The organism is Paenibacillus sp. FSL F4-0243, assembly GCF_037963295.1.
Classification (GTDB): Bacteria; Bacillota; Bacilli; order Paenibacillales; family Paenibacillaceae; genus Paenibacillus_AQ.
This window is the reverse complement of sequence record NZ_CP150151.1, coordinates 3,110,529-3,168,199: the sequence shown is the minus strand read 5'-3', so window position 1 is coordinate 3,168,199 and position 57,671 is coordinate 3,110,529. Positions and strand designations below refer to the sequence as shown.

Here is a 57,671-nt window from a genome sequence, read left to right as displayed (position 1 = left end):
ATAGGTCTGAACATCAATTACATCCTTCTCTCGTAGAAAAGCCTTGAAGTTCGCAAAGATGATATAGTATTCGTTATTCTCCAACAGTTCTTTCAGGACTAAACAAAAAACCTATGAATGAAATCCATAGGCTTTCTTGAAGAAAATCTCTGTCAATTATCATACTTTCGAGCGATTGATCATTACTTAACTATGCACTCGCTCTTTTCCACCTAGACCCAATGTAGTTGCCGTTAATGTGTGCACTTCTTGCAAAAGCTCTGGATTTTCCAGTAGTGATAAGCCATAAGAAGGAATCATTTCTTTAATTTTCGGTTCCCACTCTTTTATATGCTGAGGGAAACATTTATTAAGTACTTCAAGCATCACATGAACAGCCGTAGAAGCACCTGGGGAAGCCCCAAGCAATGCTGCAATCGAACCATCTGCGGCGCTAATTACCTCTGTACCGAATTGAAGGATACCTTTGCCATCCTCTGTATCTTTGATTACCTGTACGCGTTGGCCTGCTACAACTAGATCCCAATCCTCTATTTTGGCATTCGGGATAAACTCTCGTAATTCCTCCATGCGTTTTTCTTTCGATAACAACACTTGCTCGATCAGGTATTTGGTCAAAGACATGTTCTTTGCACCTGCAGATAACATCGTTAGGAGATTATCCGGTTTTACGGAAGTGATCAAATCAAACATTGAACCGGTTTTTAAAAATTTTGGTGAGAAGCCAGCAAACGGTCCAAATAACAACGATTTTTTGTTGTCAATAAATCTAGTATCCAGATGCGGAACAGACATTGGAGGCGCTCCAACCTTAGCTTTACCGTATACTTTTGCATGATGCTGGGCTATAACTTCTGGTTTATTACACACCATAAATATTCCACTTACCGGGAATCCGCCAATATGTTTCCCTTCAGGAATACCGGATTTTTGCAGGATATGCAAGCTTCCTCCCCCGCCACCAACAAAGACAAATTTTGCAGTGTGGTGTTCAATAGTACCGCTGTCGTTCTTCACTCTCAAGTCCCACGACCCATCGCTAGTACGTTTGATTCCATCCACACTATGTTTATAATGGAGATCTACATTCTTACTCTTTAAGTGATCAAATAACATACGCGTTAAAGCACCAAAGTTAACATCTGTGCCTGAGCCGATTTTTGTTGCTGCTATAGGTTCATTCGATGGACGATTTTGTATAATAAGCGGTATCCATTCCATTAATTTGCTAGAGTCATCGGAAAATTCCATTCCTTGGAACAAAGGATTTTTTGATAGCGCTTCAAATCTTCTCTTCAAAAAAGCTACATTCTTCTCCCCTAGTACCAAACTCATATGGGGCAAGGGCATGATAAAGTCCTGAGGATTATGTATCAACCTACGATTTACCAAATAAGACCAAAATTGCATTGAAAGTTGAAACTGTTCATTAATTTGGATGGCTTTACTTATATCTACAGTTCCGTCGGATTTTTCGACAGTGTAGTTAAGCTCGCAGAGCGCCGCATGTCCAGTTCCTGCATTATTCCATTCATTAGAGCTTTCCTCACCTGCATTTTCGAGCTTTTCAAACACTTTAATCTTCCAATCCGGCACTAATTCTTTTAAAAGTGTTCCTAAAGTCGCACTCATGATTCCAGCACCAATTAAAATGACGTCTGTTTCAGTTGCACTTTTGCCCATTATTACCATCCTTATCCCCTGAATTTTGCAGAAAGGATGTGGGCGCTCCTTCTTAGGCGTCACACCTTTTCTGTCTCAATTATACCCTTATCCGAGTGTATTACAATTATTTATAAATTTAATATCTACTATTATATGAAAAAAATAAATTATTTAAAAGCTTGCAAAAAAGAGAGAAATAAGTCCTCCAGGTTAAGGAACTTATGCTACAGCCATAAACCCGCTTCTTGCAAGGATTAATAACAGTTAAGCATTATAAATAAAATAAATGAACATACCGCCCGCAGCAGCAAGATCAACAATTGCCCATAAGAAGCTTTTTCGAATTAGCATGAGTAAAGCAGCAATTACACTAACAAAACAAGCAATGAGCATAATAAAAAAGGTGGTGAATAATCCACCAGAAAGAAACATCAGTACGTATAATATGACAAAGATAAAAACAATGGTCTGCACAATGGAAATTAGCTTGGTGTTCGTTCTAATGTTCAGTAGTATTTTCTCCATATTGTATGCACCCTCCAGATATCTTGCTGTTAATAACCTATACTTACTTTAGATTATTCCACTAAGGAGAATTAATCAAATCCATCTTCCTCTGCAAGTCGTAGTCTTCTTAGTGTTTAACCAAATGCGGGAAGTCCCTAAACACGAAAAAGCTGCCTCATTCGTAGATAAATCTACATATGGAACAGCCTTAGCTATATTTATGACTTATTTGTTCCTCTGCGATGAGCTATAAATACGCTTCACCAGTTCCAGCGCCTTTATCCCCTCAGGACCATCCAGCCAAAACTTTGATCCACTGAAAATATGGTCATAGAAGTCCTCAATTAGTCTCTTATGCCCAGTCCCCCAATACGATTTGCCTTCCGCAGGACTGAAAATAGGCTCACAAACCAAGGTTTCCTTCCCATCTTTCCAAAGATATAAGTGCTCTCGACGGAGGTTAAGCGCCCCCTCTTCAAAAACTAGCTCCAACTCCACCGGAGAGTTCTCAAGATAGGTATTCGTGCCATAAAACAGCCCGCGAGCATTATTGACAAAATCGATACAAGCATGGGCAGTATCTTCTACTTCAATGACGCCATCAAGCACATCCGTGGTAATACTGCCTTTCACGGATTTAATCTCACCCCCATACCACTGTAGTAAATCCAAGGTATGAATGGTCTGATTAATTAGAACACCTCCGCCTTCCGTGGACCACCTTCCTCTCCAATTGCTATCTTTGTAGTAACTTTCGTTTCGATGCCAGGTTACGACACCTTTCATACAAAGCAGTTTCCCTAAATCACCAGAATCTATAGTCTTCTTAATATAAACGGAAGCATCATTATAACGATTCTGGAACACCACACCAAGCTGGCCGGAGCTCACTTGCGCTGCTTCCAGCATGCGCATGGCTGAAGGAAGGTCAACGGCGATTGGCTTTTCAGTTAACACATGCTTCCCCGCACGTAATAGCTCTTCAGCCATTTCTGCATGAAGATGATGAGGTGTACAGAGATGAACAACATCAATACGATTATCATTTAATATTTCTCTATAATCATCAGTGGCATCGCAGGCATATTCTATTCCCTCTCGTGTAGCTTTATCAGCATCAATATCTACAACTAGAAGTAGATTTACATCTTTTATTGCTGATATCGCTTTAGCATGGAGAGGAAATATCGCCCCGCAGCCAATAATCGCTACTCCAAGTTTGTTCATCTTTACCACCTCCATTCATTATTCCATTCGCTATTTTAGTTGATTAGGAGTTAGATTCATCGCTTGGGCTTGAGCCTTCAAACATAGTTCAGCAGCTTTGAAGACATGTGCTTGAGTCATGGACAGCTCCGTCCGGTTCAGACAATCGAGGATAAGTTCACCAAAGAACGGAAATCCAACCTTTCCAGCTACATGTTCGTAATGCTCCCCTTCCCCGTTCACCCAGTACACATGATCTGGTGTATTTGAACGCCCGATATCGCTGTATTTGCGCAGTTCAATGTACCCTTCAGTTCCCATGATCATTGTACGTCCATCTCCCCAGGTTCCGAGTCCGTCTGGCGTAAACCAATCTACACGGAAGTATTGGGTTGCCCCATTGTCCCCAACAAGCGTCGCATCACCGAAGTCCTCTAATTCAGGGTAAGACGAATGATTATAATTAGCTACCTTACTGTGAACAACTGAAGCATCCTGACAATCTGTATAATACAAAAATTGTTCAATTTGGTGGCTGCCAATATCGCATAGAATTCCGCCATATTTCTCCCGCTCAAAAAACCATTCTGGACGGCTAGATGCATTTAAACGATGCGGCCCTAATCCAATGACTTGAAGAACACGACCAATAGCCCCCTGACGGATCAACTGTCCCGCATAGATTGCGCTTTCAACATGAAGACGCTCACTATAGTAAACCATATACTTCTGATTGGTTGCTGCGACCATAGCTCTAGCATCATCCAGTTGTTCAAGTGTTGTAAAAGGGGTTTTATCCGTAAAATAATCCTTCCCGTGAGCCATGACCTTATTTCCTAAGGGGCCTCGTTCTGAAGGAATAGCTGCCGCTGCAACTAAGCGAACTTCTGGATCTTCCAATATTTCATCCATAGACTCAGCAGCCCTAACTCCAGGATATTTGGCTATGAATGCTCTAATTTTCTCTTCATCCGGATCATATACCCATTTCAGTTCTGCACCAGCCTCAACCAGCCCATTACACATCCCGTAAATATGACCGTGATCGAGTGCAATAGCTGCGATGATGAATTCACCTGGCTTCACTACAGGTTTAGCTTCATATGTGGGTGCATAGGTCATCCCATCTATTCTATTCATCAGAATCCTCCTAATGGTTTCTTATCGATTCTATAATAAGCTAATGAGATAGCGCAGGCTCATCTCTAAGCTCTCAAAAGGATCACGTCTACAAACATCCTGCTCCACTACGTACCATTCAACACCCGTCTCACGACAAGTAGCAATGATCTCCGCATAGTTCATGTTTCCTTCGCCTATTTCAGCAAAAACCTGTTTTCTATCAACTATCGCCATATCCTTTAAATGTACAACCTGCATTCTGCCTTCAACTTTACGTATCCATTCTTCCGGACTCGCGCCACCTGCCTGCACCCAATATAAATCAAGTATGAAACCAACTGATGGATCAGTCTCATTGAGCAGTACTTCCATTCCAGTAGTACCTTCAAAGCGTTCAAATTCAAAATCATGATTATGATAAACAAATTGCAGACCGTGTTGTTCTTTTAATATTATTGCAATTTCAGATATCAATTTCGCAAAGTTCCGGTAGCTTTCAAGTCCCGTACGAAATTCTTCTGGTAAACTTCCAAGTCCAATATATTTGCAATTCCACAGCTTATGCTCTGCGGCAAGCGCATCCAGATCATTCACTAACCGATCCCAGGACACATGGGTCGCACATATAGCCAGCCCCGCTTCATCCGCATATTCTTTAACGAGCATCGGATTAATCGGTCCAATGGATGAAATCTGAATGCTCTCATAACCCATTGCCGATACCTTTTGAAAAGTTGATCTTAAATCCTCCGCAGTTTGAGTATAATCACGTAACGTGTACATTTGAGCCGCAATCATCGAACGTTTCATAGGATTCAACCTCTCTCTTTCGATTTAATGAGTTCCTTTAACATTCAATGTTTTAGATTCTGAGGTTTCCTTTTGGAAAGTCGAGTTTTTTACTTTTTCCATCAGCTTATCGTAGAATAAATCCGAATCTATCGGAAGCTCCACCCAATTGTCCGTCCAAGCCGATAAATACATGGCATTTGAAAGGGTTAGCCCCTTAATCCCTTCCTCCCCGGGAGCAAGTAATGCCTCATCATGCAAAATGGCATTCGTAAAGTTCCGTAGAATTCCTTTATGCTGCTCCCCTCCGCAATCTTGTACAGGTATCTCACATTTCCAACATTCCGGACTACCGAAACCTCCCGTAAACTCTGCGTTGAACTGCGGCTCTGGTGTACGTAAACGCCAAAAGGTTAGCTTCCCGTCTTCCACTACGATTTTTCCATTATCGCCATTGATTTCAAAACGATTAGTTCCCGGTGCCTCTCCAGTTGTAGTAATAAACAGACCTGTAGCGCCATTCTCGTATTCCACATAAGCGGTTACATCATCTTCAACCTCAATGTTACGATATTTTCCAAAGTGGCAAAATGCTCTTATCCGCTTCGGCATCATGCCTGTCGTCCATTGCCATAAATCTAGCTGATGAGGATCTTGATTAAGCAATACCCCGCCACCTTCACCCGCCCATGTCGCCCGCCAGCCACCAGAATTATAGTAGTTCTGCGATCTATACCAGTCGGTGATAATCCAATTCGTCCGGCGGATCTCACCTAACTCACCAGACTGAATAAGATCTCTCAGCTTCTGATACAAAGGATTAGTACGCTGATTGTACATGATTCCAAATTTGCGGTCAGACTGTGCTGCAGCATCGTTCATCTGTTGAACAGCTTTCGTATAAACACCTGCAGGCTTCTCCACAAGTACATGATAACCATGCTGAAAAGCTTCGATTGCAAGTGTAGGATGATCATAATGCGGAGTACAGATTAATACCGCATCCATGATACGTGACTCGAATAATTCCTTCGGCGTAGAATATTTCATAACATTCTCAGGTAACTGCTCTTCAGCCCATTTCAAACGCTCTTCTCTTATATCACATACGGCTGTAAGCTCAGCCCCCTTAATCTCACTCAGCAGACTTTGCGCATGTGCGGCTCCCATATTTCCAATACCAATAATCCCATAACGAACTGTACCCATCTCTGATCACTTCCTTATTAATGGTTATGGTTAGAGGATATACTTTATTTAAGGACATGAACATGATCGAAATTAAGAACTATTTGTATTTGAGTAAGATGTTTTAGTTAAATGAAACCGTTATAATGAGGATACAAAAGATTTAAAGGAGTTAAATGATGAACAATTCAGGGAACTTATCAGGACGTCTCCTGCAGAATCTCAAGGTTACTGTGACCCATGCCCAACTTAGTAATAGATATCCCGGATGGAACCGCACGCTGGAAACCCCCGCTTTTAATCGGCTTTATTTTATTGATGGGGGTGAGGGGAAAGTAATTATAAACGGGATTACCTACTACCCGAAGCCAGGTCAGATAATGATCATGCCTGCGGGGAGCACACAAACTACCGAAACTTCTATCGATGATCCATATATCCGTTATTACTGCCACTTTGATGCTGACATTGGAGAATGGCCCTTATTCCATGCGGAGAAAAAATTATACATCTGTGATTCGCCTAATCCAGATTCAATAAGGGCAATTTTCGTAGAGATGATCGAACAATTTCAAAAGGACGATGTCTTATCTATCCTTCGCACACAGGCTTGTTTGCTTAATCTCATTGCCACTTGTCTTGAATCGAGCGACAGTAGTCATACAGATTTTATGACGCAATTCATACACACCGGAGACCATGGTAAGCTGGCTCATGTGCTCCATTACATCGATAATTGTCTAAATAAGCCCATAGAGATTGATGAACTAGCAGAGCTTGTCCACCTGCACCCGAACTATTTTATACCTTATTTCAAAAGATTCATGGGGGTGACTCCAATGGCCTATGTTCAATTGAAACGTATGGAGCACGCTAAAAGACAGCTTTCTTACACAGATTACAGCATTTCAGATATTGCGGAACAAGTCGGGATGGAATTGGCTCATTTCTCTAAATATTTCAAAAAGACGATGGGTCTATCCCCATCCACTTATCGAAATAGTACGAAGTAATTCACATAGAGATGTTCCTCTGAATGAGATGAACTATAATAAAAAACAGCATGAAACAACATTTTTTTAAGGTGGCGGATGATCATACATATTAGGACAGCTTCATTTAGCGACACACAAGATATTGCAAAACTATCCAGTGAGCTCGGATATCCTTTAAATATCGAACAGCTAGCAGATAGACTTCAAGATATCAGAAATCGTAAAGATCATGTTATTTATGTAGCAGAGTCGGATAGGCAATTAATAGGATGGATTCATGCCAGTGTGCGAATGTTAATTGAATCTCCACCCTTTGTTGAGATTGGTGGTTTAGTGGTCGATCAGCAACATCGCGGAGTAGGAACCGGTAAACAACTTGTTGAAGCCTGTGAACGCTGGGCAGCACAAATTGGAGTGAACAAATTAAGAGTTCGTACAAACCAAACTAGAGAAGATGCCGTACGGTTCTACACACGAATTGGATTCTCACAGAAGAAGGCTCAGTTCGTACTTGATAAGATAATTTAATACATTTGGGACTTTCAGAGAGGGATTTTTATGATTGTTGATACATTACGGGTATTCGTTACTGTAGCTGAGCAAAGCCATTTCTCTAAAGCAGGAGAATTACTGAATCTATCTCAACCCGGTGTCAGTCTACATATCCGGAATCTTGAGAATGAACTAGGCGCAAAGCTTCTACACCGATCTCCGAAACAAGTAAAATTAACCGAAGCAGGTACAATACTTTATAATCACGCCAAACAAATTTTAGCCCACTTCGAAGAAGCTCATCAGGAAATACAAATGCTACAGGATGAGGTTACTGGCAGTATACATATTGGTGCGAGCTTTACGATTGGAGAGTATATATTACCTTCAAGACTTGCGGAATTTGCAAATCAATACCCACAAGTCAAGCTTCAGGTGACGATCGGTAATACTGAAGAAATTATTGCTGGGGTAAGAGCCAATGAATTGGATATTGGGTTTATCGAAGGAGAAGCCCATGAGAATGATCTGATCGTTACACCTTACATGAAGGACGAGATGATTATGGTCTCCCCGGCCAACCACCCTTTGTCAACAATAGTCTCTGTGGAGCAAGGGATGCTACAAAATCAGGTTTGGGTTCTGCGAGAGCTTGGCTCTGGAACGCGTGCTTTCAGTGATCATTTCATTCAAGAAGAAGAGATTTCTGTCAAAAGATCCTATGTCTTCAACAGTAGTCAAGGAGTTAAGGAAGCCGTTGCCTCCGGTTTGGGAATCGCGATGCTCTCCAGATGGATTGTGCGCAAAGAATTAGCAAGTGGTGAAATCTGTGAGCTTCCCATCCGACATCATCATCTTGAAAGACAATTCTCCATCATTCGCCATAAAGAAAGCTCCTCCTCCATGGCTACCCATGTCTTTATTCAAAAACTACTTGTCTCTAGAAAAGATAAATAGTCAGGTAAATCCAATTACTATGCCGGTCAATCTCCTAAAGATTGTCCGGCATTCTGTTATTTATTCATCTCTATTATTATGTAATAAAATATAACATTAATATTATATTTCACTTTAATAATAATATAATAAAATTCATAGTATACACAAGAAATCAATAGATATCCTTTATTAATAGTGTATTTAAGCGTTTTATTAATATGTTAGCAAACTTGTCATTATAATATATTCATAGATATAATCCAATCATGAATCACGTTTATGTAATATAAAATAACATAAACGTGAGAATACATAATCAAATGGGAGGTTACATCTATGAATGGATTACAATCAATGCTCGCCAAAACTACTGTTGCCGCAGGACTCTCTTTCACTCTACTCTTCTCTGCTACAACAATGCTTCCCGTTTCTACCACTTACGCCGCTGAGGTTACCCAAACGATTGAAGGAACGGTTAAGCTTCCAAAGGTCCAAGTCATAGCAACCGGTGGAACTATTGCCGGTAAATCTGTGGATGAGACCAGCTTCCAGAACTATAAAGCCGGGACTTTGTTAATGGAAGATATGGTTAAAGCACTGCCTAACCTTAAAAAGTTCGCCGATGTAACTAGCTATCAATTTGGGAATGCAGGCTCCGGCTCGTATACCATGCAACAACTATTCGATCTCTCCTTAAAAGTAGATAAAGCACTAGAAACCCAAGATGGCATCGTTGTTACTACAGGTACGGATACGATGGAGGAAATTGCATATTTCCTTGATCTTACAGTGCGTAGCTCCAAACCTGTCGTAGTAACTGGCTCTATGCGTCCATGGACAGTTATCGGAAGTGACGCTCAGGCCAATCTATTTAACGCTATTAAACTAGCAGCTAGCGGAAAGACGAAATATTACGGTACTGTGCTCATGCTAAATGACGAGATTCATACGGCTAGAGAGGTTACCAAGACGAATGCCTATCGTACAGACACTTTTGAATCTCCACAACTAGGAATCCTCGGATATATCGATGAGAATAATATAAGAATTTATCGGGCGAATTCCAGAGCACTATTGACTGCTGACAAATGGGCAACGCCATTCGATCTAACGAAGATTAAGAGCAGTGATATGCCTAAGGTAGAGATAGCTTATGCTTATCAAGATGCCGGTTCTGGGGCAATTACAGGTTTTGTTCAAGATGGAGCAAAAGGTATTGTAATTTCAGGAACAGGGGCTGGCGGCGTATCTAAAGCTATGGGAGAAGCCCGTACGAAAGCTATTAAGGAAAACGGAGTTATCTTCGTGTCTACCACCCGTACGGGTTCCGGTTCCAACTATGCTTCAAGTGACGGCATAATTGCCGGAGATAATCTGAACGCAGCTCATGCCCGAATTCTATTAGAGCTGGCACTGTCATTCAGCAGTGATTTCAACACGATTAAAGGCTGGTTTGACACATATGGCTCAGGCCAAGTCACCATAGCTGACAAATAAGAACAAACCATTGTTCACACACCAAAAAAACGATTCATGCCATAAATAGCATGAATCGTTTTTTTACTAAATTTTGCTTAACTCATGTTCAACTAAATGTCCATCTTCCAGATGCAGCACTCGATCACACCATTCGAGCATCCGTTCATCATGAGTGACCATTACCGCAGCTTTACCCTCATTCTTTACTTCTTCAGCAATCATTTGCACAACTTCTCTACCTCTTTTGAAATCCAAACTCGCTGTTGGTTCATCAGCAAACAAGATGGCGGGTTTATTCATCCAAGCTCTTGCGATAGCTACACGTTGCTTCTCCCCGCCTGATAGTTGCTCAGGGTAATGGTTTCGACGTTTCCAGATATCCAGACGCTTCATCAAATCAGCTGCCCGTTCCTTAGCTTCTTTAGAACTCATCTTCCCCTGTTTAGCTACAAAGAGAAGCTGCTCTTCTACCTTCAAGTAGGGCAATAGCTGTGCGCTTTGGAACATAAAGCCTATCTTCTCTAATCGCAGCTCAGTCAGCTCACTTTTACTTTTATCTGTAAGAGATTCTCCGTCTATAAAAATTTCACCACTGGTTGGCGTAAGAAGCGCCCCCGCTGCTGATAGGAATGTACTCTTCCCTGTTCCAGAAGGTCCAAGGACAGCAACGAATTCCCCTTCATTGACTATAAGATTCAAATTGTTCAGAACAGATACCGTTGTATCGCCGTCTCCGTAGGTCTTGGTTACTTGCTTCATCAATAATTTCGCACTCATGCTCCAGCCCTCCCAATTGCTTCTAATGCATCTACTTTTGCCACTTTAGCGACAGAAATAAGTGATCCTAAAAGAGACATCCCCACGAACAAGCCGCTGGTTAATAGAATCGTAGAAGGTTCCAGTTGGAACGGCATAGTGTCTGGTAGTACCTGATTCATTCCAAAGGTTAGCAGCAAGCTAATGCTTAGACTTGCAATAGCCAATATCATGACCTGCCCTACAACGCTCCAAGCCAAGTAAGACATTTTTGTACCCATGGCTTTCAGAATTCCAAACTGGCTTGTTTTCTGAATTGTAATGACATAGAAGAATACAGCCAGAACAAAACCAGCGATTACGAACAGGAAGGCAATCATCATAAGCAGTGAACCTTGTTCTGATGAATAACCTGGAATATTAGAGATCGCTTCTTTTTGCGTAATTACTTCCACATTTTCCGTACTAGCAGAGATCTTATCCACTTGCCCTGCGTTTGCATTAAGCGCAATTACATTAAAAGGCGCTCCAGATGTAGCCTCACTACCTTGATTAACACCTTGTCTCATTTCCTGCCAATCTTTATTGTTAATATAGACTACTGGGGTATGGCTGTATGAGCTATTCTCAACATATCCTGTAACTTTAAATTCCTTTCCAGTTGCCTGATCTTGGATCGTGCTACCAATCTTAATGCCCGACTGTTCCAAGTCACGATCAACGATGACACTTCCCTGCGTATCATTCGTAATCTTATCACCTTCAATCACTTTTGGAGCCAGTAAACCGTTCATATCCACTGCGAAAAAAGTTACGTCTGCTTTAGTATCCGTATCGTTCGTAGTCACTGTACTCATCTGTAGAGCGAGTGAAGAGGCATTATTATCTCCTACTACTGCTCGAACACTATTAAGCTCCGTATCCGTTAACTGAGAACGTCTAAACGTCTGATCCGCATCCTTCTGCACCACGTAATAGTTTGCCGGCATATTCTCTATTGCTGAGATATTAGCATACGCTAATCCTCTGGCCAGCCCCGTTACGAAAAGTACAAGAAAGGAAACCAATAACATGATTACCATTATTAACAGGTATCTGGCTTTAGAATGTCGCATTTCTCTTAAGGCTAGAAACATATTACCACTCCTTCTAATCTGTATAGTCACAGTTTAGAAGATGAAAATGAACGGAGTATGAATAACGAGTTACAAAAGCGGAAGAGTTACAGTAAAGGTCGTGCCTTTGCCAACTGTACTGGATACTTCTATGGTTCCGTTATGTGTCTCTACAATTTTTTGCGTAATCGCCAGCCCAAGACCGCTACTATGCGTTTCTCGTGTACGTGCCCGGTCGACTTTATAAAAACGGTCAAAGATGAGTGGTAATTCCTCAGCAGGAATACCATCCCCAGTATCCGAAAAGGTTACTACACAGTTCCCTTCGTCAAGCTTTGCGGAAATCATAATAGATCCCTCAGCGGGTGTATATTTGATAGCATTAGTAATGAGGTTCATCCACACCTGATACAATAGATTGGAATCGCCATGTACGCTAATGTCCGCAAGACTTAAACGAACCGCTAATTGCTTCTCTGTTAATCTCCACTCCATGATTTGTACAACCTGCCGAAGCTGTGCACGCAAATCTATAGGTTTCTTCTGCAAGGAATTCGGATCATAATCGAGGGAAGATAACGTTAGCAGCTGTTTACTAAGCATCGATAGACGATGGCTTTCTTGATCAATAATATTGAGGTACTCTATACGTTCATCCTCTGGTAATGTAGGATCTTTAAGGGTTTGGGCAAATCCTTGAATAGAAGTTAATGGCGATTCGATTTCATGAGACACATTCGCAACAAACTCTTGACGCGCACGATTGGTCCGTTCCAGCTCACGACTCATAATCATAAAGTGTGAGGCTAACTGGCCAATCTCATCCCGGCGCCAAGTATTTAATTTAATATCATATCTACCTTTTGAAATCCGTTTAGTTGCCGTTGTCAAACGTGTAATGGGTCTGACCACATGCAGTACGCTGATCATGACGAATCCTAGACTGAATAACACGGTAAAACCGATGATGACAGCAAAAAACACGCGCAGTTCACCGAACTGAACCTCTGCATCCGGCCGCATGAATAACGCAAAAGTCTCATTATTGACTTCAATAGGTACGCCTATCGTATTGCGTAATTGATTGTCAAAAAAACCTGTAATAAATGCGCTGTCAGGAAACTCAGCAACACCGTGATACACTTGTCCATTCAGGACCTTCTCTAATTGTTGCGGATCTAAGTCCTCTTTCCGAAATGGCTTGCCGTAAAATCGGGATTGACCCTCTACATTGGTTAAATAGATCTTATATCCCAGTACAGCTACACTTCGCAGGTAATCCTCCATAGATTCCGGGTGAGATTCTGCAAACTGCTGGATATCAATGGCCATCCCCGTAAGCTTCGCATCGTTCTGCGATTTAATCTGAGCTTGATAATAAATATTAGATACCAAGAAGCCGAGAAGGCTGCTCACCACAATGGCCGAGCAAAAGAGAATGCACATTCTCACATACAAAGACTTCACGAGCTCACCATCTCCAATTTATATCCAATTCCCCGTACCGTCCGAATCACAAAGTCATTCTGATAATCCAAAAATCGTTGACGCAATCGCTTGATATGTACATCCACCGTACGTTCATCACCTTCATAATCCATTCCCCATACTAGTTCAATCAGCTCACTGCGTGAATACAGTCTTCCTGGATATTGTGCCAGTTGCGCGAGCAGTTCAAATTCCTTTACCGGTAACAGTAGTACTTCATCACCATCAGTGATCTCATAATTTTTACGATCAATAACTAGTGAATTTAAACGAATCCGATCATCCGAAGCGATGGAATAACGCCGAAATAAAGCTTTGATCCGAAACAACAATTCTTCCGGCTCAAAAGGTTTCGTTACATAATCATCTGTCCCCCGCAGATAGCCTTGTTCTTTATCACTTAGCTGTTGCCGGGCTGTTAACAAAATGATCGGTATATCATACGTTTCTCTTATATGCTGGCATAGCTCCAACCCATCCACATGCGGCATCATCACATCCACAACGGCTAAGTCCGCAATGCTTTCTTTCAGTTTATGTATCGCGTCCCGGCCATCGCTTGCCTCCATTACTTGGTAACCTTCTCTGGTCAATACATGCTTTAATAATGTACGAATATTACTATCGTCATCTGCTACTAAAATCTTTTTCATCGTTTACACTCCCTGAATAACGGATGAACCCATAGTATCAACTTTAAAGGGTTAGAACAACTAAAGAACCGAAAGAGACCATTTTGGGCATTCGTACATATACTACTCTAATAATAACGAACGAATCAGGAGGTAATAAGAACTATGAATTGGACTCCTTTATCTCAGAATAGATCTGATTTCAAACCTATCTGGGCAACCTCTCTTCCTCAAGCATTAAATTTAATCAAAGAAGCTGTGCAAGGTGAACGAAATGATGAGCTTTTCTATGATGAACTTATCAAACTGGCCCCAAATTCCGAGCAAGCCTCCATCATCACCTCAATACGAGATGACGAACGGGGTCACAACTCCATGTTCCGCGGGATGTTCAAAGAAATTACGGGTCAAGATATCACTGGAATTAGTAGTGAACAATATCAACGGATCAGTTCCTATGAAGAAGGTTTAGAAAAAGCACTCCAAGGTGAACTGGCTGCAGTCGAAAAGTATCGCAAAATATGGTTTGGTCTGCCTGTTGGAGTATACCGCGATACTGTTTATGGGATTATATTAGATGAATTAAAACATGCCAGTAAATATAATTATTTACTTACTTTAGATCGAACCACTATATAGTTGAATTAGTCAGAGTCATTATTTAAACCTGAAGGAAAGTGATTATACTTTCCTTCAAAGAGGTAACAGGCCGTCCCATTAGTCTCTCCATATCTTTTGAAGTAGAAGCTGTATCTATCTTCCCGAGGAATGAATAAATCCAGTGCTGAATGCTTGAATCCTGCCGATGAACGATTCTTTTTCCTGTCAGCTCGGATAATACCTCCGTTAGTTCGCTGAAGTCCCAAGAGCGCGGTGCGGTTAATTCATAAATCTGATTAATATGACCAGTAGTTGTAAGCACGACCGCCGTAGCTAAAGCGAGATCCTTTCGTGTCACCGAATTAAATAGCCAGTTCCCAGGATAGGTGATTAACTCACCGCTTTGGATCGCCTCTTTCAGCCCTAGTACATCTACAAAATCCATATACAAAGCGTTGCGTAGAAATGTATAGTCAATACCTGATTTAAGAATCATCTGCTCTGTAAGTAAGTGAACATGATTAGCTGGAATTTGTCCTTTAGGTGGAAATGCGAAGCTTGTATACAGCAAATGCTTCACCCCTGCCTTTGATGCTACATGAATAACCTCAGAATGTTGAGTTAATCTGACGTTATCATCGGGATGTGAACTAGAGATGAATAATAGCTCTGCTACACCTGTAAAAGCTTGAATTAGAGTATCAGGCTGATCATAATCGCCAAAGCGAATCTCAACCCCTTTTTCCAAAAGATCATTTGCTTTCTCCGGATCACGAACACATGCGATAATCTCACCTGCCGGCACAAACTGAAGAAGATTGTCTATAATCAAACTTCCTAATTGACCAGTAGCCCCAGTAACCATAATTGACATAACACCCCAACCTTTCTGTTCCATATTTTCGAGACCACAACATTATTTATATTTAGCCATTGCTAAGCTTTTCTAATAAAACGATGAGTTGCCGAAGCTCTTGTTCATCCAGACCCTGCATACGTTCAGCGACCGCTTGACGATTTCCGGGAAGATGCTCCAAAAGTAATCGTTGTCCTTCACCCGTAATTGAAATAACGCTTTTTCTACCATCCTGAGTATGGTTCGAGCGGGTAATCCAACCATCTTTCTCCAGGGGTATCAGCAACAGACTAATATTTGCTTTGGTAACCCCAATATTTTGAGCCAATGTAGAAGGTAAAATCGTTCCGCCCTGTTTAGATATTTCTACTAGGATACGAATTCTTGCGCCATTTAATCCTTTCGACTGCCAATATTTATCAGAGACAGAAACTAAGCTTGCAGTAGTATCAACTAAAGTGAAAAATGCCTGAGTATGTAGCGGCTGATTCAATACCAACGGTTGTAAATGATCCATCTTAGATTTTTCAACTCCAATTTAGTTAAGTGCTTAACTATTTTAAACCATACTACAAGCTCTACTAATTGTCAAAAAAAAGAAGCTGCCTCAGCTCGCAGAAAAATTCTACGGATTCGGGCAGCCTCATATCATTAAAGATTTCTTTTAGATTAACACCGTCTTTGTAGACACGGCTTCTTCACTGTATTGTTTAGTCCCTTCTAACACCACTTCAAGCTTAATGATCTCCGAACGGCTGGCTAAACGGATTGGAGGTCCCCAGGTCCCATATCCAGAGGAAACAACGACATGCAATTTATCCTTGCGGAGGTAGCCCCAGTCTAGTTCGAACAACCGCTTGGTGATCCAGTGATTAGGAGCAATCTGTCCACGGTGCGTATGACCTGAGAGTAGAATATCTACGCCTTCTTGGGCAGCGACATCAAATCCGGTAGGCTGATGATCCATCATGATCACAGGACGCGTCAGATCGAGGCCATTCAATAAGGAGTTCACGCTTAATCTACCTCCGGCTTCCATCGTCTCGGCAGTCTTATCTTTTCGACCTACAATATAAGTTCCCGCCACTTCTTCAACCTCATCCTGTAGGACTTTAATGCCTATGCTACTCATTAAATCGGTATATTCCTTAATCGAACCACCGTAATATTCGTGATTGCCCAGTACCGCGTAGACCCCATGGCGTGCTTTTAGCTGCTTTAGCTGTTCACTCATACCATTGCGAATAAAAGGCTCAATACTATCGTCAAGTACATCCCCAGCCAGCAAAATCACATCAGGCTTCATAGCATTCATTTGAGCAACCATTTTTTTGAGATGCCGATTGCCGACGATATTTCCTAAATGCAGATCGGATGCAACCGCGATGGTAAGTGGCGTACTAGTTCCGATAGATTTATCAATGGGAATAGGATGGGTACGAACTACTGTACTCCAAGCGTTGATCGAACCCCAGACTAGAAAAACAACCAGTAATATTAGCAATGTACCACCCGCTTCTGAGACGTAGTGCGTTCGATCGACACCCATCCAGCCCAGCAGCACATATAACAGATCAGCTAATGGCAACATGATAATAGCGAATTCCATGCAAGCTAGATAATACGACCCAATCACCTTAAAGAATCTGGCTAACGGCTTCACTATTGTAGGCCACGGTATCATTCCAACGACATACGCAAAGGCAACAAGCAGGAATAATGTCCAGAACAGAACAGAGGAAGCACCTGAGAACCATTCATGGACAAGCAGCCAACCGTGATACCCAATGTAAAAATTAACAAGGCCCAGAATAAGCAGCATTGCAAACCCTGAAGCTAACATTCGTAATGTTTTCATCGTTCCACTCCCCTTTACCATACTAACTCTATACGTCTTATCTCAAATCATAACACAAACCGTTAACCCAGTATAAATTACGATGCTGTCTTCGGAAAATGGATCAAATAACGTACTACAATTCTTTATCACATTCCCCGTCAAAAAAAAGAAAATGCCCGTCGGCATCTTCGTTGGAGGTCTTCAATTATACTGCTCTATCCCGCGTGGCCATACATTCGCCAATTAGCTTATCGCATTTATTAATGTGATTCAGAAGCCAATCGGTTAACGTACGGTTAAGCTTAATCGTCGAGAGAACGGAGACTCCCTTGGTTTTAATCGTTTCTTCTAATTCAAGAACGGCTTTCACAAAATTAGTGTGCGTCTTGCGATGTTCCGCCAATTCAGGAAAATCGATCTCTTCCATCAATTGCTCTTCATTGCTAAAATGCTCGATGGTATATTCCTTCAAGAATTTGAGCGTTTCTTCGATCTTCTCTTTCCCCTGCTGCTTACTGCAAGCATCAAAAAATTCATTCAATTTCGCCAGCAACTGTCTGTGCTGACAGTCTATTTTCTCAACACCGATATCATAAGAATCCTTCCATTCAATCACGAAATCACCATTCCATTTCCTGAAATTAACATATCGATAAATACAACTAATTCTCCACCTTTCCGCACAAAAGATCTATTAACAACATCACAGGAAAAATCCCATATCCATCCAAGGGAAAGTCACAATTCATTGTCCGTTTCTACTTCATTACAGGTTCTATGTGGACAAGCACATTTGAAACTTGGTGCCGATCTTTCAATTGTTCTTCGATTTCTTCCGTAATATCATGGCTCTGCACCACACTAAGCTCGGAATCTACTAATACAGTTGTATCTACTAGTACGTTATTTCCGTGGATGCGAGCTTTAATATCTTTAATGGATTGCACACCGTCAATTTCAGCAACGGTTTCTTTCATGAGTTCAAGCTCTTCCGCATCAAAACCATCCGTTAAATCATGTGTAGCTTTACTAAAGATATCCCATGCCGTCTTGCAGATAATCAGGCCGACAATAATCGCTGTAAGCGGATCAAGCCATGGAATTCCAAATCCAGAAGCCACAATTCCGACAAAAGCACCTATGCTAACTAAAGCATCTGATCGATTATCTAGTGCTACTGCTCGCATAGCGTTACTATTAATAGAGCGGGCCAGTCTAATGTTATACATATATACGCCCATCATTATCACAGCACAAAAAACTGCCGTCCAGGCTGCTATAAGATCTGGACTTTCCAGTTCGGGTTGAATAAATTTGTTCACGCCCTGGTACAGCACTTGAAGCCCTACAACGATCATAATAAATGAAGCAATTAAGGATGCCACGGTCTCTGCTCTGAAATGCCCGTAGCTATGATTGGAATCCGGCGGTCTCCTGGAGATCTTAAGACCGATTAGTATGGCGATAGAAGCGATAATATCAGTACTGTTGTTCAGGCCATCTGCAAGCAGCGCTTGAGATCCCGCGACCGTACCAATAAACAGTTTGATGGCGGACAGGAATATGTAGGCAACTATGCTTAGCCATGCTCCTTTTTCACCTTGTTTGATGTCGTTGTAATTTTCCAAAAAAAAGAACCCCCAAAGAATAGTATTGTTCTATACTACACTCCGAGATTCGGGTGGGTCTAGAGAAACAGTGTTGCTAAGAGGCGTAATAGTTCCCTCCGTCAAATAGAGTTGCTAGGTCATAACTGTTTTGCGGAGCGTAACATAGTTTGCCTTAGTTCAACTTTAAGTATTATATTTCTCGCTTAAACGCTTACCGTCCTTAAAAAAAGCCGTAGGCGCTTATGCTTGTTCTACAGAAGTAGTAACTTTTTGCCATTTATAATGTCTAATTATAGTAATAACTATTTTTGAGGAGCGTGAAACGATGATTCAGTCTTTGCACAAAACAATGATTAAAGTTTTAGCTGTTACATGCATTGCATCCCCAATAGCTTACAACGGATCGTTATCCGACATTTCCGCGGAACAAGCAGTTATAAGTACAAGCAATCCCTATTACAATGAAGTCAAAGCACCTATTCTTGTACCTGTATGGTCATCACCGCTTGCCATCTTAAAAGAAGATAGAATCACTGGGCAGAACGTTACAGCCCTTGCCGAGAATGGGAAAGTCTTTGCCTTGCAGCGGAATGAAAAACTAGTCGCATTGAATGCTACAACAGGTAAAAAAATGTGGGAATTCGGAAGTGCATTAGCCCCGTTGTTCACGTACAGTAATGGATTTATCTATGGTTTGACTAAGAGTGGCTCTCTGTATGCCGTTAATGAAGCAGGTAAAAAAGCGTGGTCAGCTTCATTATCACTACCTAAAGCCACCAGTATACAACGGTTAGGCTCCACCATCTATGTAACACAAGATAGTCAACTGGCCGCTGTCGATGCGGTCAGCGGGAAGATCAAATGGAAGGCTGCGGAGGAGAGCAATAACTTTACAGGCTTATCGGAACTTATGGAAACGGATGGGGTTGTTATTCGAAGTTATCTCTCACAGGGAGCATTAACAACTGGCGCACTTGCTGCTTATGACAGTCTGACAGGAAAAAAACTATGGGACCATACCCGTCAATGGTGGCCACTAGCAGTAAAGGACGGCCTCCTCTACTCCATTACCAATACGTTAATGATGGATGATGACGCTGTGAATCGTAATGTTAAAATTTCTGTATTCAACGTTAAAACGGGTGAACTTAAAGGAGAACGTTTATATAAATGGACAGATACCGAGAATAAAGATGGAGCATTCACATTTGGTGGTGTAAATGGGACCGCATTCTTGGATGGAAATGACTTCTATATTTTTCAGGGCAAAAAGCTTGTGAAATATGATTTTTGGAATTACTCAGCGGAAGGTAAGCCAGTTCAAACCTGGACTTCTATGGCAAAAGAGAAAGATTATCCTCTAAACCAAGTCCATCAGCAAAGAATGTTATATTCCAATTATGATACAGGTACGTTATCCGCACTCAAACTTGGAAATGGTCAGGCGGTAGTCCTCAATAATGGTGAGAATCCTGTAGTTCAGACGGATCTTTTTGGAAATGTGGTTTATAGCGGACAATCAGATGGCCTATTTCACGCTTATGACATGTTGACGTTGAAGCCTATTTTTACCGTGAAGACAGGATCTCGTAACTTTGCCCCTTCTCTTAAAACTGGAGGCATGCTGATCATCCGAACGGATAATAAGCTGCTGGCTATTAAACTGCCTTCATCAATTAAATAAAAAAAGCCTGATTTCTCAGGCTTCTGATCTTAAGTAACTTTACTTACTCAGCAGGAGCTGTAAAAGTACGTGCAGCAAATTCAGCATCCAGCATGTAGAAGGCGTTGCTATCTTTATCAATTCGTTTCAGTTTACTAATGATGTTGCTAAAGAGCGCTTCCTCTTCTACTTGCTCGTCAATAAACCATTTCAAGAAATAGATCGTTGCATGTTCACGCTCATCCAGCGCCAAGTCAGCTAAATGATAGAAGCGTTTCGTGTTTTGTTGCTCATGCGCGAATGCATGTTCAAAAGCATCCAGCATCGAAGAGTATTCGTTCTTTGGCTCTGGTAGAGCTTCAAGTGTCGCCCGATTATCGCGATCATTAAGGAACTTATAGATTTTCATGGCATGGAATCGTTCTTCTTCTGCTTGAATTAAGAAAAAGTTTGCGAATCCATCGAGACTTTCACCGGAACAATAGGCTGCCATAGCTAGATAAACATGAGCGGAATAAAACTCGAAATTCATCTGTTCATTAAGTGCGTTTACTAATCCATCTTTCATTTGACCGTCACCTCATAATTCAATTTTAATATGTAAAGATTTAAGTTCATCTTATCACCGTGTATCTAAGTCAGCAAGGATTCATCCTTCTGACATCTAAATAAGCAACGAAGGGACGACTATTCTAATGACAAGATTTACACGCAACATCCTTAAACCTACATCCTCTGCTAGCTTTTTAATGGCTTCTGCTATGGTATCTATGCTTCTGTTAACTAGCTGCTCCAATAGCAGTAACAGCTCCCAAGCTGCCGCTACAAATCCGCCGACTGCCGAATCCACATCTTCACCTGTTACGAGTTCCACAGCAGCTCCCTCCTCAGAGAGTGATCCAATTGCTGTTCAGGTTTCAAGTATGAGCCTTGAAGAGAAAATTGGACAAATGCTCCTTGTGGGCATCGACGGAACCGTTCTGGATGATCAAGCAAAAAGGATGATTGCCGAAGACAAAGTCGGTGGAATCATCCTTTATAAGAACAATATTCAAGATCTGAAGAGTATGGTTAGCCTTGTTAATTCCATGAAAGAGAGCAACAGCGGCAACCCTGCCCCTTTATTTATGAGTATCGATCAGGAGGGCGGAAAAGTCAGCCGGATGCCTAAGGAGTATGCTTCCTTCCCTTCTAATGGAAAGGTCGGTACCCGTAAGGATGCCAACGCTGCCGAAATGATGGGCAAGCTGCTCGCTAGAGAAGTATTGTCAGCAGGATTTAATATGAACTTCGCTCCCGTCCTTGATATCAATAGCAATCCAGATAATCCTGTAATTGGAGATCGTTCCTTCGGTAGCTCCGCTGAACTAGTCAGTACGCTAGGGATTGCCGAAATGAAAGGAATTGAGAGCGAAGGTGTTGTTCCTGTTGTCAAACATTTCCCTGGTCACGGAGATACTTCCGTCGACTCCCACCTTGAGCTGCCGATTGTGAATAAGACTGCTGAAGAACTCGCTAAATTAGAATGGCTCCCGTTTCAAGCTGCAATAAAAGAAGGAACCGATGCCGTAATGGTCGCTCATATTTTGTTCCCGAAACTTGATCCTGATAAACCCGCATCTTTATCAAGTAAAATCATTGGTGAGCTACTTCGCGGTGACATGAAATATCAAGGACTTGTAATCACAGATGACCTGACTATGGGTGCTATCATGAAGAATTATGACCTTACCACAGCAGCGGTAGATACTATAAATGCAGGCAGTGATATCTTACTTATCGCTCACGGTTATGATAATGAGAAACGGGTATTAGAATCGCTTCTGGACCATGTAAAAAAAGGTAAGATACAGGAATCACGGATTGATGAGAGCGTCTATCGGATTTTAGCATTGAAAGCTAAATATAATCTATCCGACGAGCCAATTCCGGTTCCTGACCTTACCGAGCTAAATAAAGATATTAAATCTTGGCGACTCACGATTGAGAAATAAGCTTAGGTCTATTTCAATCTATTGAAGCACAACAACATCTCCAACCTTTAACCCTGAGACGGCCTCTGTTTTGTCTGCCGTCTCCATGCCCACTTTGATATCTCTTCGTTCATATTCCCCATTGCCTTTATCCACCATCACGTAGGAGAGATCTCCTTCATGCATTACTGCGATGCTGGATACAACGATGGCATTTTCCTTGCGAACCGTCTCGATTTCTCCGCTCAAGCTTAGTCCACCAATTAAGCGCTCGTTAGGTTGCAGTGAGATTACCACTTCAAATTGTGGAACCGAAGTAGCAGTAGTATTTTGACCCGAAGCAGTCTTAGCAAATTTAGATACCTTAGTCACTTCTCCAGACAGCTTTAAATCTTTTAAAGCTGTCATTTTAACATCTACCTTCATTCCCGTCTTAATACGGAAGACATCTTGTTCACCTACAAGAGCTATGAATTCAAGCTTGTTCATATCTACAATTTTGCCGATGTATTGATTATCTGTTACCGTTTGCGGAATTTCACTCGCACTGTCAAATAGAAAAACACCTGTTGCAGGAGCATGGTAGAGGGCTGTATTTAGCTTAGCCTTCTTTTCTTTTAATTCACGAGCCTGTATTTCAGCATTTACTTGGTTAAGCTCATCCCCTATTCTTGCTGATTCTTGGGCTGTAAGTGCTTTTATACGTTCGGCTTCTGTTGCACCAAGGGCTGCATTCTCCTGGTCCTGCTGACTAACAAATTCATTTAATTCCGCTTCTAGCTGTGCCTTTCGAATGGTTGCCTCTTGTGTAGCAATTTCATTCTTTAAGGCTTCCTGATCGAGGGTAAACAGCAAATCCCCCTTCTTAACTTGCCCACCATTCTCAACCTTCCACTTGGTTACCTTTGAAGCATATGGTGCATATACAAGCGTTTCCTGCTCATAATGTGAATTCCCTTTGACCTGAACAGAGTTGGTGATGGTTTCCTGTGTCACTTCAAAAGTTATCGCCTGTGGTGGTTCAACAGGTTCTAGCTGTGCCTCAGGTTTATACATCTTGTTGTATACAAAATAACCCGCTGCAATAATAATCAATACCAATACAATCCACTTGATTCTCCTCTTCATCACTTCTGCTTCCTTTCAACTTAAAAATAGCTAATCCCGTTTTATCGCCGTGAGCGCATTCGTTCTGGACGCGCTTATCGCAGGATAAATTCCCGATAGTACGCCTGTCATTACCGCAAATGCGATCCCTATTGGAAGGGTCATCAGAGGAATAGTGATTACTAAGGGCTCACCCATCCCCATTCCTCCTGTGGAACCAATCAGCTTATTTATGCCAAACACAATCAAGTATGAAAAGCCTATACCGAGCAACCCACCAAGCATCCCGAGCAATGCCGCCTCTGTAATGAACATATTTCGGATTTGCCCCATATTGGCGCCTAGCACCTTCATAATACCGATCTGGCGACGACGCTGATGGGTGGACATGGTCATCGCAACGATGATCGAGATCGAAGCGATAATTAGAATAAATATACCAATACCAAGCGCTGCTTTCTTGAACATACTGAATGTAGAAGCCATCGCCTCTTTTTGATACAAATTCGTACTAGTATTTAGTGTAAGTTTCTGGATAAGCTTCTCCACTTGTACGATGTTGTCCGTACTGTCAACTTTTACAATGGCTGAGTTGTAAACATCCTTTTGCCCAGCAGTTCCATTCATTAGTTTCAGTTGTTCCACCAGACGCTCACCAGTCTCTAGCGAAACATAAATCTTCTTGTCGTACATCGCCATATCAGGGTTCCCAGTACTATCCAATATCCCAACAATTTGAATGGGTGAGCTGATTAGAGACTGTCCAGTTTGAGAAGCAGGGTCATATGATTGTAATTGAACCTGTTGTTTGAACATATCCGACGGAAGCATGCTTAAACTGTTGTACTGTTCCATTATTTTATTATTGTAAGGATCAGTACTCAGTTGTTCAAAAAGACGCTGCCGAGTCTCGACATCAATCAATCCTACAGTTGCTCCATAGTTTAGTACTGCCATGCCAACCGAATCAGAAGGACCACCCTGCTTAAATTTATGGTCATATTTCGTTAGTAGTCGAAGATCCGTTCCGATTAACTGTACGTCCGTAATTTTATTATCGATAGTAGTCATTTGTATGTAGCCAAGCTCTTGAAAAGGTGCTGCTGCGGTAACATGCCGCAGGCCTTGAACAATTTTCAGCTTCTGGCCCGTTAGCCTGCCGGGGTCGAGCTTTGCATCAGAGGCAGAGGCTCCTTTTCCTTCTCCGCCCCCTTGTGAAGGGATGCCGCTATTCGGAGTCACCGTAATTTCATCCATTTTGAAATTCCGGTTAATTTCCCGCTCCGTATAGCTTTGCGCGGAATCTCCTATACTTAAAGCAACAATAATAGCAGCACAGCCAATCGATATACCTGCCATACAAAGACCTGTGACAACTTTCCGTCGTTTGACTTGCTCCCAAGCCAAACGTGAAATATCACTAATCCTCAATGAGTTTACCCCCTTCGAGTTCTGTATCCGAAGAAGTTTGTTTCTCAGTAATCATATATCCGTCCTGAAGCGTGAAAATCCGTTGCATTTGTTCTGCTACTTTGAGCTCGTGTGTTACAACGATGAAGGTGGTCTTCATCTTCTTGTTCAGGTTAAGCAGGATATTGATAATTTCCTCTTCTGTCTTCGAGTCCAGATTTCCGGTCGGTTCATCTGCGAAAATAACGGACGGTTCTGTGATCAAGGAACGTGCAATACTGACCCGCTGCTGCTGTCCACCAGACAACTGTGAAGGGAACAGGTCGGCTTTATCCGGAATGCCGACCCCTTCCAGCAAGGCCAGAGCTTTTTGCTTACGTATTGATGGTGAAACGGATTGGAACACAAGCGGCAACTCAACATTTTCACGGACAGTCAAGCTAGTAATCAGTTCATAAGCTTGAAAGATAAACCCGATATGCTTCCTACGAAATTCAGATAGCTTGTTTTCGCTCATCTTCACAATATCTTGGTCAGCAATGTAAATGTGGCCTTCCGTAGGCTTCATCAGACCTGCCATCAGGTTGAGCATGGTTGACTTACCGGAACCCGAGCTCCCTAGTAATGCAACCATCTCCCCCTTTTTCACAGAAAAATCTATTTGATGAAGGACTGCCGTCGTTTCATTACCATTCTTAAAAGAATGCGTTACATTTTCCACTCGCAACATTGGAGCTGCTCCTTCTCGTACATTAATAGATATGAATTCCTACTTCTCAGTTACTGTTCTATCAATCTTTATGCTATATGCCTGGCTGGCCAGCTCGATCCGTTCTCCTTGGAACTCATCATACAGTGTGATTCTGTAGGCGCCACCTGACAAGTTTTTATACATATTATTGGTAAATGTTGCAGTATAGGAGTTGTAATTCCCTTCAAGAAGTTCAGTACCGATGTTCAAGCTTCGTTCCTGTGATAGACCATATGGATCTGTCATTTTGAGCACCAGCTTATGAGTGAAGGTTCCCATGTCATAGGTACTGTCACGAAGTAAGTTGTAATTCATTACGATATCTATAGTGGTACTACCTTGCATCGATCGCCCTTCCGAACTCAGAACAGACATCGTGTACGGATATAGCGCAACCTTCGTCAAGTTATTCTCCGGTGGAGTAGAAACTGGATTTAGACTCAATGAAGCAATGTTAATGAATCCTGTTGGTTCCTGACCAGGCTCAGACAGCTTATTCCCAGTAATTCCTGGACCTAGATACATACTTACGTCTGATGGAATAACGGATTTAGGCAATTTTGCCCAGTACGTTATTAATTGCTTACCACCAGGTGTAGCTGAAGTATCTGGCTGATTCACTGTAGCTTCGAATAGCTGGCCATCTCCTGTTTTAAAGTAACCCTGAAGGCGAGCCATTTTGCTTTGTCTTTTTTCCTCACTGCTAAGCAGTAGCTCTGTGTATACGATATTAGAATTGAGACCTTCATAAATAATTGTTTTGTTCTCTTGGACACTAGCGTTCTTGCCTTTACCGGTGATTGCATAACTTCCCCCACGTTCAATAGTCGCTACAGCATTCATCGTACTGTTCGTGCTAAGCGACAGGAACGAGCTCTTCTCTTCTTTTACCGTTGTAAAGAGGTTCACTTTTAATTTATCGAACTCTTGTGTGTAAGGGATTTTGGAAAATACATAGATTTCCGCATTTTTTCCTGGTGCAATCGTCGAGGTTTCCTTGTCCATAAACAGTTCTGTAGAGGAAGACACATCGTCATTGTCTACTTGCACAGATCCTTTTAATTCTGGAAGTGTTAATGCCACCGATTGCGAATTCTTAATATTTATTCTAGCAACAACGATGTCATCATCTTTCCAAGGAAAGCGCTGTAAAGACAGCAAGTTATAAGTGAAAGAACCATATTCATTGGATGCACTATACTCCACGCCTTTTTGAATCTCAGGTCGTAATGTATAGGAAATTGTGTAGTAAGCAACAGGTACTGTCAGCTTGGCTGTATTGCCCGTACTTACATTATTCCCTTCAGATCCTGTTCCCTCGCCTGTACTGCTCGTATCTGGATTAGCTGGAGCTGAAACAGCCTCTATCATTTGCAATTGCAGCGAACTCTGCTCAACCTCAAGCGGAATTTGTGCGGTAAGTGGAATGATTTTTTCTTCCAAAGGTTTTATGGTTAAGCCGCTCAATCCCTTCGCATTGATCGGAAAGGTTGTCTCTGTTGAAGATTTGACGGCAAGCTCATACGTTGGCAACGTAACGGCCGTCTTCCCAACATTTTTCACTCGAAGCTGGAAGGTCCAAATCCCTTTATTATTCTCAGCGTATACGTTTGCGTTGTTTAACTGAGTTTCTATCGGATTATTATTAATGGTGATTTTCTTGGTCACACCTTTACCTACCACCAAATTAGGTGTTGTAGCTGCCGGTAGCTTGTACGAGGATTTAGCGATCTCAAGCTTCAGTGCTTCATCTTTTTGCGTAAATTGCAGCTTCATATTATCCGTCTTCATATAAGGAGGAATCTCGGCAAGATAATAGATAGTCTTCTTCTCCTGCGGCTGAATCTTGTAACTAATCTGAGAACGATCAAGTGCTAATTCATACGAACTGCCACCTGCAGAAAGTAAATAAGCCGCATAACCAGGATCACTGAGTACCTTACTGCCCTTATTGGTCAGGCTTATACCCACCTTGGCATAAACTTTCCCATTATATTTATAGAGCTCTAAGGACTCACTTTTGGCGATGACAGGAATGTCATTCATTGTGGTGCTAACATTTTTTCCATTTACAGCAGTTGGGGAATAATTAGCTGGTACAGTAAAACTTCCTGCATGCTTTAAATAACCTTTGGTTTTGGAATCCCATACATACATGGGAATCTTAATCCCTTTTAACGAATTGGTCTTGCCTATGTTGACGTAATATGTAACCCGAAAGCTTTCTTTAGCACCAATCTTCTTCTTAGTCGCGTCAGCGCTCAGTGGGTTACCCGGAATAACAGAACCCCCTGGCGTCGTCACTCTCGAAAAATAATACATTAGGTTTGCGTTTTTACTGCTCCCATTTGAATAATTCAGGGTATAGGTTAAAATATTTCCGCCGGGTTGTGACCAAATATTGACATCTTCTAATGTAGCTTTGATATTTGCTCCTAATGAAATGGAACCCAGATTACTAGGGGGTGTTACTGTCGCCGCAGCTACAGCTGGATTGGTACGAACAGCATTAGCGGATGCCGCTGAAGCGGTATGACCAGTCAGTTGACTGATGACAAAGGTACTTAATAGTAAAACAACATATGTACTGCTATGCTTTCTCATTTACTTCCCTCCACGAGTATTTTGCTAGAATTATTATAGTGGTAAGTACAAAACCAATTGTATCCATGTTGTAACACTTTTGAAGCGTTTGTAACCTATTTGTTCCTATTTGCATGAATTTGAAGAATATTCTATTCTATAATTTCAATTCATCTTTCAATGCAGCCACATCATTAGCAGAAGGATTTTCTTCTCCATATCTAACTTTTTCATATAATTCAATCAATGAATTCGACGTATTAACCGTATGTTCTTCGCCCTTATGTTTAACCTTGTTAAGAGCAGTCCATTTAATAATATCGTCTTCTGTTTCCTTCGGCGTAAGATAACTCTTAACTTCATAACCATGATCGTGCTTCAAATGAAGCCAACGCCGATATAACCAGCGAACACGCTCCGTTTCACTATTCATCTGCTCCCAGCGGTCTTTTCGATGTCTTGGCGTAAGGCGAGTACTCCAGAAATCCTTTAGACCTTGAAGCGTTTGCTCCCATGTAAATACACTTTTTTCCTCATCAAGATAAGTTGTATTGTCCTTTGGCGTATGTTCCCTGCGCAGCATGGATAGCAAGGCATCCATGGCTCTCTTTAATTTCCCACCGGCATTTCTATACAACCACCGAAATCCATAATAAGCTGCAACGCCCAATAACACAGCTCCAGCAACATATAAAGCAACATCTAATATAGCAGCTAGTAGACCAGGCTCTTCATCTCCAACAAAAGGTAGTTCAGGACTCGCTTGAGGCTGTTCTACTGGCGGGGGTAGCGGCTCACTTGACCCAGAGAATAAATTACTAATCCATCCAAAGAACGAGCGTACCATATTCCATAGCAGTGTCCCTATAGCTTTTCCGACTCCTGCCGCTAATACGGCCGCAACAATTCCTATTCCAATGACATAAATACGGTTATTCCTTTGTAATCCTTTTGGCAAAGCTTTGCCCTCTTGAGAAAGCGAACTATACTGTAAATAGCTACTATTAGAAATAAATAGTGTGAGCAATAGACACAAACTACCGCACCAGGTCAGTAGTGTAACACTTCCCTCCAAATCGGGAATTCTACCAAATGCAATGGTCGCAACAAAATAGATTACAATACCTATCCAGTACTTCTTACTGGACTGATCTCGAGAGTCAGCAGTCATTCCGAGAAAAGCGCATATAAAACCTGCGACACCTAAAGGCAGACTCTCGATAGACAGACTTCCTGCTGACAAAGCCCCAACCACCGTCCCAAGGATTAGAGCAGCCAGCAGTTGCTTCCATCTAACACTACACTGTTTTCGTAGCAGAATACCTACTAATGATATTAGTGGTATGGCAGTCAGCCACATAGGTTCAACTTGCTTGGGCAGTACATAAACCTGAAACAGAATCCATACAGGTAAAACTAATAATAGTTCTAAGATAGAGTATATCCAGAGTTTGACCGTATTCCATACGTAACCAGATAACGGAAGTTTCATGCGCTCTCTCCTCCCTGTTCCGGAATATCCAGCCATTCTATACCATTGCCCAACACCAATAGGAGGTCAGCAGCCTCTTGTAATTCTGCTCCTCTATGACAGCTAATGATCAGAAAGTCTGTATCACTTATTCCGCTCTCGGCCTGCAGGGCTAGCAATCGACTCATAGGAAGCGTTCTGTCTAGCTCCAGCTTTGCTAACAGCTCTAGCAAGTCTTCCAGCTCAGCCATAGGTTTTGCTTCAACAGGATCTCTTTCGCCCCCGTTATCCAATCTGCCGTTACAGATAAATCCCGTCTCAATTCCATGGCGCATGGCGTATTCGGCGATAGTGGCTGCATATCTTATCCCTTGCTCGATACGTTCCACATCCGTTACCGCTCTCCACATGGAATCACTGTCCTCTATATTCAAGCAAATGACGAGTCTAGAATCCGCAGTGTAGTCTTTCTTATGTACCTGCATAGTCCCTGTGCGCGCTGTAGCCTTCCAGTTTATAAGTCCCATAGAATCTCCTGAGCTATACTCGCGAATACCTGCAGTCAGGAAAGGATCTTCTACGATCCATCTTTTCACTGGAAGTTCACCCAGCCAGCTATGTATCGGTAGCGGAAGATCGTCTAGATTCAGCAAATTAGGATAGACTAATAACTCTAATTTGAGAGGATACGTTTTATTTTTCCGGATCAATCCAAAGGGATCTCCAGTGGTCATGGTGACTGACTCCAAACGGTATATCCCACGCCGTTCGCAAGTTACTTGATGACGCCGTTTAATATGACGGTAAGATTTAAGAAAGAACAAGCTGATATGATTCTGGTAGATTTCACCCGTGCTAATACCGAGATTATCTTGACTTCCAAATTCCAAGCCTCTTGCAATACTAGATTCCAGTCGAAGCCATGGTAATGGCAGAAGTTTCGCATTAACGATCTCCTCGATCATCTCAAGGTTATCCCCTTCATAAGCGACCTTCGTTGAAAAATACCGAGTATAACTAAGCGCTTTCAGACCATTCCGTTCATAGATAACGGCAAGAAGGAACAGGAGAGCTATTGTAATGAAAATGAACCAAGGCAAAGCCATAGCTCATTCCACCTTTCCGCCTCTTAAGGATGCAACGAGTTCTGTCGGCACCTCTACCTCACGAAGCACTTGTAACACAATTTCCGCGGCCTGTCCCTCTTTTGAACCCAATCCACGATGAAGAAGTAGACGATGGGCAAGCACTGGAACAGCTACGGCTTTAATATCATCTGGTGTAACGAAAGATCTGCCTTGGATTAGAGCATATCCTTGAGATGATCTGAGTAATGCTCCACTCGCACGTGGACTCGCCCCTAGTTTTACTGCCGCAGATTTGCGAGTAGCTTCCGTAATCCGAACGATATAGGCTAGCAAATCATCACTTATACTCACGGAAGCAGCCAAACGCTGCGCAGCTTGTATATCTTGAGCGGCAGCCACAGCAAAAGTCTCTTCAAGTGGATTATTCTCACGGAAACGCTGCAAAATATGAATCCCTTCGTCAAATGAAGGATACCCCGTAGTAATCCGCATTAGAAATCTATCTAATTGAGCTTCAGGCAACGGAAAAGTGCCTTGGTTATCAATCGGATTCTGAGTAGCAATAACGAGAAAAGGTGCTTCTAGGCCATGAGTCACACCATCGATCGTGATTTGCCGCTCCTCCATACATTCCAGCAGACTGGATTGAGTTCTTGGTGTAGCACGGTTAATTTCATCAGCCAACAAAATATTCGCAAATACTGGACCTGGTCTAAACTGAAATTCACCTGACTTTTGATTATAAAAATTAATGCCGCTTAAATCAGAAGGCAGCAAGTCTGGTGTAAATTGAATACGTTTAAATGTACAATCTAAAGACTTTGCAAGGACTTTGGCTAACAAGGTTTTACCTGTACCCGGAACATCCTCCAGTAGAACATGACCATTGGCAAGTAATGCGGTTAATAGCAGGTCTACTCCATCTTCTTTACCTACAATGACTTTAGCTAGATTGGTTCTAATAGATTTGATGAGTTCAGTAACTTCTTGAAGATTCATGTAAATACACCATCCAATCTGAGGAAATTATTGTAATAAGTCCTTTAATCATAACAGAAAGTGTACCCAATATATAATTCACAAGAAAAGGCCCTGCCTATTAAAAAGGCAGAACCTAAATTTCCCCTCCTGTTTTCATTTACTTCGCAGTTTTATACCGATATCGAAAGAAAGCCGTGATGGCATAATAGATCGGTATGCTTTCAACGATTAGCCAAATGACAACAATAGCATAACTATTATAGTGTTTATAATAACTGCCTATGTGTCGTGAATATAAAAAAGCTATCGTTATTGAAGCTATTGTTAAAAAGGGAATGTACATTTTTCTAGCTTTTGTATTAAACAAGCCGGATACACATCTAGAGGCTACATAGATAAGAAAAGAGCTGTGAATGAACATAGAAGACGACCATATTCCAATTAAGAGCGGATCCGAATTACCTAGCAGATTATCTTGTTTGGCGCTGCGCACCAATTCAAGGAAAGGATATTGCAGTTCCTGACCCAAATGTGGACCAAAACTCATCATCGTCAGTGACCAACCAATTAAGACAGTTACTAAGACAAATATCCCCGTAAGAACTAATCTTTTCAGCATCTTCGCTTCAAGCTTCAGATCGGGCACAACAAACAAGAGGACAATCCATTCCCCAAACCATGACATGACTACAATAGAGTCCTTCAGGGCAATCCCGGGATCATGATAATGAATGAAGGCTGGCAGCATATTGAAGTCCGCATTTGGGAGAAATAAATTAAATAAAATGATCATCGTGATGAAAAAAATAAGAAAAAGTCCATCCGCCATATACGCAATCGTTGTAAAGCCTAAACTTGCAGTATACATAATCACTAGCCCAATCACACATTGAATAAACAGAGGTGGAGTTCCCCTCAAATAATTAGAACCAAAGAATAGCACAAAGTTCTCAATATCAAAGGATGCATAATAAACACACCAGCATAAAAGCATAAGAAGCATGAACTTGTGTGGCCATTTACCTATGATATCTTTTCCAAAGCTAACCCACGCTTGATTTGGCCGCAGCATACCGACGTGAAAAGTAAACCACAATAATATTAACCCTAATAAAGATCCCACTATTAAACCAATCCAACCTTGATAGGATGAAGTAGCAATTAGAGTCGGAATCAAAAAAATAGTGGTTTGGGAGCTGAAGAAAATAATAAAAAAACGGAACAGCTGCCATTTCGATGTTTGCATAACTTCTCCCTCTAAACGTCTTATTTTGCTGTTCCAAAATCCACAATGCTAAAATCTGTCTTCACTTTAATATCAGCCTCTTGAGCATAATAATTATCCCACCGCTCTCTAAGCTGTTTCCATTGCTTTGGATCGTTCCATTCCAGTAACAATCCGAGTTGCAGAACATCGGCACCTGCTTTTTGGGTATTACGAATAGCTTCGTTAAGATTATCAGAGACTTTCTCTTTAAGCTTCGCAATGATAATTTGGCCGAGTTCCTCTGCATCCCTATTCTTAGGATCCCTTAAATAAATTACACTAGCTTTCCCCTTTAAATTCACTGTGAACACAGGACCCTTATCCGTTTTATTTAACTTCTTTGATGATTTTGTGCTTACAAATACAACACTTGCGGCGCTTTTTCCCTCATCCCAATCGACGGAGTAAACTGCCAGCTTAAGACTGCCTGCCGCCCAAGCTAATGCCCTTCCCTCTTTAAGCTTAAGAACTCCTTTCATCTTATCTTTTTGAAACAGCATTGCCCCTTGGATTCCTGCCCAGAATTCCGGTTTTCCATCTTTAGATGTTTCTTCTTTTTTACCAAATGAAAGATTGTTTATAGCAAATCCAACACCGGATGCCTCTGCATACAGGCAATCCTTAATCGTAGTAGAAAACAAATATCTCTCTGATCCAAAGTTCCTTAGTACATCCGAGGGTATTTGCTCGTAAATAGGTGTTAAAGTATTCATCTCTTTTGCACTTCCCGGACTAGCCATAACAAAAGCACCCAGAGGAAGACTTGGTTCTCTTTCAATCCATAGTAGTAGTTCGCTGATTCCTTGTTCAGCAAAGGTCTTCCCTAAGACAATTACTTTTAATTGAGCAAGACTAAGCTGACGTGTTAAGTCTTTTTGTATTAACAGCATGGCATCTGCAATTGTTTCTGCGGTCTTAGAGACGGTAGAATAAGTATTACCGTCTCCTCCACCGCCATTTGAAGGTTGTCCAGCTGCGTTAAGACGATTGGGCAAGGGTGAGTTAATCGTAATTTCAACAGTATTTGGTTCTTTGCCTTCATCGATAAACATTCCATATACAAATGTTAGTTCATCCAATTCAACCTTCGACGACCAACAACCTGTTATATTTAGGAGCAGGATTACAATCACTCCTATCTTCAGGATTCTCATTTCTCTTTCTGTCTCCTTTTATTCCTATCAGTATAGAGATTGCTGCGTTTCGTCATAAAGTTCGAGGGAAAACGAGCTAATGTATCCTTCCAGTCCCGTAACACAAGTGGGGCAACGGGTTGCAAATATGGAGCACCTAACGGTCTTAAATTAGCTAAATGACCGTAAATCAAAAAAGCTGTAATATATACCCCGAGCAGCCCCATTGTTCCACCCATAACGAGTAACGGGAAACGAAGTAGCCGGAAAGTCAGACCTAGCTCATAATGAGGAATGATGTAGGTGGCAATTCCAGTAATAGAAACAACAATAACCATTGGAGCAGATACAATTCCTGCTTGGACCGCAGCCTGACCAATAACGATACCCCCAATAATTGAAACCGTCTGTCCTACAGGTTTCGGAATTCTAGTCCCGGCTTCTCTAAGCGCTTCAAAGGTAAGCTCCATAATTAAAGCCTCGGTAAGCGCTGAGAAAGGAATGTTCTCTCTCGCAGAAGCAATTGTAATTAACAGATTTGGTGGAATGATTTGAGGATGAAAGGTTGTAATCGCTACATAAAGTGATGGAAGAATCATGGATATGATTGAGAACAGAAATCTAACAACACGAATCCAGCTTGCTGCATAAAAGCTTTGGTAATAATCCTCAGAGGATTGCAGCATGGTGAAAAAAGATGTCGGAGCGAGCATTGCAGTAGGTGTGCCATCTTGTAAGATTCCGATTCGGCCTTCCATTAAAGAAGCAGCCACCGAATCAGGACGTTCTGTATATTGAAATAACGGAAATGGCGTGAGATTACCATCCCTTAAATATTCTGATATATAACTAATCCCTAGTATCCCGTCGATATCTATTTCATTTAGTTTCTGTTTTATCTCTTCAAGAACTTCTTTTTTGTAAAGTCCTTCAATGTAGACCACATACACATCAGTTTTTGTATATTTACCAATCGAATAATGAATGGTTTTTAGATCCGGATGTTTAATTTTATGTCGAATCAAAGAGAGATTCGTTTCAATATCTTCAATGAAAGCCTCTTGGGGACCAATCACAACAAGTTCGTTTTGTGATTCAGTCACTGATCTTTTTTGATATTGGGTAATTTCAAAATAATAAACATAAGGAAGATCCTCTATACAAAGCACTACTTTACCAGCAACGATCATATCTACGATCTTCTGTAAGTCAAATGCCTTGAGATATTGGATAGGAAAAACAATTCCTTGATCTAACCGTTCTAAAAAATTCGCCCATTCGAGCTTTGCTTCTGCTTCTGTTTTTAGCGGTAAAGCAATACTTTCATGAAGTGTCTTAGAATCGATGATGGAAGGGATATAGATCAAAAGACATGTGTGCCCATGAACAGAAATGGACTGATACACCGCATCACTGCATCCCTCTAGTTTATCTTTAATGGTTTCTAGAATTCCTGACATAGGCTGTATACCTCCTTGGTTGTGACTTGCGAATCTGGCTTAGTTTGCCAATTGTTTACGAGGTTTATACTTCGTACTCCATTCAGCTGTATACGAAAAAAAGAACCGATGTGAAAAATCGGTTCTTTCTTGCTTTTGGGTATGAGCTTTGTAGAACATCAACTTTGGATTAAAGGCTTTAGTACTTTCAAAGATGCTTGCAATTGCTCTGAGCATTGTTCGTACATTTTTTTAGCTTTTTCATTTTCTGTCGACAAACTGAACATTTCCAGATCCGCTTCACATTTTTTTAGCAAAGCATATAATTGTGGTTTATCTTGTGGCTGTGGAACTTTAAAGTTGTCGGCATACAAATCGACTGTCAGCTCTCCATAAGAATCAACTTGAGCGAGAAATACATTCTCGACGGTTAGCCCCATTTTCTCTAGCGCTCCATCAAGCCAGCTGCGAGTCAGATTTAAGGTATCTAACGGTTTATCTAATACTTTCCCATCCATAATGACGGCTTGTGACTCTTTCTGTGGGGCAACCTTCACACCCAGGTCTTTTGCCGATAGAGGGAGATACTCCTTCTTAAGCAGAACATTAATCGCTCCATCAGACTCCATAATCGCAAATTCCACTTCAGATATATTGAATACATCCTTTTTACGTAGCTCTTCCAATAATTCATCTGTTGTTAAACGTTCCTTTTTCATATGATCTTCAAGTATTTTCCCGTCTTTTATAAGAACGGTGGACTTAAAGTCAATGAAGTCTCTTGCTTTTTTACTCTTCATCTGAAGCCATTCAATTCCTAAAGAACAAGCGACCCATACAATCAGTGCAATGAGTCCTAAATGCCAATACTTATCCGTATCCAAAGAAATATAGGCGGCTAAGCTGCCGACGGTTATCCCCGTAATATACTCGAAGAACGAAAGCTGCGATACTTGTCTCTTCCCCAGTAATTTAGTTAAAAAGAAAAGCACAACCACAGCAAAGAGTGTTCGTACTACAACCTCCAACCACTCCGGCATCACAATTTTCCTCCTTTTTTAAATCAACACTTGTTTATTAACACTCATTATTTGTCAAAAAAGGTCCATTCAATCCTGAATTAGACTACTTATTTATGGAAATCGGTTAACATGTAAAGCTTCTATTTTTTTCCTGCATAACTAAAGTAACGGTTGAGGACAATAGAAAACGTCATGCTAGAAACTTAAAACAGAGGAGAGAAACCTAATGACAGTAGCCTCACAAGTTAAAACATGTTTATCTTCTTTAAAAGGCGCTCAAGCGAGCTTGGAGCAATTTGCACTTGAAACACAAAACGAAAGTGCAAAAACTTTATTCACAAATGCAGCTGAGCAAACGCAACAAATCGTTACACAGGTTGAAAATCGGGTAACCGAATTAGAGTCAGAAGAACCTCAATACAAAGGTTTCTAACGATCACTTGAACAATCAAAGGGGTCATTAAGCTAGCGATAACTAGCTTAATGACCCCTTCTCTACATCATCACTGCAATACCGCTTACTTTCTTTTTTTGGCAGGAATCAGGATCTGAACTGATGTTCCAATTCCCACACGACTAAAAATACTTACGCCATACTCAGGTCCATATTGCAGCTTAATCCGTTGATCCACATTACGGACGCCATAACCTGTATTTGTGTGTCCCTTCGAATCGAAAATTTGATCAATACGCTCTTGTCTGATGCCAATACCATCGTCAATAATACGGAAAAGAATATTATCGCCTTCCTTACGTCCTACAATCCGTAAATGAATGTGATCGCCGCACCAAGCATGCTTCAGGACGTTCTCGATAAAGGGTTGTAGAATCAGTTTAATGGTCTCATAAGGCCAGATCTCAGTATCAAAATCAAACAGAACCTCTAAGCGGTCACCGTATTTAATTTTCTGGATTTCTAAATAGGCGTTTGCTTGCTCAATTTCAGTTGGAACCGGGATCATCGTACGGCCCTCATTAAGCGTTAAGCGGTAAAACTTCGCTAATTCCATCACCATCTTCTGCAGCTTCTCATTTTGACCAAACTTGGCTAATTGAATAATAGACGACAAAGTATTGTACAGAAAATGTGGGTTGATTTGCGATTGTAGGATTTCAAGCTCCGCTTCCTTCTTCTGGAGCTGCGTCAGATATACCTCTTTAATCAACATATCAATATTCTCACCCATATCATTCAGTGCGGTTGCTATCTGAGAGAATTCATCCTTCCCTCGATATTTAATACGCTTGTGAAGATCACCTTCCCGATAGGCATTAAGCACATAGACGAACTTATTAATCCGAATCGAAAAATAACGGGATATAAATATACCTACAAAGCTAAAAACCACACAGCATATGAGACACATTAAAATAATAAACAAACGTACCTTCATTGCATCCTTTTCAAGGATTGTAATCGGAACAAGCGCGATTAATTGCCATGCTTGGTTAGCAACCATAATCGTTTCTTTAATCGTCAGGTAATCCTTATTAAGCTCGGCTTCATTATTAGTATAGTTCTCCGGTAATTCACCCGATTGATACATCGTTCTTCCAAACTCATTCTTTATAATTAAATTACTTCCTTTTCCTATCTTCGTATAATTGACACTGTCAAATAGATCTGGAATCCTTACATTAATCCTTAGGAATCCTATCTCTTTAGGCTTAAGAGGCTCGTATGTATCAATTAGTCTACGGAGCAACGAGATGCGATTATTCTCTACATCACTCTCGATCTGCCACCATTTCATAGTTTCAGCGTATTTTTCAGTTGGAAAATCATAATACCAGGACTTACCTTCAATCCGTTTCATGTGGTAGAGATGATAAAAGCTACTATTATCCAAATAGCCCTCAAGTGAATTCGAATAGATCTCAGGGATCGATTCATTCTTTAAGAATAGCGACATCCCTATCTTCACACCAGTAGATTGAATAGCTACGTCAAGCTTTGGCAGCACCTTCTTAGACATCCGATCGTAATTTTCCCAGCCTTCCTCATAACTCCGAAGATTCCGATAAAAATCAAAATCACTGTATAATTGCGTTGATATTCGAGTAACTTCGTCCATTTTATAATCAATATTGTCACGAATCTGCAATAACGTTCCTTTAATATTCGTATTGATATGTTCGCGTAATGAATCATTATACATGGAATGAGAGACGAACCCTATCAAGGATATAGGAATAATTATAAAAAACATATACGTCAGCATTAACTTATACCCAATCGGCACATACTTATGTCTTCTTCGTAATTTCATAGAACATCATCCCCCATCACTTGTCGCGCTTACGATACTCCATAGGTGTCATACCATAAGCCTCTTTGAACTGTCTGCTGAAATAAGGGAGATACCGATAGCCTACCTTGCTAGCGATTTCATAGATTTTGCAGGTCGGATCTTTTAAAAGCTTGCCTGCTTGATCCATTCGAAGCTGTGTAAGTACTTCACTGAACGTTTTCCCAGTTTCCTCTTTGAATAGATAGCCCAAATAGTTAGGGGAGAAAGAGAACTGCTGCGCAATATCTTTAAGCGTAAAGTTATCGCTCATTCTGTCCTGCATCGTTTGGATGATTTCTCTAATCAATTTATGGTTCACTGAATCTGATTTACTACGCAGGTACTCAGAGATCTCAAACGTTTTGAGTACGAGCCACGAGCGAATATCACTGATCGTATCGAATTGGTGTAAAACATCTAAACTATGTATCTCCATACCTAAAATTTCAAATAAATCCTCACTAACATCCTTTAACTGCTGATCCAGCTTCCAAATGATATACATTGCCAGATTATGAATAGTGAATTTGGATCTCAAACTACTTACAGAGCGGAATAACTTGTCGATCTCATCATAAATAAGAACTAGCTCATACTCTTTCACCGCTTTAAACAGCGTATCCATACGGGTATCTAACATACGAGCATCGATCATCCCTGGTTCACTGCTAACGGTCTCATACATTATAAGATTGCCTTTGCCAATAAACATTTTTCCGTCCACAGCTTCCATAGCTTGTCGATAGGAGATATGAATCTGTTCCATAGAAAATGTTGGTTTGCCTACACCTACAGTCATTGTGACTGGAAACTTCGCACGAATCGAGGCGTAAATATCCTCAGTGAACTTTTCCATTTCCTGCTCGTTAATCAATAATGCAATCCGATAGGACGATACCTTGTAGCAATGTGGCATTCCGTGCTTCTGACCTATTCTATTCACTTCATAAAGGAAGTCCTTAGCCATTTGATGTTTAGATAGATTATCCTGTCCTTGAAGCCAGTTGAAGTAGTCAAGCTCCAAGACAGCTACACGAACAGGCCAATTCAGCTTATCCAGACCGTATGACTTCACAAGCGACAACATTCCGGCCTGGCTACCCTCTTCCCCTTCCCATTCCCCTTCGAATAAGCGTATCAACAAATCATTTTTGGCCATTGGAATCATATGCTGATAGGCTTCTTCAACATCACGTCGTTTACGTTCATCGTCTAAATCCTGCCTTACTTTCTGAAGTGCAGCAATGAGTTCGCTATCATCCATTGGCTTAAGGACGTAGCTATACGCCTTTAGTGACAGTGCTTGCTTAACATAGCTAAAATCTTGGTAACCGCTTACAAATATCACGCGTATATCCTTTTTTTTCTCTATAGCAATTCGAGCCAGCTCAAGGCCCGACATATTCGGCATATTCACATCGCTTACGATAATATCAATAACATGCTGATCTAAAATATCGCACGCGGTAAACGCGTTATTTGCTGCCTCTACAACTTCCATACCAAGCTCATTCCAAGGAATAAATTGTCTCATACCTTCTAGATCCAGCATCTCATCGTCTACTAATAATACGTTGTACATCAACAAGTCCCCCTTTGAAATGCATAAATCTGTCCCTGTAAATTCTACCATTACTCTTTCCCAGTATACCATTCATAAATTTGTCTACCAGCCTATAAACAATGAGTCATCGGAATACAACGTAAAAACGAAGGCTTGCCTAGTAGCAAACCTTCGTATTACTAATTATTATTTTCCTAAAGCTTTCTTGTTTTCTGTCCATACTTTTGTAACATAATCAAGGAATTTCTCATAACCAACCTTCATGGAATCATCATGTGCTTTGTCAAGAATGGCTAATGCTTCTGCATCGGTCTTCGCATACATTGATTTCGCTCTAGCAGTTAGCCAGATATCTCTAACGCTTTGTCTGATAATACCTTCTTCACTGTCTGGAGCCGGATCCCAGTTTAGGAACTCCGTAAAGTCGCCTTGTGAAGCCCACGTTACTTCCATCTGCCAACGGTTACTAAAGTCGATCTTATCAGCTGGAAGGGTTTGCAACATCATTTTCTTCGTATTATCCAAGAAAACCGTGTTTCCTACCCAAACCAAGTCACCAGCCTTACCGCTGATTTCAGACAATGCTTCTGGCTCATTTAGATATTTATCTTTATTAAATTTAGGAGTAAGTCCATCTGCTTCAAAGCCATCCCAGTAAGCGTCTGGTCCTGGAGGGCCCCAGTTCAGAACCATAGAACCTTCTGCACCTGTCATCCAATCAAGCATTGCGAATACAGCTTCTGGATTTTTAGCGTTTTTAGTGATTGTAGCCACGTTCCAGCCTAACTGATTGTACGTTCCCGGAGTGATTTTACTTTGATCTAAGCCCGGTTTGTAGATTGGTTTAATAAACATATAACCATCTTCCGGATTTTTCTTCTTCATCTCTTCATCAGCAGTAGCGAGCAACTTCATCGGATCGAATGTCGCAATCACAGCGAACTTGCCGTTCATCGCTTTCTCTCTGATTTGGTCTTCTGTTTGGGTATTCGCATCCTGTGTCATAAGCTTCTCACGCATTAATTTAGCACCAAAGACAACGGACTCACGGAACCCTTCATCTTTGTAAATGGAAGCCATTTTGTCGCCATCAGGTACAGCATATATTCTAGTATACGAAAGGTTATTCTCTTTAAAAGAGGAGAACAACTGGTCAATACCGTTACCATCTTTCGCTAAGCCAGTCTCAAACGGAATAACATCTGGGAACTTCGCTTTAACAGCATTTAAGTAAGCATACAAATCATCCGTAGTCTCTAGCTTAGGAGAACCGAGTTCTTTGTAAATTTTCTTATTGATCGCATAACCGGCATTACCGTTTGGCTGTGTTGTATAATAATTCGGCAGCTGATAGATTTTACCATCAGGAGAACGAAGCAATTCCAAATGTCCAGCTGTTAAGTACTTTTTAAAGTTTGGATATTTATCAATGTATTCATCCAAAGGAACTAGCATATCCGCTTGACGAAGACGCTCTACGTCAGCACCTTTCTCAGTCCATACAATATCCGGTAGCTCATTACCAACGATCATCGTTTGCAGCTTCTGAGCATTATTACCACCAGAGCTAATTCCAGTGACATTGATTTTCAAATTATCTAAAATCCATTTAGAAGCAGCATCTTTGCCCCATTTCGGCATTTGATACCAGCCGTAGTTTCCGTAGAATGATACTTCAAGCGGTTCTTTCCCTAACTCATACAAATCAGCCGCTGGAGCTTCAGTTGCTGTGTTAACCGCTGTTCCTCCTTCTTTCACTGGTTCAGCAGTTGCAGCTGGAGCGCTTGAATTGTTGCCACCACAACCCGCCACCACAGTCGACAATAGCAAGGTAGACAACGTTCCGAGAAGCATCTTTCTCTTAGTCTTCAATGTATTTTCCCCTTTCAATTTGTAATCTATGTTCAAAGCAATACGCTCTAAACCCCATCTCATTCTATCATCCTACTCTTTCAATGATCCGACCAAGACACCTTTAACGAAGAATCTTTGTAGGAATGGGTATACACATACAATCGGAATGGTTGCAACCATGATCGTAGCCATCGTTAATGACTTCGACGTTATTTTCTTGGCTGAGTTAATATGAGCAATGGAACTTGCATCTACATTAGACAGCTGTTCTGAAGCAATATTAGAGAACAATATCTGTCTCAAGATGGTCTGAATCGGCATTAACTCCTCTTTCGTAATGTAAATACTCGCTACGAACCACTCATTCCAGTGATTGACTGCTGTGAACAATGATAATGTTGCGATGACAGGCCCTGACAAGGGAAGTACGATTCGGAGAAAAGTTCCCCAGTATCCGCAGCCATCAATTTTTGCTGACTCCTCTAAACCTTGCGGAAGACCTTGGAAGAAGGTCCGGAATATGATCATATTCCATACGCTGACAAGTGCAGGAATAATAAACACCCAAAATGAGTTGAAGAGGCCTAAACTTCTGATAAGCATGTATGAAGGAATGAGTCCCCCACCGAAATACATTGTAATGATACACATAATCATGTAGTATTTGCGACCCATTAGTTCGCGCTTCGACATCCCATAAGCAAATATCGAAGTGGCCAATATCGCTGTTACTGTACCAATTACAGTCCGCAATGTTGCAATGACGAATCCACCCATTAAACGAGAATCTTCAAATACGATCTTATAATTCTCAAGCGTGAACTCACGGACCCAGAAAGTAATTCCGCCTTTGGAAGTATCCATCCCCTCATTAAAAGAAATCACAAGTGAATTCCAAAATGGATAAAACGCGGAGAATGCCAGTAAGGTCAAGAATACATATATGAATCCAATAAACAATCGGTCTCCTATGTTAGTACGTTTCATAATTCAGTCCCCCTATATTGAGTAATTCATTACCACAAGCTGTTTCCCGCTCTTCTGGCAATGAAATTTGCAAAGGTAAGTAATGTCACACTGATAACGGCCTTGAACAATCCGATAGCAGTCGCATAGGAGTACCTGAAGTTATCTATACCGACACGTACAACATATACATCAACTGAATCTGATACCTCTCGTAGAGCCGGATTGGAAGCAAGGATCAAAATATCTTCAAATCCTGCATTCACCAGATTACCGATTGCCAGAATCATAAAGATGATCACAACTGGCATAATGGAAGGCAACGTAATCAAATATATCTGTTTAAAGCGACTCGCACCATCCATCGAAGCAGCTTCGTATAAGTGCGGATCAATACCAGCAATGGCAGCTAAGTAAACGATTGAGGCAAATCCAATTTCCTTCCACACATTGGTTGTAACTAAAATGCCCCAGAAATATTCGGTCATAGACAGGAAGTTAATCGGTTCATCGATAAATCTCAATTTCTCAAGCAGCATATTTATACTGCCATTATCTACGGATAGCATCGAGGTAACCATCGAGCCGATAACCACCCAAGATAAGAAGTGAGGCAAGTATGTAACGGTCTGAATAACCCGTTTAAAGAACATCTTACGAACTTCGTTCAGCATTAACGCCAAAATAATCGGTGCAGGAAATCCAAAACAGAACTTCAGTAAGCTGATTATGATTGTATTTTTCATAACCACTTCAAATTCAGGAGCTTTAAAGAAGTAAATAAAGTGCTTTAATCCAACCCAATCACTGCTAATAAAACTATTACCTAACTTGTAATCTTGAAAAGCGATTAGAATACCGTACATGGGGATATAGGCAAAAATAAAAACTAAAACAAGTGCTGGCAATACCATAAGCTGCAGATCTATTTGCTTAAAAAAGCGTCTTATCCCGCTGGTCCGATGCTTGCCGAGATTCGGTCTTGATGTCTTGTCTGGTGCGACGCTTGCGTTCGCCATATGTAAGTCCTCCTAAACCTAGATTCTTATAAATAAAGCATCTTTCATGGCTTTCTCTCTTTTTGCAGCCTTGGTTCTCCTCTACTCTCCCTCCGTTGATTTGCTATCTTATGAATTAATCTTAATATCTAAGCGCTTTCAAAGGTATATGACAAAACAACTATTATTGATACTTTGACACTTTCTTGAAATAGCTCGTCCAATTAATAAAAGCATAATTAAAAAAAGCCCTATGCAGAGATATCTGCATAGGGCTTTTCCATCAATTCGTTAGAGCATTCAATATGTTATCACTTATCTTATCTGTAATTACCCTTTGGATCTTTCCATCATTTAGATAAACTATGGAAGGTACTGAATCTATTCCCAGCTTGGCAGCAAGTCCGGGTGACTTATATACATCTACCTTTGTGACCCTGATCTCAGTATGGGATTGTTCAAACGCCTCAATGAGTGGTAATAGCTCCCGACAAGAAGGATCAGTTGCATTCCATAAATAAACAACGGATGGTTTTCCTTGATTTAGAATTTGATGCTCATAGGTCTCACATTCAGAGATATACTTCTCTGCACCATACCCTGCAATGGCACCATCGCCAACAGCTGTAGCCACTTGCTTAAGGAACTTATCACATACATCGCCTGCTGCGAACACACCAGGTATATTTGTTTCCATTTTTTCATTGACTAGGACATATCCATTTCGATTCAACTCAACTACACCTGATAAAATTTCTGTGTTCGGGGTATATCCAATAAATAAGAAACATGAATCAACCTTTACGTTTTGCAGTTCATTAGATTTTAAATTTTTCAGGACGACAGAATTTAAGCGTTCTTCACCTTCGAAAGAACTTACCACCGTATTCCACATGAATTCCATCTTAGGGTTTTCCAGTGCTTGCGTTTTAGCAATTTCATTACAATCCATTTTCCCATGATCATGCATAACAGAAATGATTACTTTATCTGCAAACTTGGTCAGAAACATTCCTTCTTCAATAGCTGCATCACCACTGCCAACAACCATAACCGTCTTTCCCGTATTTGCTGCAGCGTCACAGGTTGCACAGAAGGAAATTCCTTTATCATATAAGAACATATCTTCATTTGCTGCCCCGGTAATTCTTGGTTTTCCCCCACTGGCTATAATAATGACCTTGCACTTATAACGAACCCGAAAGGTCTCCACTACCTTAATATCTTCCGCTACCGAAACAGATTTTACATCTGTCATTTTAAAATCCACACCAAATTTCTTAGCTTGTTTATGAAATAGTCCCATAAGGTCTGTACCGGTCGATCCTTCAGGAAAACCAGGATAATTTTCTATTTCATTAGTATAAGTGGCAAGACCACCTACCAGTGATTTTTCCAAGAGGAGAGTCTTTAATTTTGCACGTCCACAATAGATTCCCGCTGTTAAACCAGCAGCCCCGCCACCGATAATGACGACATCATACTGTTCTGTCTTCTTTTCCATTCCTTTTGTCCCTCCTGTGAGTCTGCGCCTTAATAAAATAGGCTGACTCTCGTCAGCGCTACAAGCTCAGACTATTTCACTTTTACATAAAGAATTTGGCTAATAATTTACTGCCTATAAATGCGCCAACCAGCAGGAACAATCCAAATATCCATCCTGAAAGCGATAAGGAAGCTATAGCCGTAAACAATGCACCAATATTACATCCATTAGCCAGTCTAGCTCCGTACCCCATGAGCAATCCGCCAAGTACCGCTGCTACAACCTGCTTTTTGGACTTAATTTTCTTAAGCTTGAACTCGGAAGCAAACAATGTCGCTGCTAATGCACCTAAGATAATCCCTACATTTCGAATGGACCCACCATCATTTAAAAATCCGGAAGATAATGTTTTTTGAGCTTTCTCCGTACTAAAGTAAGCCCAGTTATCTACATTTCCTCCTACCAGTCGATACGCCCAAGCTCCCCAGTCCGCGAAGGCGCTGGTTACTCCCCATCCTTTTGAGAAAACAGCCAGATGTGCTGTAGCGAACACAGCGAGAAGTACAGCTCCAGTTACATAAGTAAACGGTTCTTTGAGCAATTGCTTGTAAAAGCGGTTAGACGATATCTTCAACCAGAATTCATTCACCGTTTCATTCACCGTCCTTTCCTACTTAGCGATCCTATTTTACCTTCTCAATAACAACTTCCCACTCACCATCATCGACCTCTTCGATTTCCACATTATGTCCCTGTTTTCTCGCCCATTCTGGTACGTTTTTCATTGCGCAGCTATGATCAATAGCAACAACTAGAACGTCTCCAACATTTAGTTCAGTCATCTTCTTTTCTGTTCTCATTAACGGAACCGGACAAGCTTCTCCCATGCAATCAAGTGTAAATTCAGCCATTTTAAAAACCACCTTTATATTTTTTTGGAATAACAATAGTGAAAATATTCACGTAATAATCTAAACTAATCTGCGCTTCCCATCTTTTTCTCTTGCCATTTAACAGCTGCAATGTATAACAGAAGAATAATCAGGAACTGAACAACCAGTGCTCCAAGCCAACCAAAGACGTCTGGTAAAAATACAGTTGGTGCATCCTTTATAACGTTAGCTCTCCACCAACCCATATCATGTGATCCCCAAAGTGAACCAATGACAAAAAACACAAGTGAAAGCATCTGCATCGTGAATCCTTCACCTACACGCATCAATGTACCCGAAGCGCAGCCACCCGCGATAACCATGCCAATTCCGAATAATACAGCACCAATGATCAAAGCTAAGCTGATCTGACCCACATTGTCCATCCCAGGAATCGGTTTACCTTCCAGGAACGCTGGATACTTAATGGCTGTAAATCCGATCGTAGCGAGAGAAAATGCAATAAGAACCGCTCTTGTAACTGATGTGCTGCCTGTAATACAGGGATCTCTAAGTGATGCAGTAAAGCAGAAACGTGATCTTTGTAAAATAACGCCAAACGAAATACCGAAAAGCAGGTAGACAACCATTTTATCGTGGGAATGGTCTAGGAAAAAACCAAACCCAATAATGAGAGCTGTGACCAGCAACGCGATGGGCAACTGACTCTTTTTAGGTTTTCTAGGAGCTCTGGTTCGGGTTGATCTCGTTTCGGGACTTACGGTTTGCCCCATAGTCTAACACCTCCATCGTTTTTATGTAATCGACTATGTGAAAATAGTAACATACTTATTTGAGCTGTGGTTATCTGCTTTCTTTATGCTGTATAAGTGTTACTAATGGCACAGATGGAGCGTAATCATATATGCTATAGTGTGCACTAACAGCGGGCAACAGGAGGAATAAGTATGAATATGGAAACGCTTAAATTGTTTTTAGATATAGCTTCGTTAAAAAGTATATCTAAAGCCGCTCAGAAATCTCATATCACCCAATCCGCACTTAGTCAGCAGTTGAAATCATGGGAGAATACCCTAGGTTCTGAACTTTTTGTGAGAAGTAATAAAGGCGCTAGCCTAACCGAAGCAGGGATTATTGCGGAGAAGTACGTGGAGCAAATCTGTAAATTGTATGATGATATGATCACAGAAATCAATCATTTACAGCCAACACAACAAGAGCTGTCTATTTATGCGATTCCGGAGGTCTGTAATTATGCTCTCCCTTGTACCTTGTATGAGGTAAAAAAACATTTTCCCAATTGCCATATCACTTTAAATGAAGGGGCATCGTCCTTAGTAGAAGAACGTTTACTTCTTGAAGAAGGTGATATCGGGTTTATTTCCGGTCCCTCTCCAAAATCCGAATTAAGCTCACATATGGTATTTTCAGATCAAGTTATGTTGGTGGCAAGCAATACGACCGTTTGCCCTGTTAAAATCACATTGACTGAGCTCCCGAATTATCCTTTAATCTGGTCCTCACAGCTTCATTGTGTGCAAAGAGCTTTGAATGCCGTGTCAGTGGGCGAGCTTAAATTAAATATACTCTTTAATCTAGACTCTCTTGAGGCGGTAAAGCTTGCTGCCATTAGAGGACATGGTCTCGCCTTTCTCCCTTATATGTCCATAAAAAAAGAGTTGTATAGTAAACAACTCAAGATCATTCCTATTGATCAGTTCCAGGTCAATAACGATGTCTACATGATAAAGAAACAAAATCAGCGCTGTGACAACGATACGAAACAATTAGTTCGATATATTGAAAAGACTTTAATAGATACTTTGTGTTGAGCCTAAACCTCAATCGTAATTTCCCATACTCCATTAATCACTTCTTGAATGGAACATTTTAGATTTGAACCACGACAGTAATCCGTGATAGAAATTTTTGCGCAGCTATGATCAGTAACTAGCATTACCTTTTCACCCTTCTGAATGGCTTTTTGATGTTTTTTTAACATCATTACTGGTACTGGGCAGATTTCACCCAAACAATCAATTTCAATCATGAAGCTGCCTCCATTCCTTAGATCATTAAAGTTCTAATAATGACCCAGCATTATTTTCTTCACAAAAGGGGTTAAAGCAAGGTTGTTTAGTTGTTTGATTTCTATCCACTGTGCCCCATCAGAGTCTTGTCCGTCTCCATTAGTCTTAAGCTCAAAGTTCACATCTAATAATGAAACATCTTGCTTTCTTAATTAGTAATACTTTATCGTTCTTCACTAAGACTTCATACACTCCAAGATGAGTATATTTTATCATCTCCATAAATCTACAGCCCCCACAAATACCGCAGTTCCAGAAATAAACACATCCATTCTATCAGAATCTAATCGATACACTTCTACATTTACTTTCCCATCTCTACCGATTTCTTGTCCTTGTTCTACATCAAATTGGATCGAGTCCAAATGCGGATCAATATATTTTAAATAATAAGCCCCCATGACACCAGATGCTGTACCTGTTACTGGATCTTCAACGGTTCCTGAATAAGGAGATGAGAAATGTCTGGCATGCATTAAAGCTTGCGGATCAAGCGTTTGAAGTGAAAATGGGTGTATCGATGCTTTTGAAAGCTGCGTTAAAATCTCCGGAAACAACGAGTTTGTCGGTTTCATTTTATTAAAGCTATCTATACTCTTAATCGGGACTAATAGAGTCCATGCGCCAGTACAGCCATAAACAATAGGCAGATCCTCTTCTATCTCGTCAAGAGTTAAACCTATGGCGTGTGCAAGCTTCGCTCTATCGCCGTTAAATTCAATAAACTTCGGTTGATCTTGCTTCATTTTTATTAGTAAGTGATTATTGTTGTCCATACTGAATTGGATGGGTAGCACACCCACGTTTGTTTCGATCTTTATCGAGCTAGCCTCTCCAAGAATACCCTTTGTTTTTAAAGCAAATAAAGATGCCATTGTAGCATGTCCACAAAGATTGATCTCATGGCCTGGCGTAAAATACTTAAGCCTTAAATCAGCTACATCTGATGGGACTACAAAAACTGTTTCGTTAAATCCGACCTTATGAGCTATTGATTGCATATCACTTTCGCTTAAATGATCAGCTTCTAACACTACTCCCGCAGGATTCCCTTTGTTCGGATAGGGAGAAAACGCATCATAATGAAGCACCTTGATGTTGTTCACTGATAAGTCTCCTTTAAATTTATTTCAGTAAAGCTTGATAACATCATGAAGTGAGAAACTCAGCTGTAAAGATTTCTATTTCTCTTAAAACTTCTTGGCGCTTAGATATCGAATTACATATATAAAAACGTTCTTTATTGTGCTCATGAAACTGTTTAATTACATTAGGCTGCTGATTGAAGAATTCTTTATGAAGAGCTTCACAATCAATTTCAGGATGGGTATCATGAAGTTCCTTGAGTTCAAAAGCAATGACATCTTTTTTGCGCTGGATTATTTCACAGACCACATCTTTTGCATATATACCGTGAGTTAATAAGATTCTTAATGCCGAAAGATCATTGGCTTTTTCCTGTGAAATCTTAATTAATTCCGCTTGTATCTGTAGGATTTGTAGCGTATTCCAATGATCAATTAAATCATTAAAAATCCTGTACACCCATTCTTCATCATCACTGTGTTGATTTAGTACATCTTTTACATATGGAATCATCGGATCCCCTATTTCAAGTAAAAAAACAGCTATTTCCCCCGCACCTGGCCAATTTATATCTTGTATCCATTCAAGTAAACCCGGCAATATGCTTTTCACACGTGGATATCCTAAACGTATGACTGTTTCAGCCGCTCCATCCCAATAGTCTTTTGATATAGGTTGTACTAATAAATGCAAATCTTCATCCTTTATGTATTGTAGCTTATTAATTACATCTTCCTTTTCTTCTTCGGATAGATTCCATGATAACTTTTCGATTAAACTCGATATGTTTTCTATTACATCCACCTTCTCATCATCATTTCGTCATCATTGCAAGCTTCATGGATAACCTAATCGGTAGTGCAGCATTTCCCATCTGGTTCAAATCCTCCACCATAAATAAATCTTTAATCGAGTAATAAAAGGCAAAAGACCCTGTCACCCAAAGGCATAACGGATAACTCTATAGCACAGATTTCTTTCGTTTCATTATCCATATTATTAATAACACAATAATTAAAGACCCTAGTATAGAAATCCAGATCGTTTTACTTTCCAATTGACCATTGGCATATTGACCTTTATTAATGGCTTTGACAAATTCAGCTTTGTGGGTCTTAATGGCAATGATTTCTTTTGGATCGATATTCTTAATTGAATAATATGGCGTGCCCTTAGGGTAAATATTTGAAAAGTTGCCGCTATACGTTCCTTCGTGGTCTGAATATCGTGTTACTTGCCCTATCTTCTTGTCAATTTCATTCGATGGGATGAGATCGTTGTCGGATATTTCATAAATATCACCTGAGTAAACAACAAAAGAATAAGCCCAGTCCGCATTCATTGAGCGCATTGGCATTAAAGCAACAATGGCTAGAATTACAATAATGAACTTCTTCATTACAACCTCCTCTATCTACGAGATTCTATTGCTTTATACAGTTCATTAAATGCTCCACCTTTATTTAATCCTTCAATAAGTTCTGCTAAGCCAGATTTTCCTACGATCCCAAACCATCTAGTAACTTCTGAATGGGCGATCTCATAATTTTCTTTTACTTGTGAGGGTTCATAAAAAGCATCTCTACTACTTAAGTCATTAATATGATCTAAGCTTAAATTTTCATTTCTTATATATCTATGATCAACTAAGGTTGCTAACCCTTCATCAAACCATACAGGTACCTTGTCCTTATTCTTTAATCTCGTTCTTAATTCACTATGCAGCAGTTCATGAGCTATTACATCTTCATTAAATCCATCAGGACCAATAACGATGTAATGCCCCCAATATGTATAATAAGTCTGTCCCGTTCGATTCTTTTGAGCATACTTCTTCAGGGCTTGAGGAGATTGAACAAATAGCATTGTTGGAGTAGAATGTAATCCGTCAAAGATCTCTGAAATTCTTTCTTTCGATTGTTCGAGATCGTTTATAATCAAATACTCAATATTCTCAGAGATGTCAGGTTCTAGATAAACTTGTTCATCCTGTTCCTCCATACTAGAAAAGTCTACCATCATCGCATGAACGGGTTGAGGATTTAACATATAGCTAGCTATTAGTAACATTATAAAGATGGATAGGAATGCGGCGATGATGAATGTCTTTTTCCTTTTTTTGATCATACCAGTAGCTCCTTTTAGATTATCAAAAATACTCTATAAGAATATTTAACGAACTCTCAATAACCTCAAGATCAGATGAGCCTATAATTTGATCAAGCACTTCCCCTTCAGAATCTATCAAGTACAATGTAGGAAAACCTGGTTCCCCATAATGTTTATAGAAAGCTCCTGTTTCATCTAGAAGTACGGGATAATCAATTTTGTATTTCTTAACATACTGTTCAACTTCTGAAACATCATCACGATAAATTGGATTAATGCCGTAGATGTTCACTTTATCCTTATATTTTTTATACAAAGAAACAATCTTTGGAGCATCTTCATTACAATACGGACACCAAGAGGTGAAAAATACTAATACCGTTGGTTTTTCCGAAAATTTGATTTGTGTTACATCCGAATTTATTAGCTCCTTTAATTCAATGTTCTCTGGACTAACTGTGGGTTTAGTATTATTGTTTACCACGATATAAATGATAGTGCTTAATGCAATACATAATATAAGTGAACTGATTATTGTGATGCTTTTTCTCAAAAGATCCACCCTTTTCATCTTTTTTCGGGACTAGTATACATTCTCTTCCACTAATCCCATCTCCTCCACATAATGCTAATCTAAATTCCTTCTATGTATATGAAAAAAGCCTCTGCTTCAGAGATTTCTTCTCTTAGACAATGGCTTGGTCTGCGGTTATTAATTTGAGCTAATACAATTAAGCTTTTTCCATTTACGAATCTTCGAACGAAAAGTCTTGAACGGTGCAACGGAATTGATATGAATCCATTTGATCATAGGCCATCTCGGATTGTTTCCTGTCCATTTCCGCACGCCTTGCGTAAAAAGTTCTTCATCACTTAAAGAATCAATCCAGCTCTGCCACTGATGTTCTGTCTCTTGAAATAAAGATCTTAACTCGTCTAATGAGTAGGTGGCATATGTATGATAAAACGATTGATATAATCCGCCAAGCTGATTCCATTTATAATCTGGTGAAGGTGTAATAACGGTTATCCCTGCTTTTTCATCCTTATCCCATTTCATCACAAGATTCAACCAGCCCAATTGATAGGCAAGGATTTCTGCTGGAGTACGATCGACGCCTTCCATACGAGTGTCTTTTTGAGCATTCTCAATGCCCTCAAATTCAAGATCGAGAGATAGATAGGCAGTATGTATAGCATTTTTCAATACCTCTTTAGATGGGTAGTCGTGTGTGGACATCATAACTCTCTCTGACTCCTCTCTTATCAACATAAATCACCTTGAAAACCAATCATCCACCTTTAGCTCTTATAAAGTAATATTCTCACCCACAACAATACACTTACTGTCACTACCATGCCCGATCTCGTCCGTCTTCACGATAGGAATCCCGCTGATTTCCTTCAAGTACGCTTCTACGATTGAAAATTCATTATAGCTCTCAAGCTCAGTAAACGACCCAAGAATCACTCCAGCACATTTATCAAAAGTTCTAGCTTGCTGAAGCTGAGCAAATAAGGAGACGATTTTGTTAGCTCTGCCACTTAAACTCTCTAAGAATAAAATCTTGTTCGAAGGGTCTGGAAAATAACTTGTTCCTGCCAGCTTCATAAAACATCGAATATTGCCGCCAATTACAATCCCACTCATCTGGTTCCCACGGACCCAATGAAAGTCGAAATCGTAAAGATCGTTATGTCCTTCGAAAAATGTTCGATAAAAAGCAGCTTGCTGCTCCGCCCCATCAGAAGATACGAGATTCATCAACTGATAGTGATAGGATTTCGAATTACTTTGTGTATGTAAAGCGTTCAAAATAACGGACAAGTCACTCATTCCGAAAAAAGGCTTCGGATGCAATCGAATATTATCGTAGTCGAGATATTCCAAGATCTGGTTCGCGGAATCCCCACCTGAAATATCAAAAATCGCAAGAATTTCATCATTATTAAATAGACGATTCAACTCCGTTGCTCTTTCCTTAGGATTGCCACTGAAATAACCATCTCTTCTAAACAAGGTGTTAGACATCGCTACCTCTAGACCAACCGAGTTCAGAATTCTAATTAATTCTTCTACTTTAGGCAGGTTTTCCACTCTCACACCATCAGAACAAGCGATAAGTCCTACTTTATTCCCTGGAGTGAGTTTTAAAGCTTTGCTCATCTTAGTTAATCCTTTCATTTCTAATATAACCGATTCTCATAGCTATCCTTTAATCCCTTTGATACATCCTCTTGAGAAATCCCAAGCTCTTTTGCATGTTCTGCTATGATAACCGAAGGTTTAGGCAGCTCTGCTTTCAATGGCCAATACGTATCATCCCATAGATGTGATCTTTTAAAAGCTTTAGCACAATGCATATAACACTCTTCCACTTCAACGGCAATGCCCAATTTCGGTAGTTTACCTTGAGCCTCCATATGAACCATTATTTCTTGATCTTTGATAATCCTTGCATGTCCATTTATTCTTAAGGTTTCTTCAAGACCGGGAATAATAAATATCAAACCCACTTTTGAATTTAAAAGGATGTTGCGCAAAGAATCAAACCGTCGATTACCAGGTCGCTCAGGAATCACTAAATGTTTGTCATCTAACACATATACAAAACCTACAGCATCCCCACGCGGAGATACATCACAATTGCCAGCTGAATCACTTGTTGCTATAAAGAGTAACGGTGATTTGGATATATAATCTCGGCAATGATGATCGATGAAGGTTATACTCTTGTTGTTAACCAATTCACTGGGATACCCATACATTGACCTTAGCTCTTCTTCAGAGTCTATAACTTCTTTGAAAATGTTATGGTTCATCTTTCTCCCCCCTACTTACGCAGTTTAAAAACCAAAAAATCGCTGCAGCGAAAATCCTCCTCAAAAGACGGATACTTCTCAAGCATTTCAGCAGAGGGCTTCGGTTCAATCATTTCTTCGATTTGAAAGCCAGCCCGTACAATCGTATTTACATAACTGGATAACGTCCTATGAAAAATCAGAAACTTTTCCTCTTGATCTATTGGGAAGTTCTGATTATAAGTGCCCTCGTAAAAATAATTATCTACTTTCCAATAAAGCTTCTCTCCAGTATCCGACTTCACCCACCCGCTACCAGGGGTTACAAAGCAAGGATGTGGAATTGAGAATATAAACGTCCCTCCATCGACTAACAACCGATACATTTCATGAATCGCCATCTCATAATCGGATAAATCATGAATCACCATGTTAGAAACGATGAGATCATAACTCTCCTTCTGGAGAAAGCTGAGATCTTCACAATTGCCATGATAGAAGTTTATCTTTAATTCCTCTGGTGATTTACTCTTGGCTATCGTTATCATGTTCTGCGAGTAATCAACGCCAGTGACTGAGGCACCTGCCCTAGCTAACATTCTGCTTAAATATCCTTCACCACAGCCTGCATCTAGCACCTTCTTATTTTCAACAGAACCCATGAGACTGAATAAAGCTGGATTCAAAAAAATTTCTCGATGGATATCCCCGTTTTCGCCGTACGAAGTTGAGATTAGTTCTGCGTATTTATCCCATCTTTTTATGGCTTCTTTACTGCCCAATTCATCATTCATTTGATCACCTCTAAATTTCTAAAATAATCCATTTTACTGTCGATAAATCCATTGTCAAAGTCAGCTGCACCAATAAGCTCACCTTCACTGAAACATAAAGCAAATAACCAAAGCTGTCTAAGCGCAACGAACATAGGAACAGCACTAATATCATTATCGCTGAGATTTCTTAAACTTTTATATCCATTTAAAAATGCTGCCCATAACCGTTCTACTTCATCTTTATCATGGCCACTATGAATCTCTCTTGCCAATCTAAACTCTGCGATATCATAGGCTCTCCATCCGTAACCACAAATATCGAAATCATAATGAGTTAATTTCCCTTCGTCCGTGAAAGTCACATTCGTATTCCCATGCAAATCGCCATGGCAGATGCCCCAGTCGAGCCCCGCTTCCAGATGTACTTCAATCTGTGCTTTTAATTGTATGGCCAGGTCATACAGGAATTGATAATCCTCTTGTCGATGGTTCATATGCTGTTTGATCGTATGAAGCGGTTTCTCAATTAAATGTTCAAAATCAAGCTTACCTCTTACATGTGCACTCTTAAAGTTGTCCGTAGCTGTGTGGATTTGTGCAACTGACTGACCAAATAAATAGCTGTCTTCTACCGCATGAATAGGCTTTTCATTTCCTACAGCAAAACTAAACATAACGCCATACTTCACACCCTCAGGCACCAAAAATTTATTAAATATGATCCCATCTTTTCGAGGAATAGGAATGGAGACGTTTACACCTTTTTCGTGCAAGTCGTTCAACAATTCTAATTCAAAATCAATATCCGATCTACTCCGTCTATCCGCACGATAAACACGAAAGATGTATTTTTCCAATGCCGTTTCTAAGATGTATGTATCGTTCATGCCTCTAAGAAAATACTGCAGCTGTACTGGTTCTGGAATCTCATAATGCTCTTTAATATGTAATAATAATGCGTCTGTTGCCAACAGTGAGTATGTAATAGGAAAAAAATTCAAGTGTATCCCATCCCTTTAGGTTTTTGATAGTAATATTTACACCATACCATATTTAGGGAGTTGAATCATTTTCTTCTTGAAGCTGTGAAACCAATGTATGGTAATATAAGTATAATAATACAGAATCAATTACATGGAGGTGTTCGAATGCGTAAATCACCATTGATCTTGAGTATGATTTTATTATCCCTAACGTTAATTATGGGCTGTAGTTCAGAAGTGGATGATGCCACTAAAGCCGCTGAGAAGTACAAAAATGTTGAATATACCATTAAGGTTTCTGATGATTTATTTTCTGAGGAATCCATTCTAGCCCGAAATGAAGAAATGAAACCGTACTTTACTGAATACTATACCGAAAAAGCTATAGGAAGCCGAATCACAACTATCCCTTTTCAAATCGCTAATAAACAAAAGCTTTCTTTAAAACCAGATAATCTAAAGTTCACCCTTTCCGAACAAAAGAAAAATATTGTTGAGTTAAAATATACTTGTGATCTTGTTTTGTTGGATAAGGATGACAAAGAAAGTAAACGTGTCCCTTTGGAGGGAATACTGACTATGTTTGATGTGGATGGTCAATGGTTA

59 protein-coding genes (2 of these 59 cut by a window edge) are annotated in these 57,671 nt (G+C 40.6%); 10 read left to right on the top strand and 49 right to left on the bottom strand.

The genetic code is table 11. The features are described 5' to 3' along the window. The 7 genes from NSS87_RS14090 to NSS87_RS14060 all read right to left on the bottom strand — a co-directional run. Positions 1 to 87: the beginning of a DUF2691 family protein gene (locus NSS87_RS14090; RefSeq protein ID WP_339248562.1), read on the bottom strand. The gene continues 186 nt to the left of window position 1, outside the view; only the first 87 of its 273 coding nucleotides appear in the window; it begins with the start codon at positions 85 to 87; its stop codon lies beyond the left edge, outside the window. Between the two features lie 99 nt (positions 88 to 186). Beyond that, positions 187 to 1,683 carry a malate:quinone oxidoreductase gene (locus tag NSS87_RS14085; RefSeq protein WP_339247894.1) on the bottom strand — a complete coding sequence of 499 codons (1,497 nt, stop codon included), beginning with the start codon at positions 1,681 to 1,683 and terminating at the stop codon, positions 187 to 189. Positions 1,684 to 1,929: 246 nt separating this feature from the next. After that, on the bottom strand, positions 1,930 to 2,190 hold the full coding sequence (locus NSS87_RS14080) for a hypothetical protein (RefSeq protein ID WP_076285831.1): 261 nt from the start codon (positions 2,188 to 2,190) through the stop codon (positions 1,930 to 1,932). A gap of 207 nt (positions 2,191 to 2,397) precedes the next feature. Then, complete coding sequence (locus tag NSS87_RS14075; protein ID WP_339247891.1) at positions 2,398 to 3,399, bottom strand: Gfo/Idh/MocA family oxidoreductase; 1,002 nt, start codon at positions 3,397 to 3,399, stop codon at positions 2,398 to 2,400. Between the two features lie 30 nt (positions 3,400 to 3,429). After that, positions 3,430 to 4,518 (bottom strand): Gfo/Idh/MocA family oxidoreductase, encoded by a 1,089-nt coding sequence (locus NSS87_RS14070; RefSeq protein WP_339247888.1) that lies wholly within the window; start codon positions 4,516 to 4,518, stop codon positions 3,430 to 3,432. Positions 4,519 to 4,548: 30 nt separating this feature from the next. Then, on the bottom strand, positions 4,549 to 5,310 hold the full coding sequence (locus NSS87_RS14065) for a sugar phosphate isomerase/epimerase (RefSeq protein ID WP_042187904.1): 762 nt from the start codon (positions 5,308 to 5,310) through the stop codon (positions 4,549 to 4,551). Between the two features lie 24 nt (positions 5,311 to 5,334). Then, positions 5,335 to 6,498, bottom strand: coding sequence for a Gfo/Idh/MocA family oxidoreductase (locus NSS87_RS14060; RefSeq protein ID WP_339247885.1), 1,164 nt, complete (start codon positions 6,496 to 6,498; stop codon positions 5,335 to 5,337). 155 nt (positions 6,499 to 6,653) lie between these two features. Here NSS87_RS14060 and NSS87_RS14055 point away from each other — a divergent pair, with 155 nt between their 5' ends. The 4 genes from NSS87_RS14055 to NSS87_RS14040 all read left to right on the top strand — a co-directional run bounded on the left by NSS87_RS14055 (position 6,654) and on the right by NSS87_RS14040 (position 10,400). Continuing rightward, the gene (locus NSS87_RS14055) at positions 6,654 to 7,490 is read left to right on the top strand and encodes an AraC family transcriptional regulator (protein ID WP_339247883.1); all 837 of its coding nucleotides are present in this window, start codon (positions 6,654 to 6,656) and stop codon (positions 7,488 to 7,490) included. Positions 7,491 to 7,568: 78 nt separating this feature from the next. Next, complete coding sequence (locus tag NSS87_RS14050; RefSeq protein ID WP_339247880.1) at positions 7,569 to 8,000, top strand: GNAT family N-acetyltransferase; 432 nt, start codon at positions 7,569 to 7,571, stop codon at positions 7,998 to 8,000. A gap of 30 nt (positions 8,001 to 8,030) precedes the next feature. Next, on the top strand, positions 8,031 to 8,921 hold the full coding sequence (locus NSS87_RS14045) for a LysR substrate-binding domain-containing protein (protein WP_339247878.1): 891 nt from the start codon (positions 8,031 to 8,033) through the stop codon (positions 8,919 to 8,921). Between the two features lie 318 nt (positions 8,922 to 9,239). Then, positions 9,240 to 10,400: an asparaginase gene (locus NSS87_RS14040; RefSeq protein ID WP_339247876.1), complete on the top strand. Its 1,161-nt coding sequence runs from the start codon at positions 9,240 to 9,242 to the stop codon at positions 10,398 to 10,400. Between the two features lie 66 nt (positions 10,401 to 10,466). Here NSS87_RS14040 and NSS87_RS14035 read toward each other — a convergent pair whose 3' ends face one another. The 4 genes from NSS87_RS14035 to NSS87_RS14020 form a co-directional block, all read right to left on the bottom strand. Beyond that, positions 10,467 to 11,159 (bottom strand): ABC transporter ATP-binding protein, encoded by a 693-nt coding sequence (locus NSS87_RS14035; RefSeq protein ID WP_339247874.1) that lies wholly within the window; start codon positions 11,157 to 11,159, stop codon positions 10,467 to 10,469. Further along, positions 11,156 to 12,274, bottom strand: coding sequence for an ABC transporter permease (locus NSS87_RS14030; protein ID WP_339247873.1), 1,119 nt, complete (start codon positions 12,272 to 12,274; stop codon positions 11,156 to 11,158). The genes NSS87_RS14035 and NSS87_RS14030 overlap by 4 nt, the downstream gene beginning before the upstream one ends. A gap of 69 nt (positions 12,275 to 12,343) precedes the next feature. Beyond that, positions 12,344 to 13,720 carry a HAMP domain-containing sensor histidine kinase gene (locus NSS87_RS14025; RefSeq protein ID WP_339247871.1) on the bottom strand — a complete coding sequence of 459 codons (1,377 nt, stop codon included), beginning with the start codon at positions 13,718 to 13,720 and terminating at the stop codon, positions 12,344 to 12,346. Then, positions 13,717 to 14,394 (bottom strand): response regulator transcription factor, encoded by a 678-nt coding sequence (locus NSS87_RS14020; RefSeq protein ID WP_042187886.1) that lies wholly within the window; start codon positions 14,392 to 14,394, stop codon positions 13,717 to 13,719. The genes NSS87_RS14025 and NSS87_RS14020 overlap by 4 nt, the downstream gene beginning before the upstream one ends. A 144-nt stretch (positions 14,395 to 14,538) precedes the next feature. Here NSS87_RS14020 and NSS87_RS14015 point away from each other — a divergent pair, with 144 nt between their 5' ends. Further along, positions 14,539 to 15,012: a ferritin-like domain-containing protein gene (locus tag NSS87_RS14015; protein ID WP_076286353.1), complete on the top strand. Its 474-nt coding sequence runs from the start codon at positions 14,539 to 14,541 to the stop codon at positions 15,010 to 15,012. A 22-nt stretch (positions 15,013 to 15,034) separates the two neighbouring features. Here NSS87_RS14015 and NSS87_RS14010 read toward each other — a convergent pair whose 3' ends face one another. From NSS87_RS14010 to NSS87_RS13990, 5 genes are all read right to left on the bottom strand, one after another. Beyond that, positions 15,035 to 15,847, bottom strand: a complete 813-nt coding sequence (locus tag NSS87_RS14010; protein WP_339247868.1) for an SDR family oxidoreductase — start codon at positions 15,845 to 15,847, stop codon at positions 15,035 to 15,037. 52 nt (positions 15,848 to 15,899) lie between these two features. Further along, a complete protein-coding gene (locus NSS87_RS14005) occupies positions 15,900 to 16,346 on the bottom strand; it encodes a MarR family transcriptional regulator (protein ID WP_339247866.1) in 447 nt (148 codons plus the stop codon). Positions 16,347 to 16,493: 147 nt separating this feature from the next. Further along, on the bottom strand, positions 16,494 to 17,687 hold the full coding sequence (locus tag NSS87_RS14000) for a metallophosphoesterase (RefSeq protein ID WP_339247864.1): 1,194 nt from the start codon (positions 17,685 to 17,687) through the stop codon (positions 16,494 to 16,496). A gap of 187 nt (positions 17,688 to 17,874) precedes the next feature. Next, on the bottom strand, positions 17,875 to 18,285 hold the full coding sequence (locus NSS87_RS13995; protein WP_339247861.1) for a bacteriohemerythrin: 411 nt from the start codon (positions 18,283 to 18,285) through the stop codon (positions 17,875 to 17,877). A gap of 142 nt (positions 18,286 to 18,427) precedes the next feature. Then, on the bottom strand, positions 18,428 to 19,297 hold the full coding sequence (locus NSS87_RS13990; RefSeq protein ID WP_042187882.1) for a cation diffusion facilitator family transporter: 870 nt from the start codon (positions 19,295 to 19,297) through the stop codon (positions 18,428 to 18,430). A 307-nt stretch (positions 19,298 to 19,604) separates the two neighbouring features. On the opposite strand from NSS87_RS13990, the gene NSS87_RS13985 reads away from it, so the two are divergent. Beyond that, complete coding sequence (locus NSS87_RS13985) at positions 19,605 to 20,963, top strand: PQQ-binding-like beta-propeller repeat protein (RefSeq protein ID WP_042187880.1); 1,359 nt, start codon at positions 19,605 to 19,607, stop codon at positions 20,961 to 20,963. Positions 20,964 to 21,006: 43 nt separating this feature from the next. On the opposite strand, the gene NSS87_RS13980 is transcribed toward NSS87_RS13985, so the two are convergent. After that, positions 21,007 to 21,510 (bottom strand): ferritin, encoded by a 504-nt coding sequence (locus NSS87_RS13980; protein ID WP_042127399.1) that lies wholly within the window; start codon positions 21,508 to 21,510, stop codon positions 21,007 to 21,009. Between the two features lie 96 nt (positions 21,511 to 21,606). Beyond that, the gene (locus tag NSS87_RS13975; RefSeq protein WP_231573442.1) at positions 21,607 to 21,816 is read right to left on the bottom strand and encodes a hypothetical protein; all 210 of its coding nucleotides are present in this window, start codon (positions 21,814 to 21,816) and stop codon (positions 21,607 to 21,609) included. A 49-nt stretch (positions 21,817 to 21,865) separates the two neighbouring features. On the opposite strand from NSS87_RS13975, the gene nagZ reads away from it, so the two are divergent. Beyond that, positions 21,866 to 22,936, top strand: a complete 1,071-nt coding sequence (nagZ, locus tag NSS87_RS13970) for a beta-N-acetylhexosaminidase (RefSeq protein ID WP_339247855.1) — start codon at positions 21,866 to 21,868, stop codon at positions 22,934 to 22,936. An 18-nt stretch (positions 22,937 to 22,954) separates the two neighbouring features. Here nagZ and NSS87_RS13965 read toward each other — a convergent pair whose 3' ends face one another. The 11 genes from NSS87_RS13965 to NSS87_RS13915 all read right to left on the bottom strand — a co-directional run bounded on the left by NSS87_RS13965 (position 22,955) and on the right by NSS87_RS13915 (position 37,185). After that, positions 22,955 to 24,043: an efflux RND transporter periplasmic adaptor subunit gene (locus tag NSS87_RS13965; protein WP_042187874.1), complete on the bottom strand. Its 1,089-nt coding sequence runs from the start codon at positions 24,041 to 24,043 to the stop codon at positions 22,955 to 22,957. A 30-nt stretch (positions 24,044 to 24,073) separates the two neighbouring features. After that, positions 24,074 to 25,453 carry an ABC transporter permease gene (locus NSS87_RS13960; RefSeq protein ID WP_042187872.1) on the bottom strand — a complete coding sequence of 460 codons (1,380 nt, stop codon included), beginning with the start codon at positions 25,451 to 25,453 and terminating at the stop codon, positions 24,074 to 24,076. Further along, positions 25,443 to 26,162 (bottom strand): ABC transporter ATP-binding protein, encoded by a 720-nt coding sequence (locus NSS87_RS13955; protein ID WP_042187870.1) that lies wholly within the window; start codon positions 26,160 to 26,162, stop codon positions 25,443 to 25,445. The genes NSS87_RS13960 and NSS87_RS13955 overlap by 11 nt, the downstream gene beginning before the upstream one ends. A gap of 39 nt (positions 26,163 to 26,201) precedes the next feature. Beyond that, the gene (locus NSS87_RS13950; protein ID WP_339247851.1) at positions 26,202 to 28,787 is read right to left on the bottom strand and encodes a hypothetical protein; all 2,586 of its coding nucleotides are present in this window, start codon (positions 28,785 to 28,787) and stop codon (positions 26,202 to 26,204) included. Between the two features lie 136 nt (positions 28,788 to 28,923). After that, positions 28,924 to 30,258: an OadG family protein gene (locus tag NSS87_RS13945; RefSeq protein WP_339247848.1), complete on the bottom strand. Its 1,335-nt coding sequence runs from the start codon at positions 30,256 to 30,258 to the stop codon at positions 28,924 to 28,926. Continuing rightward, positions 30,255 to 31,343 (bottom strand): DUF58 domain-containing protein, encoded by a 1,089-nt coding sequence (locus tag NSS87_RS13940; protein ID WP_339247845.1) that lies wholly within the window; start codon positions 31,341 to 31,343, stop codon positions 30,255 to 30,257. The genes NSS87_RS13945 and NSS87_RS13940 overlap by 4 nt, the downstream gene beginning before the upstream one ends. A 3-nt stretch (positions 31,344 to 31,346) precedes the next feature. Continuing rightward, on the bottom strand, positions 31,347 to 32,324 hold the full coding sequence (locus tag NSS87_RS13935; RefSeq protein WP_042187864.1) for a MoxR family ATPase: 978 nt from the start codon (positions 32,322 to 32,324) through the stop codon (positions 31,347 to 31,349). Positions 32,325 to 32,463: 139 nt separating this feature from the next. Further along, positions 32,464 to 33,552 carry a GerAB/ArcD/ProY family transporter gene (locus NSS87_RS13930; protein WP_339247842.1) on the bottom strand — a complete coding sequence of 363 codons (1,089 nt, stop codon included), beginning with the start codon at positions 33,550 to 33,552 and terminating at the stop codon, positions 32,464 to 32,466. A gap of 20 nt (positions 33,553 to 33,572) precedes the next feature. Continuing rightward, entirely contained in the window at positions 33,573 to 34,727 is a 1,155-nt protein-coding gene (locus tag NSS87_RS13925; RefSeq protein ID WP_042187860.1) for a Ger(x)C family spore germination protein, read from the bottom strand. After that, the gene (locus NSS87_RS13920) at positions 34,724 to 36,166 is read right to left on the bottom strand and encodes a spore germination protein (RefSeq protein ID WP_339247839.1); all 1,443 of its coding nucleotides are present in this window, start codon (positions 36,164 to 36,166) and stop codon (positions 34,724 to 34,726) included. The genes NSS87_RS13925 and NSS87_RS13920 overlap by 4 nt, the downstream gene beginning before the upstream one ends. Positions 36,167 to 36,324: 158 nt before the next feature. After that, a complete protein-coding gene (locus NSS87_RS13915; protein ID WP_042187856.1) occupies positions 36,325 to 37,185 on the bottom strand; it encodes a DUF421 domain-containing protein in 861 nt (286 codons plus the stop codon). Between the two features lie 208 nt (positions 37,186 to 37,393). On the opposite strand from NSS87_RS13915, the gene NSS87_RS13910 reads away from it, so the two are divergent. Beyond that, entirely contained in the window at positions 37,394 to 37,600 is a 207-nt protein-coding gene (locus NSS87_RS13910; protein WP_036678243.1) for a DUF1657 domain-containing protein, read from the top strand. An 85-nt stretch (positions 37,601 to 37,685) separates the two neighbouring features. Here NSS87_RS13910 and NSS87_RS13905 read toward each other — a convergent pair whose 3' ends face one another. The 9 genes from NSS87_RS13905 to NSS87_RS13865 all read right to left on the bottom strand — a co-directional run bounded on the left by NSS87_RS13905 (position 37,686) and on the right by NSS87_RS13865 (position 47,992). Continuing rightward, entirely contained in the window at positions 37,686 to 39,437 is a 1,752-nt protein-coding gene (locus tag NSS87_RS13905) for a sensor histidine kinase (protein ID WP_339247836.1), read from the bottom strand. A gap of 16 nt (positions 39,438 to 39,453) precedes the next feature. Further along, the gene (locus NSS87_RS13900) at positions 39,454 to 41,040 is read right to left on the bottom strand and encodes a response regulator (protein WP_042187852.1); all 1,587 of its coding nucleotides are present in this window, start codon (positions 41,038 to 41,040) and stop codon (positions 39,454 to 39,456) included. A gap of 168 nt (positions 41,041 to 41,208) precedes the next feature. Further along, positions 41,209 to 42,894: an extracellular solute-binding protein gene (locus NSS87_RS13895; RefSeq protein ID WP_052404491.1), complete on the bottom strand. Its 1,686-nt coding sequence runs from the start codon at positions 42,892 to 42,894 to the stop codon at positions 41,209 to 41,211. A gap of 72 nt (positions 42,895 to 42,966) precedes the next feature. Further along, positions 42,967 to 43,863, bottom strand: a complete 897-nt coding sequence (locus NSS87_RS13890) for a carbohydrate ABC transporter permease (RefSeq protein ID WP_042127373.1) — start codon at positions 43,861 to 43,863, stop codon at positions 42,967 to 42,969. Between the two features lie 29 nt (positions 43,864 to 43,892). Then, entirely contained in the window at positions 43,893 to 44,861 is a 969-nt protein-coding gene (locus NSS87_RS13885) for an ABC transporter permease subunit (protein WP_339247832.1), read from the bottom strand. Positions 44,862 to 45,123: 262 nt separating this feature from the next. Beyond that, positions 45,124 to 46,344, bottom strand: coding sequence for an FAD-dependent oxidoreductase (locus tag NSS87_RS13880; protein ID WP_339247829.1), 1,221 nt, complete (start codon positions 46,342 to 46,344; stop codon positions 45,124 to 45,126). Between the two features lie 82 nt (positions 46,345 to 46,426). Beyond that, positions 46,427 to 46,987 carry a YeeE/YedE thiosulfate transporter family protein gene (locus tag NSS87_RS13875; protein ID WP_232061338.1) on the bottom strand — a complete coding sequence of 187 codons (561 nt, stop codon included), beginning with the start codon at positions 46,985 to 46,987 and terminating at the stop codon, positions 46,427 to 46,429. A 22-nt stretch (positions 46,988 to 47,009) separates the two neighbouring features. Continuing rightward, complete coding sequence (locus NSS87_RS13870) at positions 47,010 to 47,237, bottom strand: sulfurtransferase TusA family protein (protein WP_036678256.1); 228 nt, start codon at positions 47,235 to 47,237, stop codon at positions 47,010 to 47,012. Positions 47,238 to 47,302: 65 nt separating this feature from the next. Beyond that, positions 47,303 to 47,992, bottom strand: coding sequence for a YeeE/YedE thiosulfate transporter family protein (locus NSS87_RS13865; protein WP_042187846.1), 690 nt, complete (start codon positions 47,990 to 47,992; stop codon positions 47,303 to 47,305). A 174-nt stretch (positions 47,993 to 48,166) separates the two neighbouring features. Here NSS87_RS13865 and NSS87_RS13860 point away from each other — a divergent pair, with 174 nt between their 5' ends. After that, positions 48,167 to 49,051, top strand: a complete 885-nt coding sequence (locus NSS87_RS13860; RefSeq protein WP_339247826.1) for a LysR family transcriptional regulator — start codon at positions 48,167 to 48,169, stop codon at positions 49,049 to 49,051. A 2-nt stretch (positions 49,052 to 49,053) separates the two neighbouring features. Here NSS87_RS13860 and NSS87_RS13855 read toward each other — a convergent pair whose 3' ends face one another. From NSS87_RS13855 to NSS87_RS13805, 11 genes are all read right to left on the bottom strand, one after another. Further along, complete coding sequence (locus NSS87_RS13855) at positions 49,054 to 49,269, bottom strand: sulfurtransferase TusA family protein (RefSeq protein ID WP_339247823.1); 216 nt, start codon at positions 49,267 to 49,269, stop codon at positions 49,054 to 49,056. Positions 49,270 to 49,521: 252 nt separating this feature from the next. Continuing rightward, positions 49,522 to 50,415, bottom strand: a complete 894-nt coding sequence (locus NSS87_RS13850; RefSeq protein WP_339247820.1) for a PhzF family phenazine biosynthesis isomerase — start codon at positions 50,413 to 50,415, stop codon at positions 49,522 to 49,524. A gap of 43 nt (positions 50,416 to 50,458) precedes the next feature. Next, the gene (locus NSS87_RS13845; RefSeq protein WP_339247817.1) at positions 50,459 to 51,199 is read right to left on the bottom strand and encodes a DUF5071 domain-containing protein; all 741 of its coding nucleotides are present in this window, start codon (positions 51,197 to 51,199) and stop codon (positions 50,459 to 50,461) included. A gap of 157 nt (positions 51,200 to 51,356) precedes the next feature. Next, positions 51,357 to 51,794: an LPXTG cell wall anchor domain-containing protein gene (locus NSS87_RS13840; protein WP_339247815.1), complete on the bottom strand. Its 438-nt coding sequence runs from the start codon at positions 51,792 to 51,794 to the stop codon at positions 51,357 to 51,359. 11 nt (positions 51,795 to 51,805) lie between these two features. After that, positions 51,806 to 52,522 carry a hypothetical protein gene (locus NSS87_RS13835; protein ID WP_076286373.1) on the bottom strand — a complete coding sequence of 239 codons (717 nt, stop codon included), beginning with the start codon at positions 52,520 to 52,522 and terminating at the stop codon, positions 51,806 to 51,808. Positions 52,523 to 52,544: 22 nt separating this feature from the next. Continuing rightward, entirely contained in the window at positions 52,545 to 53,057 is a 513-nt protein-coding gene (locus NSS87_RS13830; protein WP_339247812.1) for a TlpA disulfide reductase family protein, read from the bottom strand. Positions 53,058 to 53,216: 159 nt separating this feature from the next. Continuing rightward, positions 53,217 to 53,744: a ClbS/DfsB family four-helix bundle protein gene (locus NSS87_RS13825; RefSeq protein ID WP_339248560.1), complete on the bottom strand. Its 528-nt coding sequence runs from the start codon at positions 53,742 to 53,744 to the stop codon at positions 53,217 to 53,219. 69 nt (positions 53,745 to 53,813) lie between these two features. Next, complete coding sequence (locus tag NSS87_RS13820) at positions 53,814 to 54,671, bottom strand: S66 peptidase family protein (RefSeq protein ID WP_339247809.1); 858 nt, start codon at positions 54,669 to 54,671, stop codon at positions 53,814 to 53,816. 20 nt (positions 54,672 to 54,691) lie between these two features. Next, entirely contained in the window at positions 54,692 to 55,327 is a 636-nt protein-coding gene (locus tag NSS87_RS13815; protein ID WP_339247807.1) for a pyridoxamine 5'-phosphate oxidase family protein, read from the bottom strand. Between the two features lie 11 nt (positions 55,328 to 55,338). Beyond that, on the bottom strand, positions 55,339 to 56,100 hold the full coding sequence (locus NSS87_RS13810; RefSeq protein ID WP_339247804.1) for a class I SAM-dependent methyltransferase: 762 nt from the start codon (positions 56,098 to 56,100) through the stop codon (positions 55,339 to 55,341). Continuing rightward, positions 56,097 to 57,083 (bottom strand): phosphotransferase, encoded by a 987-nt coding sequence (locus NSS87_RS13805; protein ID WP_339247802.1) that lies wholly within the window; start codon positions 57,081 to 57,083, stop codon positions 56,097 to 56,099. Before NSS87_RS13805 ends, NSS87_RS13810 begins: the two co-directional genes overlap by 4 nt. Positions 57,084 to 57,230: 147 nt before the next feature. Here NSS87_RS13805 and NSS87_RS13800 point away from each other — a divergent pair, with 147 nt between their 5' ends. After that, positions 57,231 to 57,671: the 5' portion of a hypothetical protein gene (locus tag NSS87_RS13800; RefSeq protein WP_339247799.1), read on the top strand. Its footprint extends 54 nt past the window's final position; the window shows 441 of its 495 coding nt (coding positions 1–441); it begins with the start codon at positions 57,231 to 57,233; its stop codon lies off the right edge, out of view.

Coding starts and splice junctions, on each gene's coding strand:
- NSS87_RS14085 (WP_339247894.1), bottom strand. CDS start 1,683: ATGGGCAAAAGTGCAACTGAAACAGACGTCATTTTAATTGGTGCTGGA.
- NSS87_RS14080 (WP_076285831.1), bottom strand. CDS start 2,190: ATGGAGAAAATACTACTGAACATTAGAACGAACACCAAGCTAATTTCC.
- NSS87_RS14075 (WP_339247891.1), bottom strand. CDS start 3,399: ATGAACAAACTTGGAGTAGCGATTATTGGCTGCGGGGCGATATTTCCT.
- NSS87_RS14070 (WP_339247888.1), bottom strand. CDS start 4,518: ATGAATAGAATAGATGGGATGACCTATGCACCCACATATGAAGCTAAA.
- NSS87_RS14065 (WP_042187904.1), bottom strand. CDS start 5,310: ATGAAACGTTCGATGATTGCGGCTCAAATGTACACGTTACGTGATTAT.
- NSS87_RS14060 (WP_339247885.1), bottom strand. CDS start 6,498: ATGGGTACAGTTCGTTATGGGATTATTGGTATTGGAAATATGGGAGCC.
- NSS87_RS14055 (WP_339247883.1), top strand. CDS start 6,654: ATGATGAACAATTCAGGGAACTTATCAGGACGTCTCCTGCAGAATCTC.
- NSS87_RS14050 (WP_339247880.1), top strand. CDS start 7,569: ATGATCATACATATTAGGACAGCTTCATTTAGCGACACACAAGATATT.
- NSS87_RS14045 (WP_339247878.1), top strand. CDS start 8,031: ATGATTGTTGATACATTACGGGTATTCGTTACTGTAGCTGAGCAAAGC.
- NSS87_RS14040 (WP_339247876.1), top strand. CDS start 9,240: ATGAATGGATTACAATCAATGCTCGCCAAAACTACTGTTGCCGCAGGA.
- NSS87_RS14035 (WP_339247874.1), bottom strand. CDS start 11,159: ATGAGTGCGAAATTATTGATGAAGCAAGTAACCAAGACCTACGGAGAC.
- NSS87_RS14030 (WP_339247873.1), bottom strand. CDS start 12,274: ATGTTTCTAGCCTTAAGAGAAATGCGACATTCTAAAGCCAGATACCTG.
- NSS87_RS14020 (WP_042187886.1), bottom strand. CDS start 14,394: ATGAAAAAGATTTTAGTAGCAGATGACGATAGTAATATTCGTACATTA.
- NSS87_RS14015 (WP_076286353.1), top strand. CDS start 14,539: ATGAATTGGACTCCTTTATCTCAGAATAGATCTGATTTCAAACCTATC.
- NSS87_RS14010 (WP_339247868.1), bottom strand. CDS start 15,847: ATGTCAATTATGGTTACTGGGGCTACTGGTCAATTAGGAAGTTTGATT.
- NSS87_RS14005 (WP_339247866.1), bottom strand. CDS start 16,346: ATGGATCATTTACAACCGTTGGTATTGAATCAGCCGCTACATACTCAG.
- NSS87_RS14000 (WP_339247864.1), bottom strand. CDS start 17,687: ATGAAAACATTACGAATGTTAGCTTCAGGGTTTGCAATGCTGCTTATT.
- NSS87_RS13985 (WP_042187880.1), top strand. CDS start 19,605: ATGATTCAGTCTTTGCACAAAACAATGATTAAAGTTTTAGCTGTTACA.
- NSS87_RS13980 (WP_042127399.1), bottom strand. CDS start 21,510: ATGAAAGATGGATTAGTAAACGCACTTAATGAACAGATGAATTTCGAG.
- nagZ (WP_339247855.1), top strand. CDS start 21,866: ATGAGCCTTGAAGAGAAAATTGGACAAATGCTCCTTGTGGGCATCGAC.
- NSS87_RS13965 (WP_042187874.1), bottom strand. CDS start 24,043: ATGAAGAGGAGAATCAAGTGGATTGTATTGGTATTGATTATTATTGCA.
- NSS87_RS13955 (WP_042187870.1), bottom strand. CDS start 26,162: ATGTTGCGAGTGGAAAATGTAACGCATTCTTTTAAGAATGGTAATGAA.
- NSS87_RS13950 (WP_339247851.1), bottom strand. CDS start 28,787: ATGAGAAAGCATAGCAGTACATATGTTGTTTTACTATTAAGTACCTTT.
- NSS87_RS13945 (WP_339247848.1), bottom strand. CDS start 30,258: ATGAAACTTCCGTTATCTGGTTACGTATGGAATACGGTCAAACTCTGG.
- NSS87_RS13940 (WP_339247845.1), bottom strand. CDS start 31,343: ATGGCTTTGCCTTGGTTCATTTTCATTACAATAGCTCTCCTGTTCCTT.
- NSS87_RS13935 (WP_042187864.1), bottom strand. CDS start 32,324: ATGAATCTTCAAGAAGTTACTGAACTCATCAAATCTATTAGAACCAAT.
- NSS87_RS13930 (WP_339247842.1), bottom strand. CDS start 33,552: ATGCAAACATCGAAATGGCAGCTGTTCCGTTTTTTTATTATTTTCTTC.
- NSS87_RS13925 (WP_042187860.1), bottom strand. CDS start 34,727: ATGAGAATCCTGAAGATAGGAGTGATTGTAATCCTGCTCCTAAATATA.
- NSS87_RS13920 (WP_339247839.1), bottom strand. CDS start 36,166: ATGTCAGGAATTCTAGAAACCATTAAAGATAAACTAGAGGGATGCAGT.
- NSS87_RS13915 (WP_042187856.1), bottom strand. CDS start 37,185: ATGCCGGAGTGGTTGGAGGTTGTAGTACGAACACTCTTTGCTGTGGTT.
- NSS87_RS13910 (WP_036678243.1), top strand. CDS start 37,394: ATGACAGTAGCCTCACAAGTTAAAACATGTTTATCTTCTTTAAAAGGC.
- NSS87_RS13905 (WP_339247836.1), bottom strand. CDS start 39,437: ATGAAATTACGAAGAAGACATAAGTATGTGCCGATTGGGTATAAGTTA.
- NSS87_RS13900 (WP_042187852.1), bottom strand. CDS start 41,040: ATGTACAACGTATTATTAGTAGACGATGAGATGCTGGATCTAGAAGGT.
- NSS87_RS13890 (WP_042127373.1), bottom strand. CDS start 43,863: ATGAAACGTACTAACATAGGAGACCGATTGTTTATTGGATTCATATAT.
- NSS87_RS13885 (WP_339247832.1), bottom strand. CDS start 44,861: ATGGCGAACGCAAGCGTCGCACCAGACAAGACATCAAGACCGAATCTC.
- NSS87_RS13880 (WP_339247829.1), bottom strand. CDS start 46,344: ATGGAAAAGAAGACAGAACAGTATGATGTCGTCATTATCGGTGGCGGG.
- NSS87_RS13870 (WP_036678256.1), bottom strand. CDS start 47,237: ATGGCTGAATTTACACTTGATTGCATGGGAGAAGCTTGTCCGGTTCCG.
- NSS87_RS13865 (WP_042187846.1), bottom strand. CDS start 47,992: ATGGGGCAAACCGTAAGTCCCGAAACGAGATCAACCCGAACCAGAGCT.
- NSS87_RS13860 (WP_339247826.1), top strand. CDS start 48,167: ATGAATATGGAAACGCTTAAATTGTTTTTAGATATAGCTTCGTTAAAA.
- NSS87_RS13855 (WP_339247823.1), bottom strand. CDS start 49,269: ATGATTGAAATTGATTGTTTGGGTGAAATCTGCCCAGTACCAGTAATG.
- NSS87_RS13840 (WP_339247815.1), bottom strand. CDS start 51,794: ATGAAGAAGTTCATTATTGTAATTCTAGCCATTGTTGCTTTAATGCCA.
- NSS87_RS13835 (WP_076286373.1), bottom strand. CDS start 52,522: ATGATCAAAAAAAGGAAAAAGACATTCATCATCGCCGCATTCCTATCC.
- NSS87_RS13825 (WP_339248560.1), bottom strand. CDS start 53,744: ATGTCCACACACGACTACCCATCTAAAGAGGTATTGAAAAATGCTATA.
- NSS87_RS13820 (WP_339247809.1), bottom strand. CDS start 54,671: ATGAGCAAAGCTTTAAAACTCACTCCAGGGAATAAAGTAGGACTTATC.
- NSS87_RS13815 (WP_339247807.1), bottom strand. CDS start 55,327: ATGAACCATAACATTTTCAAAGAAGTTATAGACTCTGAAGAAGAGCTA.
- NSS87_RS13810 (WP_339247804.1), bottom strand. CDS start 56,100: ATGAATGATGAATTGGGCAGTAAAGAAGCCATAAAAAGATGGGATAAA.